Genomic DNA, 56,259 nt, shown 5'->3' on the forward strand with positions numbered 1-56,259 from the left:
CGGGGACCCTGCTCCAGTACCAGCGGCCCTCCAGCGGCTGTCTGGGCTACCTCGTCCACGACGACGACGAGGCCGCCATCGTCGACCCGCTGCGGGCGTTCACCGACCGGTACCTCGACGACGCCGACGACCTCGGCGTCGAGCTGAAATACGCCATCGACACGCACGTTCACGCAGACCACGTCTCGGGCGTCCGCGCGCTCGCCGACCGCGGCGTCGAGGGCGTGATCCCCGAGGCGGCGGTCGACCGGGGCGTCACCTACGCCGCGGAACGAAGTTCCGCGAGCCCTGCCTCGCAGGCTCGGCAGGACGCCGACGAGGCGACGCTCGCGGCCGACGGCGACACCTTCTCGGTCGGTGACGCCACCATCGAGACGGTGTTCACGCCCGGCCACACCACCGGCATGACCTCGTATCTGATCGACGACAGCCTGCTCGCGACCGGCGACGGGCTGTTCGTCGAGAGCGTTGCCCGGCCCGACCTCGAAGAGGGCGACGACGGGGCCCCCGACGCGGCTCGGACGCTCTACCAGTCCCTGCAGGAGCGCGTGCTGACGCTCCCCGACGACACGCTGGTCGGCGGGGCGCACTTCAGCGACGCCGCCGTCCCCGCCGCCGACGGCACCTACACGGCTCCTATCGGCCAGCTCCGCGAGGAGATGGCCGCGCTGACGATGGACGAAGACGAGTTCGTCGAGCTGATCCTCTCGGACATGCCCCCGCGACCCGCCAACTACGAGGACATCATCGCGACGAACCTCGGCCAGCAGTCGGTCGACGACGAGGAGGCGTTCACGCTCGAACTCGGCCCGAACAACTGCGCCGCGAGCCAGGAGTCGCTCGCGGGTGACTAACGTCGCTCCACCCAATGGTAACTGATCTAATTGCGCTCCAGGTGGCCGGCGAGCTGTTCCCGAACGGGATCAGTCGCTACGCCGTCGGCGGACTGCTGGTCGGCCTCGGCGCGGTCGTCATCTATCTCGGAACCGCCATTCCTGCCGGCGCGAGCACGTTCCTCGAATCGACGCTGTCGTACGTCTCGGACCAGTCGCGGTTCCAGCGGTACGTCTCCTCCCGGGACTGGCGCGTGGTGTTCACGCTGGGGATCGTGCTCGGCGGACTGGCGTTCGCGGCGACCGTCCAGTCCGGGCTCGTCACGACGTCGCTCTACGAGACCGGGACGACCGGCGAACTGTACGAAGTCGGCGGTCTGACGCTCTGGTCGACGGACGTCCAGCCCTGGCGGCTGTTGGTTGGCGGCGTTCTGGTCGGGATCGGCACCCGGCTCGGGAAGGGGTGTACGTCCGGCCACGGCGTCTGCGGCGTCGGCTCGGCTTCGAAGACCTCGCTCGTCGGCGTCGCGACGTTCCTGACCGTCGCCATCGTGACCGCCCAGATCGTCGCGGCACTGGGGGTGAGCCCGTAGATGAGTCGGAATCGACATCCCCTGTTCATGCCGCTGATCCTGTTCGGCGGGCTGATCTTCGGGTTCGGGCTCGGGTTCAGCGGGATGGCTCGCCCGGAGGTCGTGCTGGACTTCCTCCAGTTCGAGGACTTCGGACTGCTGTTCGTCATGTTCGGCGCGGCCGCTGTCAGCGGGATCGCCTTCGCGGTTATGCCTCGGGTGCGCGACAGCGCGCCGCTGACCGGCGACGCGTACGGTCGGCGGCTCAAGTCGTTCGACCGCAACGTCCTGATCGGCGGCGCGATCTTCGGGGTCGGCTGGGGGCTCTCGGGTATCTGTCCCGGCGCGGCCTACGCCAGCCTCGGCATCGGTAACGTCACTATCCTCTGGGCCATCGGCGGGATGTTCCTCGGCGCGTACCTCCAGGGCTGGTGGCGGAGTCGCGCGGCGAACGACGCTCCCGAAGCGACGAGCGCTGACTGACCTCCGTTTTCACGCTTTCCCATCGATGCAACCCTCAGCTATCGGTCTGTTCCTGATCGCCGGGCTCGCGAGTCTGTTCATGTCGTGGGTCATCGGAGCCGGCTCCAGCGGCGCGACGCCGTTCGCGCCCGCCGTGGGCGCCAACGCCATCTCGACGATGCGCGCGGCGTTCGTCGTGGGCATCCTGGGCTTCGCGGGCGCGGTCGTCCAGGGCGCGAACGTCTCCGAGACGATTGGCGGGGGCCTCGTCGGCGGGGTGAGGCTCCCCGCAGCCGCCGTCATCGTCGTGTTGCTGATCGGTGCCGGCCTGATGGCCATCGGAATCAAGACCGGCTATCCGATAGCCACGGCGTTCACCGTCACCGGTTCGGTCGTCGGCGTAGGGCTCGCGCTCGGCGGCACGCCCGTCTGGTCGAAGTACCTGCAGATCGGCGCCGTCTGGGCGCTGACCCCGTTCGTCGGCGGCGGCCTCGCGTACGGTATCGCGAGCGTCCTGCCGCGCGAGGACGTTCCGGAGCGATACAGCGTTCCGCTCCTGGCCGGGACCGTCGTGGCGGTCCTCGCGAACGTCGAGTTCGCGTCCCTCGGGCCGAACGGAACGTCGGGATCGTTCGTCGAACTGAGCCAGCGGACGCTCGGTACCGACGGAGCGGCGGTCTCGCTGCTCGTGTCCGTGGTTCTCGCGGTCGCGATTGCGGTCCTCGTCTCGTGGGACGTCCGCCGTGACGAGACGGGTGGACTGCGACGAGTGCTCCTCTCGCTGGGGTCGCTCGTCGCGTTCTCCGCGGGCGGGAGTCAGGTCGGACTCGCCGTCGGCCCGCTCCTCCCGCTTCTGGCGGACCTGGAGCTCGTGCCGGTGATCGCCGTGCTCACCGGTGGCGGGCTCGGCATCCTCGCGGGGTCGTGGACCGGCGCGCCCCGGATGATCAAGTCGCTCGCACAGGACTACTCGGCGCTGGGTCCGCGTCGGTCCATCGCGGCGCTCGTGCCGTCGTTTCTCATCGCTCAGCTGGCCGTCCTGCTCGGCGTGCCGGTCTCGTTCAACGAGATCGTCGTTAGCGCGATCATCGGGAGCGGAGCCGCCGTCGGCGGGAGCGACGCCGTCAGCGCCCGGAAGATCGGCGTGACCGTCGGCGCGTGGGTCGGTTCGTTCGTCGTCGCGTTCGTGCTGGGGTACGGGTCGGTGGCGCTGTTTCCCTTGCTCTGACGCTGTCCGGCGCGCCGCCGTTCGGCCGCGAACGCTGGACTCACCGTCTCGACGCCCGGCCGGTGGCTCCTCTCGCTCGACGGGTGTGGTCGGTGGACGAGCGGATCTGCACGACGGCTCTGTTTTCCGGCAGTCAGAATTGTAGATAACTGACAACACTGGTGGCCCGGATTCGTCGGCAATGCGGTCGCGAGCGAACCCGGTCGCGGCCTCCACCGCCGTCGCTGCCGACCCGGTGGTCGTCGCCGCGCTGCTCGCGTGCGAGGCAGATGGCCCTCGATTTTCGACCGTTTCGGTCGGCCGGCGAACTGCCCTATATTCTCGTAACGTACAGAGATATTCGCGTCGGTTAGGCGTGTAATCCGTTGCAGTAATATTGTATAGTCGAGTCACAACCGTTAAATGCGACAGCGGATTACCCGGACGTGAGCAGAAATCCATGAATCATACAATATCGAACGAGGTGTCGAACGATGTTCGGGATTGAAGACCCGACTGCCATCGTCGACGCACTACAGGTCATCGGCATCGTCCTGCTCGAAGCGATCCTCCTGTACGTTGGGTACGGGCTTCTCGAGTGGGTACTCGGCCCGACGCTGGTCGACGCGCTACGGGGTGAACAGTGATCGAACTACTCGGGGTGTCCGGGACGTTGCTCCTGCTGTTCGCCGGATTCGGGGTGCTGATCGGCCTCCTTTTCGGCTTCTTCGGCATGGGTGGGTCGTTCCTCGTCACGCCCGCGCTGATGGTGATGGGCTACGAGACCGACGTCGCGGTCGCGTCGGGGTTGGCGTTCGTCTTCGCCACCTCGGTGATCGCGACCCTGAAACACCGCGACCTCGGGCAGATCGACTACAAGCTCGGCGTGCTCATGATCGCCGGAACGACCGCCGGTATCGAGGTCGGGAAGATGGGCCTCCACAGGCTACAGGCGATGGGGCTGGCCGACACCGTGGTCAGCGTCATCTACGTCGCGCTCCTGGGCGGCATCGGCGTGTTCATCACCTACACCGCAGTCAAAGGCGACGGCGGTGGCGGCATCAGCCACAACGCGGATGCCGACCCCGACGCCGACGACATCCCCGACATCGCCAAGACGATCCAGTCGTACAGCCTCCCCCCGATGATCACCATCCGCGGGGGCGTCAGCGTATCGCTGTGGATGATCCTGCTGGTCGCGTTCGCGACCGGCCTGCTGTCCGGGTTCCTCGGCGTCGGCGGCGGCTTCATCCGGATGCCGGCGCTGTTCTACCTCATCGGGGTGCCGGTTCCCATCGCGGTCGGGACCGACCTGTTCGAGATCGTGTTCTCGGGCGGGATCGGGAGCTTCCTGTACGCCATGGACGGCGCGGTCGACCTGTCGATAGTCGTGCCGCTGCTCGCCGGGAGCGCGGGCGGCGCGCGTCTGGGTGCCGCGGCGACCAGTCTCGTGGACGAAGACGAGATCAAGGTGTACTTCGGCGTGATGCTCCTGCTCGGTGCGGTCGCCGTCGCCATTCGGAAGATAGGCGAGTTCAGTGACATTCCTGTCCTCCAGACGGTGTCGCTGGTCGTCATCATCGGTGCCGCGGCGCTGGTGGCCGGTGCGGTCGTCCTGAGTTCCGTGAAGGCGCTCCGGACCGAACCCGCTCCCGCGACCAGCACCGCCGACTGACCCCGCTCCGCCGAAGACGGAGCCGGAACCGACCGAAGTTGCGCGGCTTCTTTCGGCTACCGTGACGGACTGTTCGGGTCGACAGTCTCACCGAGCGACCGGTCCGGTGACCGACCGGCCGTCGGGACCTGAGAGCCCCGAACTGCTCGCCCCCTCGGACACGTCGAGCGCCCCACCGAACCGTAGCATTGGATAGTATTGTACGTTCTACCCAAAACCCTTAACTTCCCGTGAGCACTACGTGGGAGTGATGACAGCCGATACCGCATCCGACACCGACGCGAAGACGCCGACCGAACCCGTCCACGTCGACGGACGAGCGGACCTCGACGACGTGGTGGCGGACCACGACGTGGTCCTCACCGACTTCTACGCCGACTGGTGTGGGCCGTGCCAGATGCTGGAGCCCGTCGTCGAGACCCTCGCCGCCGAGACCGACGCCGCCGTCGCGAAGGTCGACGTCGACACGAACCAGGGTCTCGCGACCGACTTCGGCGTGCAGGGCGTCCCGACGCTCGTCCTGTTCGCCGACGGCGAACTCGTCGACCGGATGGTCGGACTCCAGAGCGAGGAACAGCTCGAAGCGACGATAGCGGAGTACGCAGAGTAAGTGACTGGGAACACGAACAGGATGACCGGAAATACGACCGAGACGACCGGGAACAGTACGACCGAGACGACCGACACCGCGCGGGAACTGGTGATCGCGGGCTCGGGCGTGGCCGGACTCTCGGCCGCGGTGTACGCGGCGCGGGGCGACCTCGACCCGGTCGTCCTCGAAGGCGACGAGCCGGGCGGCCAGCTCACGCTCACCACCGACGTCGAGAACTACCTTGGCTTCCCCGAGGGAGTCGGCGGCATGGAACTCGTCCAGCGCGGCCGCGAACAGGCCGAGCAGTTCGGCGCGGAGTTCCGTCGCGCGACCATCGAGTCGGCCGCCCTCGACGACCGGCCCTTCGAACTCTCGCTGTCGAACGGCGAGACGATACGCACGCGGGCGCTCGTGGTCGCGACCGGGGCGAGCGCGCGCTGGGTCGGCGCGGAGAACGAGGACGAGCTGATGGGCTACGGCCTCTCGACCTGCGCGACGTGCGACGGCGCGTTCCACCGGGGTGACGACGTGCTCGTGGTCGGCGGCGGCGATTCCGCGATGGAGGAGGCGCTGTTCCTCGCGCGCTTCGCCGAGTCGGTCACGGTCGTCCACCGCCGCGACGAACTGCGGGCCTCGGAGATCCTGGCCCAGCGCGCGCTCGACCACGAGGACGTCGAGATCCGCTGGAACTCGGAGCTGGTCGAGCTTCACGGTTCCCAGGAGGAGGGCCTCACCGGCGCGAAACTCGTCTCCCATCCGGACGGCTATCCGGCCGAGAAGTACGAGAAGTGCGACGACGGGAAGTACGACGACGAAGACGGGGCGGGCGAGGACGGAGAGAACGCCGAGGTCGAAGACGCCGAAGCTGCGGACCTCGAAGTCGAGGACGTCGAGGCGGGCGGCGTGTTTTACGCCGTCGGTCACGTCCCGAACACGGCGTTCCTCCGGGAGACGCCCGTCGAACTCGACGCGGACGGCCACGTCGAGACTCGCGACGACACGGCGACGACCGTCGACGGCGTGTTCGCGGCGGGCGACGTGATGGACCCCCGCTATCGGCAGGCGATCACCGCCGCCGGGACGGGGAGTATGGCCGCGCTCGACGCCGAGGAGTGGCTCGACGTCCAGCAGTTGGAAGCCGTCGCCGTCCAGTAGTCTTGTACGCGCAACTTCCCCTCGTATCTGTCACTGGCTCCGGAGGCGGGATTTCCGTGGCCAGAATTGTACGTATCACACAACCCTTTTGGCACCGCGACCGCTACACGTAGACATGAGCAACTCGATGGCCGAGTACCTCCAGCAGGACATGGAGTGCGAAGGACTGTTGGAGTGTTTCCACGGACTCAAGCAGCTCGACAGGGAGTGTTTCAAATCGCTCGTCGAGAACGAAGAACCGCTGACGATCGACGAACTCGCCGAGCGCGTCGACCGTGAGCGCTCGACCGCCTACCGGTCGGTCCAGCGACTGCTTCAGGCGGGCTTCATCCAGAAAGAGCAGGTGAACTACGACCAGGGCGGCTACTACCACGTCTACCGGCCGACCGACCCCGAGAAGGCGGCCAACGACATGCAGCGGATGCTCAACGACTGGTACGCCAAGATGGGCCAGCTCATCCAGGAGTTCGAGGACAAGTACGGCGCGGTCGAGGAGAGCGCGCCGGCCCAAGACTGAGCCGGCAGCGTTCCGAGGCGTCCGACCCGATCTCCCGATTCTGGGCTGGTTCCTCGTGGCGGTGGTCTTCCTCGTTCTCAGCTATTATCCCGCCATCACGGGCTGGATACCGCGTTCCTCGTCTCGGCGATAGCCGGCACGCCCATCTCGTTGGAGGGGTTCACCGTGACGTACGCACCGTTCGCTCGTTCGCCGTCTCGCTCGCCGTCGTCGGTGCTGTCCTCTCGATCGGGGTGCGCGAAGGCATCGAACGGCTGACCACCGTTCTCATGCCGCTCGTGTTCGCCATTTTGATCGCGATGGCGGCGTTCTCGACGCGGTTCGGCGACTGCGACAAGGCGCTCGCCCAGCTCGGGGGCGAGCCGATGCTCCGCCGCGTGGTCGACCGCGTCGGCGAGGCGACCGGCGAGTTCGCGCTCGACGAGGTTCCGGACCGGCGACCGCTCGGTGGTCTCCACGCCGGCCTCGAAGCCGTCCCTCGTCGTTCTCTACTTCGCGTATCTGAGCGGACGGCCTCGTCTTTACGACGACGTAGTTAGGTTCGGTTGGAAGCACTGCGAGCTGACTGGCCCGTCACACTCATCCGCCCAATCCGGACACCTCGAATCGGGCTCCGCCGGACTCGCTCTCGATGACTTCGACTCGACCGCCGTGAGCCTCCACGACCTGTTCGACGATGTTCAGACCGAGCCCAGTTCCATTCGAGGACGTGGAGTGTCCGACCTCGAACACGGCTTCGCGCTCGTCGACCGGGATGCCGGGGCCGTCGTCGGCGACGAAGAATCCGGACGCGGTCGCGCCGACCGTGACCGTTACGTCCGCGCCGACGTGCTCGACGGCGTTACGGAAGAGGTTCTCGAACAGCTGCTGGAGGAGTTCGCGGTCCCCCTCGACGGTTCCCTCGGGGTCCACGACGAGCGTCGCCGCCGCAGTGTCGACGGTCGTCCAGCAGCTCCGGGCCAGCTCCCCGAGGTCCACGCGTTCGAGCTCCATCGCACTCGTCCCGTCCTGAGCGAGGGTGAGCAGGTCCTCGATGAGAGCGTCCATGCGGTCGAGCGCGCCCTCTATGGCGGCGGCGTGTTCGCTGTCGCACTCCTCGGAGAGGAGGTCGAGTCGGCCCTGTGCGACCTGTAGCGGGTTTCTGAGGTCGTGGCTCACGACGCTCGTGAATCGGTCGAGCCGCTCGTTCTGTCGGATCAGTTCCCGCTCTCTTGTCTTCTGATCGCTGACGTCGCGCGCCATCGCGACGAATCGCTCGATGCCGTCCAGGTCGACGCGGATGAGGTGGATCTCCACGGGGAAGGTACTCCCGTCCTCGCGTTCGAATTCGCCTTCGAATCGCCGCGGCGCGTTGGTCGGGAGGTCCGCCCAGAACGACCGAGCCGACTCCGGGTCGACGGTCACGTCGATGTCCCAGACGGCGTTTCCGAGGAGCTCGGACTCCGAGTACCCCAGTTCCTCGCAGATGCGTCTGTTGATGTCACGGATCCTCCCGTCGGCGTCGTGGGTCAGCAGCATGTCCGGGGAGTGGTCGAACAGGGCTTCGAGCCGGGCCGTGTTCGCGCGCAACCGCTCCTGATACGCGTGTCGCTCGGTCACGTCGTCCTGGAAGCCGACGAAGAACTCGACGCCGCCGTCTTCGTCGAATATCGGGGCGATGCGGACGCGGTTCCAGAACTCCGTCCCGTCCGCGCGGTAGTTCCGCAGTTCGACCGTCGCCGGCTCCCGTTCGTCGACTGCCGTCCGCAGTTCCCGGACCGCCTCCTCGCTCGTGTTCTCCCCCTGGAGGAGTCGGCAGTTCCGTCCGACGACGGCCGACCGCTCGTAGCCCGTGATGTCGACGAACTTGTCGTTCGCGTACACGATGGGATTGTCGTCCGCGTTCGGGTCAGTGAGAACGATGCCTATCGGCGCTTCGTCCATCGCTCGCTCTCTGGTCGACAGTTCCCGCGACAGCTCCGCGCTGTCGTCCGGAGGCGAGAGCGTACAGATCAGCGACCCGTCGTCGGTGGCAGTTACCGTGTGGTCGAGCGCGATAGAACTCCCGCCCTTCCGAACGAACGACGTCCGGCCTCGCCACCGGTCCTTCCGGGCTTGGGGGAGCAACGCGTCGTAAACCTCGTCGATATCCTCGTCGGCGTAGAACGTCTCCCAGTGAGCGCCCACGAGTTCCTCGCGCTCGTACCCGAGCAGGTCGGCGTACGCGGAGTTGAGGTACTGGATGTGGCCCGCTTCGTCGAGGATGCTGACGCCGTCCGGTGCGGTCTCTATCGCTTTCAGAGCGCAGTTCGCGTCCCGTTTCGCCCAGTAGTGCCCGACCACGTTCTGGATCCGGTTCGCGAGGACGTGATACTGGTCGGTACCGCCTCCTTTCTGCAGGTAGTCCGTGACGCCGGCGCTGATGGCTTCGCTCGCGATCTCCTCGCTGCCCTTCCCCGTGTACAGGATGAACGGCATGTTGGGATTCTCCGAACGGATCTCCGCGAGGAGTTCCAGTCCGTTCAAATCCGGCACGTCGTAGTCGCTGACCACGCAGTCGAACGTCGTCGAGCCGTCCGTGATGGCTGCGAGTGCAGCGCGGGAATCCGTCTCGACGTGGACCTCGAACGTCTCGTGGCGGCGTTCGAGGAACGTCTTTACCAGTTCGGCGAACCCTGGGTCGTCCTCGACGTGGAGTATCCGGACGGTTCTCGACTCGGCCAGAAGGGGGTGGTCCGGGTCACGGTCGGAGGTCGTCGTCATCGTGACGCCGCGCGCTCGGCGGTGGCGGTCAGCCTACGTTCGTCGGCGGACGAGTCGTCCTCGCAGTCGAATTCGCGAGTCGGTTCGGTCGGGGCGGTCGGTCCGGGGGTCGACGCTGATCGGCGGACAGCAGTGGGTACCGTGACTCGAACGAGGGTATCCTGTCGGCGAGCATCCGTGGCCCAAGACGGGCAGTCCCTCGCGGAGGACATCGTCATGGCTACAGGGTCGTGTAGCTACTGTTATAAACCATATTATCGAGAAATAATGAATACGATTTGAAATAAATGTGGGATTCGTGGAATTACTGCGGGCCGCTCGGTCGGCCCGCCAGTAACGGCCGTTCTCCTCGCGCCGCGAAATGGTGTAATTATAACAATACTTTTGATGGTTCGACGTAAAACCAGCAAAAATGACAGAAAACCGGGGTTCGGGGACCACGCCCATCGTCGAAACGCTGTATATCGACGATGATCCACAACTGCTGAGCCTCACGAAGGACTTCCTCGAAACCCAGAATCCCGGGATAGCTGTCGAGACCACCGACTCCCCGCAGGAGGGGCTCTCGCTGGTGCAGTCACGCAACTTCGACGTCGTGGTCTGTGACTACCAGATGCCCGAGATGGACGGCCTGAACGTTCTCGAAACGGTGCGCGACGAGTACGACAGCGACGTGCCGTTCATCGTGTTCACCGGGCGAGGACGCAAGGAGGTGGCCATCGACGCCCTCAATCTCGGCGCGGACCGGTACGTCCGGAAGGGCGGCGACCCGACGCCACAGTACGGCGTGCTCGCTCAAGCCATCAAACAGGAGGTCAAACACAGCCGGACCCAGCGGAAGCTCCAGCGGCGCGAGGGGAACCTCCAGCGCGTCCTCGAATCCATCGGCGACGCGGTCATCACCACCGACGTCGACGGGGCGGTCACCCGGATGAACGAGGTCGCCGAGGACCTCACCGGGTGGGACGCCGACGAGGCGCGCGGCCAGCCGCTCCCGGAGGTGTTCGAGATCCTGAATCAGGACACCCGCGAGCCCGAGGAGAGTCCGGCGCGGAAGGTGCTCGAATCCGGGGAGATCGTCGGACTCGCCAACGGGACCATACTCGTGCGGAAGGACGGCTCCGAGCGATACATCGCCGACAGCGCGTCGCCTATCGAGGGCGAGGACGGGGAGATCCTGGGCGTCGTGATCGTCTTCCGGGACGTGACCGAGTCGTATCGCGCCCGAACCCGACAGACGCGACAGCGCGCGACCATCATCGACCTCTCGGTCGACGACGACATCACGGCGGGCAACCTCGAACGCGGGGCGCGGTCGATCACCGAGGCGGCCGCCGAGACGCTCGACACCGACCGCGTGGGCGTCTGGCTGTTCGAGAACGACCGGACGACCCTCCGCAACGTCGACCTGTACGAGCGCTCGACCGACGGCCACGAGTCGGGTGCCGAACTGGCGGCCGACGAGTACCCCGAGTACTTCGACGCGCTCGCGAACAACCGGGTCATCGACGCCAGCGACGCCCAGAACGACCCGCGAACGGGCGAACTCCGCGACGGCTATCTCGAACCGCTCGACATCAACTCGCTGCTCGATGCCACCGTCCGCTCGGGTGGGGAGGTCGTCGGCGTGGTCTGTCACGAGTACGTCGGCGAGCGTCGGGAGTGGACCGACGACGAGCGACGGTTCGCCGGGGAACTGGCCGATCAGGTGCTCCGGCTGTTGAACAATCACGAGCAGAAGGCCCACGAGGAGGCGCTCGCAGCGCTCCACAGCATCGCGACCGAGATTCCGACGTTCGAGACGCCCGAGGCGGTGTGCCAGCGGACCATCGACGCCGCCGAGACCGTCCTCGACTTCGACCTGTGCGTCATCAACTTCGAAGAGGACGGGATGCTTCCCATCGCGGCCATCTCGGAGAACCTCCCGCCGGACGGGGCCACGCCGATGTCGGTCGAGGAGGGGATCGCCGGTCAGACGTACCGGAGCGGCGAGTCGTTCCGCTTCGACGACGTTCAGGAGGTCGAGGTCGCGAACCCGCAGGGGCCGTATCGCGCGGCCCTCAGTATCCCCATCGGCGACCACGGCGTCTTCCAGACCGTCAGCGAGCACGTCGGGGCGTTCGACGAAGACGACCGCGAACTCGCCGAACTGCTGGTCTCGCACGCCGCGCGGGCGCTCGACCAACTGGAGAGCGAGCGCGAACTCCGCCAGCGAAACGAGCGCCTCGACGAGTTCACGAGCATCGTCTCTCACGACCTGCGAAACCCGCTCAACGTCGCGCAGGGACGCCTCCAACTCGCGACCGAGGAGTGTACGAGCCCGCATCTCGACGACGTCGCGCACGCGCTCGACCGCATGGCGGGACTCATCGAGGACCTGCTCGCCGTCGCGCGGCAGGGCACGCACGTGACCGAGACCGCGTCGGTCGACCTCTCGAGCACGGTCGAACGATGCTGGCGGAACGTCGACACGGCCGACGCGACGCTCGCCGTCGACACCCGACGGGTCATCGAGGCCGACGACAGGCAGATCCAGCAGCTCCTCGAGAATCTGATTCGAAATGCAGTAGACCACGGCGGGGAAGACGTGAGAGTCACGGTCGGCGACCACGAGAACGGCTTCTACGTCGCCGACGACGGGCCGGGCATCCCCGAGAACGAGCGCGGTGCGGTGTTCGAGATGGGATACTCGGCTGCCGAAACCGGAACGGGACTCGGGCTCTCCATCGTCGAACGCGTCGCCGATTCGCACGGCTGGGACGTCCGCGTGGTCGAGAGCGAGGCAGCCGGTGCGCGGTTCGAAATCACCGGCGTTACCGTCGAGGACGAATGAAAGAACCGAACAGAGGGGATGAGAGTTCTATCGAAAATTAATACGAAATCCCAAAATGCGACGCTTTTGGCAGTAAATTACATATAATCTCTTAAGCGACCCGGAACGTTTATTTAGGTAACCGTGAGTGTAGTTCGGTAAATGACCGCTGGCGAGACGGGGTCGCGAGACGAGAGTGGGCGAGCGTTCGCCTCGCGGCTCGCCAGCCTCAAGAAGCGGGGGTCGGCCGTCCTCGTCGTCGGGAACCTCCGAAGCGAGACGTACCGGTCGGCCTGCACGCGCATGCTGGGCGAGGAGTCGGCCGGCCCCCGCCGCCGACTCCTCGTCGCCACCGGCGAGGGGCCGCATCTCGAATCGGGGCTCCCCGCGGACGCGAACCCGCCGTCCGAGCACACGACGCTCGTCTCCGGGACGACCGAAGCACGGTCGACGGCCGTCGAGACGGGAGGGACCGTCGCGAGCGCGGACGACCTGTTGGGTACCACCGACCGAACGCACGCTACCGCAGACTCGCCGGAAGACGGCGTGGAACGGGTTCGCGTCGACACCTCGGAACTCGGCGACCTCGGGGTCGCCGTCTCGAAGGCAATCGCGGACTTCGAAACCGAGGTCGGCGGGCTCGACCCGGCACAACTCCGGTTCTGCTTCGACTCGCTCCGACCGCTGCTGGCCGAGCACGACGAGCGGGAGGTGTTCCAGTTCCTCGACCTCCTGACCGAGCGCGTGCGGAGCGTCGACGGGATGGGGCATTTCCACCTGCCGGTCGCGCGCGACACCGCGACGGTCCGAACGTTCGCGCCGCTGTTCGACGTGGTCGTCCACCTCCAGAAGCGCGACGGTCGGCTCCAGCAGCGGTGGGAACTCGAAGAGAGCGGCCTGTCGTCGGGGTGGATACCGATATGAGTGGCGCACACGAGTTAGTTCATCGACAACGGGCGGTGAACGGTCGGTGCTTTTTTGACTCGCCGCCGACTCGGAACGGACACTATGACGACGTGGGGTGCTAGCAACGTGCAACGAACCGACGAGGACGAGCCGGGAGCGGTGACGTTCGAGTCGCTGGCCGACGAGTCCGGGCTCGGAGTCGTCGATCCGATAGCGCGCCACCGCTACTCCTTCTCGACGCCGACGGCCGTCTCGCCCACGCCGGTCGACCCCGACCGGTTCCGGCTCCCGGTCGATGCCGCCGTCGAGATCACGGCCGAGTCGCTCACGCTCCCGACCGTCGTCGCGACGTACGTCCGCGACTCGTCGGGCGAGATGCTCGCGGAGGCCGAACACTTCGCCTACGAGGAGTTCCCCGAGGACGCGTACAGCATCGAACTCTGCACGCCGGTGAAGTGCTACCTCCGGGTGGAGAGTGCGGTCACCGTCACCGCCGACGCGACCCGAATGACGATCTCGTTCGAGTCCCCGACGGAGATCCGGGTCGGCGCGCGCTCGCACCACGACCGGCCCGCCGCCACGGTCACGACGACCTCGGACCCGGCGGACGTGATGGCCGCCGTCTCGACGTTCGGGTCCGCGCTCAAGACCACCAGCGCGGAGCGATCCTACCCCACGCTCCGGGGCCACCCGCCGACCGTCGAGTTGGGCGAGGAACTCCACGTTCCCGACCGCGTAGCGCCGCCCGACACCGGGGTTCGCATCGAGTTGCCCCCGGAGTACGGATCGATCTACGCGGCCGCGCCGCTGGCGTACTACCTCGGCGCGCGGCTCGAACCCGCGGTCGACCCCGACGCCGGGGACGAGCCCCGACTGGTCACCGACGCAGGCTTCGAGCACTCGTTGGCGTCGCCCCGCGGGTTCGAGGCAGAGGTCGAGCGCGTGCTGAAGCAGGCGTTCTTCCTCGACTGCGTGACCCGGACCGAGGGCCGCTACGAGGTCGACCTCCACGAGCGCCACGCAATCGAGCCCGCGGTCGACCTCGACTTCGAGGCGCTGTACGACGCCTCGCTGGCCGAACGGCTCGAAGCCTACCTGTCGGTGCCGTACTCGGTGCTCGACGACCACGTGCCCGAGTGGCGACGGACCGCCCACGTCGCGCCGACGCCCGACAGCGTCGAGCTCCTGCCGTTCGTCGTCGAGGACCTCTCGGTCGTCCGGTCGCCGGTCGCCGAGACGCTCCCCGAGTCGTCGGTGCAGGCGACGGCGGTCGACACCTTCCTGCGCGAGCGTGCCGGGGAGTTCACCCGGAGCAGCTCGGAGTCGTCCCGGAGCGCCTCGGAGGCGTCCGGGGGCGCGGACGCGAGTGCGAACGCCCCCGCCGATTCTGCCACCGGGAGCCCGAACGACTCGTTCGTCCAGCCGGAGACGACCGACTCGCTCGGCCAGACGTGGATCGGCGATGGGATGCCGGTCGGCGCGAGCAAGGCGACTCCGGCGGCGTTCGAGCACCGACTCGACCGGACGCCGGTCGCGGGCGACGTCCACATCACGGTCGTCTGCAACGACGCGGGGATGGACGCCGAGCGCGACGTGGTCGAGGAGAGCTACGGCGCGCGCGCCGACCTGCCGTTCGACGTGTCGCTCCGGCGCGACGTGACGACCGCGGAGTTGCGCGATATTCTGGACTCCGAGCGGGAGTTCCTCCACTACATCGGCCACATCGACGACGACGGCTTCGAGTGCGCCGACGGGCGACTCGACGCCACCACGCTGGAGACGGTGTCGGTCGACGCGTTCCTGCTCAACGCCTGCCAGTCGTACCAGCAGGGGATGGCGCTAGTCGAGGCTGGGAGCATCGGCGGGGTCGTGACGCTCGACGAGGTCATCAACACCGGCGCGGTCCGGATCGGTCGCGCGATGGCTCGGCTGCTCAACCGTGGGTTCCCGTTGCAGGCCGCCCTCGACGTCGCGCGCGACGAGAGCATCGTCGGCGGCCAGTACATCGTGGTCGGTGACGGCGGGCTCGCCATCGCACAAGCAGAAAGCGGCACGCCGAACGTCTGCGAGATCGAGCGGGAGGGCGAGGCGTTCCGCATCGACGTGTCGACGTATCCGACCGACCAGCGCGGGCTCGGGAGCATGATCATCCCGTACCTCGGGGAGGCCGACGAGTACTACCTGAGTTCGGGCGCGGCGGGGTCGTTCACCCTCTCGCGGGCGGAACTCGCGGAGTTCCTGACGCTGGAGGACGTTCCGGTGAAGCTCGACGGGACGCTCCGCTGGAGCGCCGACGTATCACCCGAGGATTTGTCGCCAGAAGATTCCTAATTCGGTGGCCGATTACGGGCCACTGACTGTGCCCATGTTCGCGGCTGCCCCGTTGCCTGCTTGCGTGAGGAGCAACAGCAGCGTGAAGAGCGCGCCCATCATTCGCGGATTCTGTGCGAGGTAGTCGGTGATCGTCTCTTCGGACATGACGATTCAGTTTTCGGCGGAGATTGTAATGAAACTTTTTATATGAAAATGATATTTCAAGGAATTATTTTACCAATAGTCTAGAAATGAAAAGTTGTAATCAGGTTTCGGCGCGGGGGTCGGCCGAACGAGCGCGCTCCATGCCTCCTCGGCACGAGCTTCTTGACACGATGGCCTATTCGATCCGGATCTCGAAGCGTGCGCCGCCGTCGTCGCCCTCCGCGGCTCGAATCGACCAGCCGTGGCCGGTCGCGATTCGGTCGACGATGGCGAGCCCGAACCCCGTCCCGCCGTCGGGTCCGGCGTAGTCCGAGGATAGCAGCGTCTCCTCGTCGTGGACCGGCAGCCCCGGCCCGTCGTCCTCGACTGCGAACCCCGACGGCGCGTCCTCGACCGAGACGGTGGCGGTCGGGCCAGCGTGGTCGACCGCATTCCGGAACAGGTTCTCGAACAGCCGTTGGAGGCTGTCGGGAGCCGCCTCGACCGAAGCCGTGGCGTCGAGGTCGAGCGTCGCCTCCTCGGTCGCCACGGTGCACCACGCGCGCTCCGCGACGGCCGCGACCTCGACCGGCTCGACCTCGTCGACCAGTTCCCCGCCGCGCGCGAGCGCGAGCACGTCGTCGATTATCGTCTCCATCCGGGAGAGCGACCGGGCGGACCGTTGCAAGTGGTCCCGGACGTCGCCCGCCCCGGCCTCCGATTCGCCCGTCGAATCGCTTGCCGGATAATCCACCGTCGAGTCGCCCGCCGGAAGTTCGGCGAGAGCGAGGTCGAGATTCCCCTGGGCGACGTTCAGCGGGTTGCGCAGGTCGTGGGAAACCACGTCGGCGAACGCCTCCAGCCGTTCGTTCTTCTGTTGGAGCATCGCTTCGCGCTGGACGCGCCCGAGCGCCTCCGTCGCGTGCGAGAGCAGGAGTTCCGCGCAGTCGACGTCCCGGTCGTCGAAGTAGTCGGACTCCTCGGCGACGGCCTGAAAGACGCCGTGGTCGCCGAGCGGGACGCTCAGCGCGGCGTGGAACCGGCCTGGCGATTCGACCGGGTCGTACGTCGCCATGTCGTCCACGAGGAAGGTCTCGCCGGTCCGGTACGTTCGGCCCGCCAGCCCCTCCTCGACGGGCATCGAGTCGGTCGCCTGCGGCGGGAGGCCGCCCGACGCGCTCGCCACCGAGAGCACGCCGTCCTCCTCGACGTCGATGAGACAGAAGTCGAAGTCGAGCACGCGCTGGGCGGCCTCGACCGTCAGGTCGCAGACCGCCTCGACCGAGGTACACCGCTCCATCTCGGCCGCGACGTCGTGGAGCTGTTCGATCTCCCGCTTGTGCTCGCGGAGGTCCCGGCGCATCCGGCGCTGTTCGAGCTCCCGGCACGTGCGTTCGAGCGCGACGTCCGCGTTCGTCGCGAGCACGTCCGCGAACTCGATGTCGGCGTCGCTGAACGACTCCGAATCGGTCGACCCCGACACCAAAATTCCCCGGTCGCCGATGGGAACGAGGATCTCGCTCCGGATCGCAGTGTCGGGGTTCTGGACGGTCGGCGCTTCCGGGACGTCGTCGTACACGCGCGGTTCGCCCTCCTCGAAGACCGCCCACGCGATGCTGTCGCCCGGCTCGAAGGTGGGGATCTCGGAGAACAGCTCGTAGGCCCCTTCGGTGGACGACACCGGTTCGAGCCGGTGGGCCTCCTCGTCGTACAGCCAGACGCCGCTGATCGAGAGCCCGAGCGTCGACCCTGCCGCTTCGACCACGAGGTCGCAGATCTCCTGCTCGGTCTCGGCGCGCATCAGCTCCCGGGTCGTCTCGTGGAGCGTCGCGAGCGTCCGCTCGAACTCCATCTGCTCGGTCAGGTCCCGGGCGAAGCCGAGGGCGGCGTACTCCCCGTCGAGCGTGATCGCTTCCGCGCTCAACTCGCAGTACCGAACCTCGCCGTCGGCCCGCAGGACGCGGAGTTCGTACCGGTTCGGGGCCCCGTCCTCGGCCCTCCGGCGGGCCGAGACGCGCTGGGCTTTCTCCCGGTCGTCGGGGTGGACCACGTCCCACGCTGCCAGTCCGACGAGTTCCTCACGGTCGTACCCCGTGAGTCGACAGAACTGGTCGTTCACGGACGCGAACCGGTCGTCCCGGAGGACGAAGATGGCGTCGTGGCTCCGCTCGACGAACGTCCGGTAGCGCTGCTCGCTCTCGCGGCGCGCGCGCCTGTCGCGGCGGCTCCGGACCGCGTTCACGACCCGGTTGGCGAGGACGGCGTACTGCTCGGTGCCGACCTCCTTCTGGAGGTAGTCGGTCACGCCAACGGAGATGGCCTCGCTGGCGATCTCCTCGCTGCCGCGACCGGTGAACAGGATGAAGGGGAGGTCGGGGTCGCGCTGGCGCACCGTCTCGAGGAACTCGAGGCCGTCCATCCCCGCCATGTCGTAGTCGCTGACCACGCAGTCTACCTCCGGGGCCGTCTCGTTGGCCAGTCGGTCGAGGGCCGCCGACGCGCTCGACTCGTAGGCGACGGTCAGCGCGTCGTGGTTCCGTTCGAGATACGTGGCCACGAGCTCACCGACGTCGGGGTCGTCCTCGACGTGGAGGACCCGCATCGGCGCAGGCTCGGGTTCATCCATGTCCCCAACTGTCGGACAGAATTGATAAGTCTTCGCCGTTGAATACGCTCCCGCAGGAGTATAACTTATCGCGTCTTCTCTGAAATCCGTCACTATCTATCGGTTTTCAACCCCGCCACTGTGCCTCGCGGTGGCGACGGAAAGTAGTGGTCTCGGGATACCAGCCCGGGATGACAGACACCGAGTGACAGTCTCAATGGGTCTGCCATATGGTACTCGATACCAATCAACAATAGTCCTTACTGCCACGGCAAATTCGACGTTCGTCCAATTCGAAACCATCGGAGTCGGAACGGTCCTGGTGAGACGGACGGCGACGCGATTCGGTCAGCGAATCAGTAGACCTAACAGGAAACGCGGCGTACGGGTGGGCACAATGGACGCGAGCGAATTCTCCGCCGAGGCGATACCGAGCGAACTCTCCGGTGAGACGATACTGATCACCGGCGGCGCGGGGTTCATCGGCAGCCACATCGCCGACGCGGTCGCTCCGGACAACACGGTCCGGATTCTCGACGACTTCTCGACCGGGTCGCGCGAGAACGTCCCTGACGACGCGGAGGTCGTCGAAGGCGACGTTCGGGACGGTGAGGTGCTGGACGAAGCGATGGCCGGCGTCGACCTCGTCTTCCACGAGGCCGCGGTCGTGAGCGTGCAGCGCTCGACCGAACAGCCCGCGCTGAGCCACGAGGTCAACGTCGAGGCGACCATCCAACTCCTCGAACGCGCCCGCGAGGAGGACGCCCGCGTGGTGGCCGCGTCGAGTTCCGCCATCTACGGCGAGCCCGAGTCGGTCCCCATCCCCGAGACCGCGCCGAAGACGCCCAGCTCCCCGTACGGCCTCGACAAGCTCTCGCTCGACCACTACCTCCGGCTGTACCACGACCTCTACGACCTCGACACGGTCGCGCTCCGATACTTCAACGTGTACGGGCCGCGCCAGACCGCGGGCGACTACTCCGGAGTCATCAGCATCTTCCGCCAGCAGGCGACCGACGGCGAGCCGCTCACGGTCGACGGCGACGGCACCCAGACCCGCGACTTCGTCCACGTCTCGGACGTGGTGCAGGCGAACCTGCTGGCCGCGACCACCGACCGCGTCGGCGAGGCGTTCAACGTCGGCACCGGCTCGTCGATCTCCATCCGGGAGCTCGCCGAGACGATCCGGGAGGTCGCCGACTCGGAGTCGGAGATCGTCCACACCGACCCGCGACCGGGCGACGTGGAGGAGAGCTGTCCGAACGTCTCGAAGGCCAGCGATCAGCTCGGGTACAGCCCGACGACCACGCTGGCGGCGGGCCTCGAATCGCTGTTCGCGGAGTGAGATCACTGCTCGCGGAGTGATGCGACTGCGGAGTAGCCTACTGGGCCGCACTCCTGTCAACTGTCGCGAAAAATCCGTCAGTTTCTTACGGCGTTCCTGCGCGTTTCCGAACGATGCAACACGTTTCCGCATCCGATTCGTCGACCGCCCTCCTCGACGCCCTCGCGGGCGAAGACTGCCGATGGTGTGCGACCGGCACGCTCGCCCGCCGCGAGTTCAAAGGCGACGCCGCCGTCGTCTGCGAGAACTGCGACACGCCCGCGTCCGGTAGCCTTCAGAACAGCGCTTCCAGCTCTTCGGCCTCGTCGTGGACCAGCCCGTCGAGGTTCTCCTCGCTCTCCTCCCGGATGGTCTCGATGTTGTCCTGGGTCTCGACCGCGACGCCCTGCAGGTCCTTGATCCGGGGCACGTCCGTCACACCCGAGAGCAGCGTGACTGCTGCAACTTCGTCGCCGCTCGCCATCGGGTAGTCGCCGCCCCGGACCTCCATGCTCGCGGTCTCGTTCTCCAGCCACTTCCGCCCGCGTTCGATGCCCTTCCGGTCGAGGTGGTCGGTCGGTCCCTTGACGACCACCAGCGAGCGCTCGGTGCTCCGGACCTCGCAGGGCAGCGTGAGCCGACCCAGCGCGGCCTTCCGGACGAGGCTGGTGATGCGGTTGGTGGTCTCGGTCGCGTCGAGTTCCTGCTCGGAGAAACGGTCCAGCAGGCCGCCGCTCGCCGTCTCGACGGTCTCGCTGGCGTACCCGATGGTCGAGACGCCGCCGGCGTCGAGCGTGTTGATGATCTCGCTAGAGTCGACCACGCTCTCGGCGACCGCGCCGCCCGCCTCGACCTCGCCGGCCGAGAACAGCACGCCGAACCGCCGGACGATCTCCTCGTTGATGCGGTCGTAGCCGCCCCGGACCGACTCGCCCGTCTCGCGCCACGCGTCGTTGTCGAACACCATGAGGTTGTCAACCTCGTCGACGAACGTCTTGAACGACCGCGCGGCGTTCAGCGTGTAGATGCCGCCCTCGTCCTCGGCGGGCAGCACGCCCAGCCCGTACACCGGTTCGGTGTAGATACGCTTGAGATGCTTGGCGAGCACGGGCGCACCGCCCGACCCGGTCCCGCCGCCCATCCCCGCGACCACGAGAAACGCGTCGATCTCGTGGACGGGAACCTCGTCGAGCGCGCCCTGTATCTCGTCGATGTCCGCCTCGGCGATCTCCGCGCCGAGTTCGTTGTCCGCGCCGACGCCGTGGCCCTTCACGCGGGCCTGCCCGACCAGCACGCGGTTGCGTTCCGGGACGTGGTCGAGCCCCGCGAGGTCGGCCTTCGCGGTGTTGACCGCGACGGCCGAGCGCACCACGTTGGTACCGGCCGTCCGGTCGAACTCGACGAACTTGTCCACGATCTTGCCGCCAGCTTGCCCGAAGCCTATCATTGCGAGCTTCATATCTTGGTCCTCCCTGTGGCCGATTGTCGGCAGTTACCCGGCGACTGACCGCACGTCGCGCCGGGCCTATCGGCTGTATCACCACACGTAGGCCGAGACTCACATTGTTATGCGGCGTCAACTCGGGGTTCAGGCAGTGGCACACGACGGTCGGCGGGCGAGTCGCTCTCCCCGCGTACCGGGTCAGGCTCTCTTTGAACGGCGGACGAGCCGGCCCCCGCAGTCGCCCCGGGGCGTCTCGATCCGGCCCGCACTCGCCCGATGTTCGCCGGGACAGGCGAGGCGTTTGCGACCGCTTCGACGCGCGTATTACCCTCCCGATGGTAGCCGACCGCATGCGCCAGTTCATCGTCCTCGGCCACGACGCGCCGACGACCCCCGACTTCTCGCTCGACGACCTCGCGGGCGGCGCGGGCCGGCTCGACGTGCTCTGTCGGTGCGTCAACTCCGCGTTCTTCCTCTCGCACGACGTCCGCGAGGACGTGCGGGTCCACCTCGTCCTGCAGGACGAACTCACCGTCCGATTCGAGGGCTCGGAGCTCCGCCACCTCAACCCCGACGAGCGAAGTACGGCGGCCCTGATCCGGGGTGCGCTGGAGCAGCAAGACGACGCCATCGGTCACATGGAAGTCGAGAGTTCGCCGGGCGTCCATCTGTCGAAGAAGGATTTCGACGCGGTGCTGGAGGAGGTGGCCCGCGAGTCGACGGTGGTCCAGCTCCACGAGGACGGCGACCCGGTCGTGGACGTGGCGCCGCCCGACGACCCGGCGTTCGTGCTCTCGGACCACCACGACTTCCGGGCGAGCGAAGCCGACCTGCTCGCCGAGATGGCCGACCAGCGCGTGCGCCTCGGTCCGGAGCGCCTCCACGCCGACCACGCTATCACCGTGGCGCACAACTACTTGGACACGGGTGGGTTCGTAGACTACTGAGAGCTATCGAACTCGCGCTCGTTCTACCTTCCGTCCGGCGCGCGCCGAACTCTGTAAATTACGTACTGGGTTCACGGTCCCGGAGACCTATCGAACGACAGTTCCAACTCGCCACGTCCAACATCTCCGAGCATGCGAATCAGCGTCATCGGCGGCGGGACCGTTTCCGACACACAGGCCACCATCGCAGAGGAAGTCGGCCGACGCCTCGCGGAGCGTGGCCACGACCTCGTCTGTGGCGGCCTCGGCGGCGTGATGGAGGCGGCGTGTCGCGGCGCGAGCGAAGCGGGCGCTCGAACCATCGCTATTTTGCCCGGCGAGGACCCCCGCGCCGCGAACCCGCACGTGGACGTGCCAATCGCGACCGGACTGGGACACGCCCGGAACGCGCTCGTGGTGCTGAACGGCGACGCCGTGATCGCGGTCGACGGCGGCGTCGGCACCCTCTCGGAGGTCGGCTTCGCGGGCGTGTACGACCGCCCCATCGCGGGGCTGGAGACCCACGACGCGCCGGGCGTCGAACGCGTCGAATCGCCCGCGGAGGCGGTAGCGTACGTCGAGCGCGCGGTCGAGTGAGTCGAGCGTCAGATTGAGCGAGTGAGCGGGAACCAGCGCACGCTTTGTCAGATGGAATCGGGGAAGTGTCGCGGAAATCCGGAAGCGTTAAAGTTCGGACGCGCTTTTGTTCGCCTGCGGGCCGGTGGGGTAGCTTGGTATCCTTCGGCCTTCGGGTGGCCGTAACCGCGATTCGAATTCGCGCCGGCCCACTTCTTCCCGCATTCGACGACCGTCGAGCGACAGCGAGGCAGTTTCCGGCGACTGGAAGCGATTTTCAGAGTACGACAATCCTGTCGCGTGCGTACGAGTCTCATAACTATCCATCGAGATACCACTATTTCTCGACGGTGAATCCAACTTGATGGAGCGAAGCCGTCGTAAATTCCTGCTCGCGAGTACCGCGACCACGGTCGGTCTCCTCGCGGGGTGTTCGGGCAGCGAAGAGATGGAGGAAACCGATCCGACCGAGACGACGACAGACCGGTCGATGGCGGGGACGACCGGTGGGGAAGCCGCCACCGAGACGACGCGGGAGCCGACGAACACGCCGACGATGACGCCGACCACGACGGTATCTCCGACGGCGACCGCCACTTCGACCGCGGCAGCGACGTCCACGCCGACGACGACAGCGACGACGACCGCTGCGTCGGAGTCGACCATCTCGATAGAGAATTCGACGCTGGAGAAGCAGGAGTCGAGTTACAGGACCGAGGCGTACGCCCTCGGAACCGTCGTGAACGGGGGGAGCGGCGTGTCGGGCCAGCTATCGCTGGAAGCGCGCTTCTACGACGATGAGGACAATCTGCTCGACTCGACTACCGGGACGTTACCGTATCTCAAGCCGGGCGAGACGTGGGTCGGGTATCTCCCGTATCTCGACGACGGGGAGGCGGTCAAGAGCCACGAGATCGACGGTGAGTACGAGACCGAACCCCCGAAACTGGAGGTCGACGGGGTCTCCGTGGCCGACGCGAGCATGAGCAAAACTGAGTACGACGCGACCGTCACGGGGACGGTCGAGAACAGCCTCGACGAGGACGTCGACTACCTCGGCGCGCTGGCTCGGTTCTGGCGCGACGACGTGATCCTCGCCGGCGGACTCGACAACATCACGGACGTTCCGGCTGGGGAGAACTGGTCGTTCGAGGCCAGTTACATGGGCTACGGCGAGCGCTGGGAGGGCGCAAACGACTTCGACGTGATTCCGGAAGTGTCTATCTTCTAATCTTTACAGCTACTCCGTCTCTACAGCACGTCCTAGCCTCCAGAGCACACGCTATCCGCTACAGGTAACCCGGCCGAATCGCGACCGCACTCCCGTCGCCCGCCGAGCGACGGGAGCGCGGTCGCGATGGGAACGGGGAGAATCGCAGGACGACTCGATCACGATAGAACTCAGGCAACGCAATCGCGATAGAAATCCGGGAGACGAGAACGGCTCGGACGGCGAGACTCCCGTGAGCTACTGCTGTGAGTCAAGGAACCGCTCGGTCGCCGCGGTCGCCCGGCGGACGCGGTGGGCGAGCTTCGTCCGCCCGCGGCGGAGCTTCGTCTCGGCGAAGCGTCGCTCCCGGCCGGTCAGCTCCGGCAGATCCTCGGCCAGCCGGAGGTAGGGGAGCTGTCGGTGGGGCTGGCGGGGCTCGTGCTCGTACTCGGGCGCTTCCATGTACAGCGCCGGGTTGAGGACGTTACCGAGTTCGACCTGCAGGTCCTCGGTCGCGGCCGCGACGGCCGGGTCGTCACCGGCGCGCTCCTCGACGACCTCGTAGGCGCGGTCGAGCGCGTCCCCGAGTTCGGCGAGATCCGAGCGCACGCCGTCGACGGAGAACTCGCTCGCGGTGGCCGACCCCTCGTCGGCCGACTCGCCCCCCGCGGCCGACTCGATCTCGTCGAGCGCGGCCTCGACGTCGCCGACGGTCGCCCTGAAATCGTGGGGCAACACCGGCGACTCGCAGACGCGGGCGGCCAGCGTGAGGTAGAGCTTCGTCTCCTCGACCAGCACGTCGAGATCGACCTTGTCGCGTGTGTCCTCGGGCGTGTGCCACCACCAGCCGCCACCGATGGGGCCGCCCTCCTCCGTGCCGGGGGCAAGCCGGGCCCCCGAGAGGAGCGACGACAGGCCCGCGCCCCAGAACGACTGGTCGGAGTTGCGGGCCGGCCGGTCGGTGCTCCCGAGGAAGTTCTCGGCTTCCTCTCTGGCCGGTAGATGGGTCGCCTCCCGAATCGCGTCGCGGTGCTCGTCCTCCAGTTCGGCCATCTGCTGGTACCAGACGCTGTCCGCACCTTTCAGCCCCGGCAGGTCGAGGTGGAGGTACGCGACTCCGTTCTTGCGGAGGTCGAGCCAGTTGTCGTCGGCGTACCACGCGCTGCCGGCGTACCGGCCGGTCGAGTGGGCCGACCAGAAGCCGAAGGCGAGCCCGCGCTTCGGGGGCTCGTCGCGCTCGGCGAACACGCGGGCGAGTTCGAGCGTGGCCGCCATCGCGGTCGCGTTGTCGGTCATCCCCTCGAACCACGAGTCGACGTGGTTGCCGACGAGGAAGTACCGGTCGCTTGCCGAGCCCGGGATGGTCCCGACCGGGCAGGGCAGCGTCGCGAGTTCGGTCGTCACCTCGGTCTCGACCGTCACCTCGACCGGCCCTTCGTCGAGCCGGTCGGCCAACCAGTCGCCGTCCGAGCGGGGAACCTCCACCACGGGGAGGCTCGGAACGTCCTCGGCCGTGTCGGTGCTGGGCGTCCCCCAGACCGGCGTGACGATGCCCTGATACAGGTGCTCGTTCGGCGACCGGAAGATGACGCCCGCGGCCCCGGCCCGCTCGGCGCGCGCGACGGTCGCGGCGCTGGGCAGTTCCGTGGCGTAGAGCAGCTTCCCCTCGACTTCACCCCAGGATTCGTCTCGGCGGCCCGACTCGACTCGGCTCGCCGAGTCGAGTCGGGCCGCCGAGACGACCGGCGCGTGCGTGCCGTGGGCCGGCGTGCTCGCGCCGAACGACACGGTGGTCGCGTCCAGTTGCCGGCGGGTCGGCGTCGTCGCCGTGACGGTCGCCGACTCGGGGACGCTGACGAGCCCCTCGTACTCGTGGAGCGTCGCGTCGACGCCGTACTCCTCGAGCGTCTCGACCACGTACTCGCTGGCGGCCCACTCGTCCGGGCTCCCGGAGGTCCGTTCGAGTCCCTCGAACGCGTCGAGGTGTCGCTCCATCTCGGCCGGGTCGATGCGTTCGCGGAGCGTCCGTTCCGTCGAGCGGTCTACTTGTTCGAGCAAGAAGTTCGCCTCTATCGGTGGATGCGTCGAGCGGCTATTCAACTTTTTGTTCGGTGGGGGAGTCTGCCAAATGGATACGTATCGTCAGTGTTCCGCAGCTTGGGGGAAATATCTCTAACCGTATCCTGTCAATCGGCCCTGCAGTTGATATTTAACGGCGGCGACGAAGGGACGGGTATGGACTTCGCCGTCAACGTACCCACGAGCGTAGGCGACTCCGAGCACTCCTCGCTGCCGTACTGCGAGACGATCAGCTGGGGCGCTCAGCGGGACTTCGCGACCGCTATCGACGACCTCGGCTACGACGGAATCGCGATTCCGGACCACCTGATGACCGGGAACGGCGCGACGACCGAGTGTCTCACGACGCTGGCCGCGCTCGCCCAGCAAACCGACGACGCGTACCTCTACCCGAAGACCGTGAACAACCACCTCCGGCACGGGCCGCTGCTCGCCAAGACCGCGGCCACGCTCGACAACGTGAGCGACGGCCGGCTCAAGCTCGGGATGGGCGCTGGCTGGAAGACCGACGAGGCCACCGCGTACGGCTACGACTGGCCGGGCGCACCCGAGCGCCTCCGCGAGATGGAGGAGACCATCGTGCTGATGAAGGAACTCTGGAGCGGCAAGGAGGTCTCCTTCTCGGGCGACTACTACGAACTCGACGAGGCGCTCTGCCGGCCGACGCCCACGCAGGACCCGCACCCGCCGATCATGGTCGGCGGCGGCGGCGAGGAGTTCACCCTCCGGATCGCGGCCAAGCACGCCGACGCGTGGAACTACTGGGGGAGCGCCGACGTGATCGAGCACAAGCTGGACGTGCTGGCCGACCACTGCGAGCGGTACGACCGGTCGTACGACGAGATCCAGAAGTCGTGGTTCGCGCGGTGCGTCGTCCGCGAGACGCACGAGGAGGTCGAGCGAATGCTAGAGGACGTACCCCGCTTCCGCGAGGAGAACCTCGACGAGAGCGAGACCCACCTCGTCGGCACCCCTGGGGAGATCCTCGACCAGATCGAGCCGTACCGCGAGCTCGGCATCGAGGAACTCGTGGTCGAGTTCGTCGACTTCCCGGAGACGACCGGCGCGGAGCTGTTCGCCGAGCAGGTCGTCCCCGAGCTGTAGGGACTGCCGACGAACTATTCGTCGCCCATTAGGAAGCGCTGGGTCGGGCCGAGCGCGGAGCCGCCGTCGGCGGTCACGACGCTCCCGGTCATGTACGCCGCGCCCTCGCCGCAGAGGAACTCCGCGACGCGCGCGACCTCGTCGGGATCGGCGTCGCGGCCGAACGGAATGAGGTCGCGCATCGTCTCGCGGCCCTCCTCGGTCCAGATTCCCTCGCCAGCTTCGCCCGCTTCTCCTGCACCGTCCTCTCCGGAATCGCCCTGCCCGATGTCGGTGTCGGTGAGGCCCGGGACGAAGGCGTTCACGTGGACGTGCGGGCTCAACTGCTTGGCGAGCCCCTTTGTGAGTCCGAGGATGCCCGCCTTCGAGGCGGAGTAGTGGACCCCGGCGCTGACGCTGCCGCGCTGGCCCGCGCCGCTGGAAACGTTGACGATGTAGCCGTGCTCGCGCTCGTACATCCGCGGGCCGACCGCGCGAGCGACGTTGTACTGGCCCTTGAGGTTCACGTCGAGCACGCGGTCCCACTCGTCGGGGTCGAGGTCGCCGATCCACGCGTAGTTCGAAACGGCGGCGTTGTTCACCGCGGCGTCGATGGTTCGGTCCGATTCGAGCTCTTCGACGCAGTCTGCGACCGCGTCGTGGTCGCTCACGTCGACGACCCGGCCGACGCCCCCGTCGAGCCCGTCGGCGACCTCGCGGACGGCCTCGTCGACGTCGAGACAGGCGACCGCGTCGTACTGGTCGCCGCGGGCGAGTCGCTCGGCGATGGCTCGACCGATCCCGTTGGCCGCACCGGTCACGAGTGCTGTGGATTCAGTCATCGGTACTGTCTGACGGCCGAGCGACAATGAAACTACGTATCCAAGCCAATAATCCCAAATAGTCGTTGATTCTCTATTTGAGACAGGAATATAGTAACGCTGCCACGTTCTTCCGACTCGCGAAAGCTATAAGTGTCGAATCCGCGTGCCATCTCAGTATCGAAGGCTGCTGGCCGACCGCACGGACGCGACCCCATCACGTCGGCCAGCGGCGGCGGGAGCCACGGACACGATGTCGGACACCGATCACACCACGGGACGGGAGGCGAGCGCGGACAGAAGCAGCGACTGGCGAGCCGTCGGCGGCGCGCTCGTCGAGCGATGGTCGTCGCTCGACGACGGGTGGAAGGCCGTCGCCCTCGGCTGTCTCGTGCTCGCGACGACCGCGGCGGGCGTCCGGATAGGTTGGTGACCGTGCCCGAAACGCTGGGCCGGCTCCTGCCGGGCGTCGGCCTGCTCGTGCTGGTCGGCCTCGTCGCCCGCTGGCTCGCGGGCGTCGTGGGGGTGAACCACCTCGTGGTCGCTATCGCGCTCGGCATCCTCGTGGCGAACACGGTCGGCGTGCCCGGCTGGGCCGAGTCGGGCCTCGACACGCAGACGCTCTGGCTCGAAACGGGAATCGTGCTGATGGGGAGCAAGCTATCGGTCGACGCGGTGCTGGAGTCGGGGCCGCGAATCGTCGGGCTGGTCGTCGCGACCATCCTGTTCACGGGACTGCTCGTCGAACTGTGTACGCGCTGGCTGTTCGGCATCGAGGAGAAACTGGGGTCGCTGCTCGCGGCGGGGTCGAGCATCTGTGGCGTCTCGGCCGTCATCGCGGTGTCGGGGAGCATCCGCGCCAAGGAAGACCAGATCGCCTACGCGGTCGCGACGGTCCTGCTGTTCGACGCCGTGACAGTGTTCGCGTACCCGCTCGTCGGCGGACTACTCGACCTCCCCGCGCAGGTGTACGGCGTCTGGGCCGGACTGAGCATGTACAGCACCGGGCCGGTCGTCGCCGCGGGGTTCGCCCACTCGGACGTCGCCGGCCAGTGGGCCACGGTCACGAAGATCACACGGAACCTGTTCATCGCAGTGGTCGCGCTGGGCTACTCGGTGCTGTACGCGCGACGGGGCGGCGACGACGCCGACGCCTCGCTGGGCTACCTCTGGTCGACGTTCCCCAAGTTCCTCGTCGGCTTCCTCGGCGTCGTCGTCCTCGCGAACGTCGGCGTCTTCTCGGAGCCTCAACTCGCCTCGCTGGAGAACGCCTACCAGTGGCTGTTCCTCGTCGCCTTCGCGGGACTCGGGCTGTCGATCACGACCGATGACCTGCGCGAGGCTGGCCCGCGACCGGTCGGCGTGATGGGCGCGGTCCTGCTGGTGGTCTCGACCGTCTCGCTGGCGGTCGTCAGCCTCCTGTTCGCGACGGCGTGACGACGCCCGGCTGATGTTTGGATCTTTAACTGCTTCTGGGAGATAGCCGTCGATTCGAGGAGGAAAATACCGCTTCTCCCCGAAACTATTTGCCCCTACCGGCGCGTGTGCGGGCATGGACAAAGCCGAACTGCTGGACTCGGTAGCGGCGGACGCCGACCGGCTCGAATCGCTGTCGCGGACGCTCTGGGAGACGCCCGAAATCGCGCTCGAAGAGACCGAGTCCGTGGCGCTGCTGATCTCCGTGCTCGAAGACGAGGGGTTCGAGGTCGAACAGGGCGTCGGCGGGATGCCCACGGCGTTCGTGGCCGAGTACGGCAGCGGCTCGCCGAAAGTCGGCATCCTCGGGGAGTACGACGCGCTGCCGGGGCTCTCCCAGAAAGTCTCGGCCGAGCGCGAGCCAATCGAGGAGGGCGGCCCCGGCCACGGCTGCGGCCACAACCTGTTCGCCGTGGGGAGCCTCGGCGGCGCACTCGCCGTCAAGCGCGCCATCGCGGACGGGAGCCTCGACGGAACGGTCCGGTTCTACGGCTGTCCGGCCGAGGAGACGCTGGTCGGCAAGGTGTTCATGGCGCGAGCAGGCGTCTTCGACGACCTCGACGCGGCGTTCACGTGGCATCCGAGCCAGTCGAGCTACCCGTTCATGGCCCGAACGCTCGCGATGAACTCTGTCAAGTACGAGTTCGAGGGCGAGTCCGCCCACGCCGCGAACTCTCCCGAATCCGGCCGGAGCGCGCTCGACGGCGTCCAGTTGATGAACACCGGGGCCGAGTACATGCGCGAGCACATCTCGGACGAGGCCCGCGTCCACTACTCCATCGAGGACGGCGGCGAAGCACCGAACGTCGTCCCGCCCGAGGCGACGGTGTGGTACTACGTCCGCGCGCCGGACCGCGAGGAGGTCGAGCGTATCAACGACTGGCTCGACGACATCGCCGAGGCCGCGGCGACGATGAGCCAGACGTCCGTCGAGCGCGAGTTCGTCACCGGCTGCTACGACTACCTGCCCAATTACCGGCTGTCGGACGTCGTCCACCGGAACATGCAGGAGATCGGTGCCGTCCCGTTCACCGATGAAGACCGGGCGTTCGCGGCCGACCTCAAGGAGACGCTGCCCGAGGAGACCATCCGGTCCCAGATGTCGGACGTGCCCGAAGACAGGCAGGAGGAGATCCTCGATCACGCGCTGCACACCGAACCCGAGGAGTCGTTCGACGAGGGCGAGGTCCACGCGGGCTCGACCGAGGTCGGCGACGTGAGCTGGATCACGCCGCTCGCGCAGTTCTGGGCCGCGGCGTGGCCCGTCGGGACGCCCTCGCACACCTGGCAGGCCGTGGCCGCGAACGGCGACTTCGGGGCCAAGACGGCAATCTACGCCGCGAAGGTGCTGGCCGCGAGCGCGTACGACGTGCTCGACGACCCGACCGTCCTCGACGAGGCCCGCGAGGAGTTCGAGGCGGAGACCGGCGGTCGGGCGTACGAGACGCCGCTCCCCGAGGGAACAGAACCGCCCGTCGACGCGGACATCCGATAAGATTCGGCGTTTTCGGTGTCCGTGCCGACAGCAGTGGCGGGCCAGGAGGCTGTGTACCGGTTGCACGGCTCACTCGCACGCCCCACCGGTTGCAAGTCCCACTCGTGCGGCCTACCGGTTGGAGGATAAACATTTCATAGGCATAGTCCGACTTTACATTATGAATTTAAGGGTATAGCCGTGTCTTATATTGAATTGGTAATGAATTTGCGGAACATTTATACCGAGAGATTGAGAGAACCTTTAGCATGGACCGCGACCGCAGAAAATTGTTAGCAGGCGTAGGTGTCGGGGCGGTCGGCGGGATCGCCGGCTGTACCGGCACGGACTCCCCCGACGACTCCGGGAACGCCACGACCACCGCGACCTCGAACTCGAGCAAGAAGAAGACGCCCGACTCGGACCGTGTCGTCACCGGCTCCGAGCTCGAGGAGTACGAGACGGTGTCGTTCACCATGCAGAGCTACACGAAGAGCCTCCTCCCACAGCGCTACGAGTGGACCCACCTGTTCCACGACCAGTTGGTCAACAAGCTCGGCGTCGAAGCCGAGGTCCAAATCGGGCAGGTGGGCCAGATCTTCGACAACTGGGTGAACGTCGACTACGACGTGAACATGGCCGGTTGGTCCGGGAAGCCGAGCCGGATCGACCCCAACACGTTCCTGAGCGCGTTCCACACCGACGGCGGGCTGTACACTCCCAACTACAGCAACCCCGAGTACGACGAACTCGTCGAGAAGTCCCAGCGCGAGACCGACCGGGAGGCCCGCAAGGAACTCGTCATGGAGGCCCAGCAGATCCTCGCCGAGGACGTGCCGGTCGTCTTCCTCTTCGCGGACGACGCGCTGGCGGCGACCAACACCGCCAACTGGTCGAACTACACGAGCCAGATCGGCGACCAGAACTACGTCCACGTGTGGAACCTGATGAGCATGGAGCCCCAGGGCGACCTGCCGGCCATCAAGGCGGGCACCCTGTTCCCGGCGACGCTCAACCCGATGGCTCCCACCAAGAGCGCCGACCTGATGGGGCTGAAGATGGTGTACGACCGGCTCGTCCGGCTCGGCCCCGACGGCCAGCCCCAGCCGTGGGCGGCCACCGAGTGGACGGCCCCCGAGCCAGACACCTTCGACGTCACGCTCCGCGACGACATGACGTGGCACGACGGCGAGGACGTCACGCCCGAGGACGTGACGTTCACCATCGAGTTCCTCCAGGAGTGGGGCGTCCCCTACATGAAGTCGTTCTACGACCCCATCGAGTCGGTCGAGGTCGTCGACGATAACGTCGTGCGGTTCAACCTCGAGAGCGCGTCGGCGTCGTTCACCGGCGTCAACCTCGCGCTGCTGTTCATCCTGCCCAAGCACGTCTGGGACGGGCTTCCCGAGGACGAAGGACTCGAACACCCCAAGAACTACAACGACACCCAGTACGTCGGGAGCGGTCCGTTCACGGTCAACACGTTCGAGGAGTCGAACCGCGTCGTGTTCGACGTGTACGACGACCACTGGGCGGACTTCAACGTCGACTCGTTCATCTGGAAGAAGTACGGCGGGAAGACCCAGGCGCTCGCGACGGTCGAGAAGGGCGACGCGTCGTGGGTCGTCAACATCCAGCCCGGCCAGTTCGAGCGCGCCAAGCAGAACCAGGGCGTCGAGGCCAACGGCGTCAGCCAGCACGGCTGGAAGGCCATCTACATGAACAACGCTCGTCGACCGTTCGACGACAAGATGTTCCGGAAAGCGGTCGCCCACGCCACCGACAAGGAGCGGGTCATCAAGCTCGTGTACGGCGGGCGAGCCGACAGCATCGAGGGGCCGATCCCTCCCGCCAACGACTTCTGGCACAACCCCGACCTGCCGAGCTACGACGGCGGCGAGGAGAAGGCGCGGAGGATGCTGTTCGAGGCCGGCTACCGCTGGAACGAGGACGGCACCCTGCTGATGCCCAAGGAGTAACTCCGTCCTCCACAGATGAACGTTCAACGTCTCAAGTACCTCCTGAAGCGGCTGGGACTGTCGCTCGTCTCGCTGTGGCTAGTGGCGACCATCCTGTTTCTCATCTTCCGCCTGCTGCCGGGCGACCCGACCACGTCGGTCATCGCGCCCCAGATGTCCCAGCAGGCCCGACAGGAACTCGCCGCCCAGTACGGCCTGACCCAGCCGCTCCACGTCCAGTACGTCTACTACCTCAAGAACATCGTGACGATGAACCTCGGGAACTCGTTCCAGTACAGTTCCCCGGTGACCGAGATCATCTCCGGCCGGCTCGTGAACACGCTCGTGTTGATGGTGACCTCGGTCACGCTCGCGTACGTGCTCGGTGTCGTCGTCGGCGCGTTCCTCGCGTGGAAGCGCGACACGCGCATCGACGTCTTCGGGGTCGGCATCGTCCTCGTCATGTACGCCGCGCCCGTCTTCTGGACGGGGATGCTCGGCCTGATGGTGTTCTCGTTCCGGTTCGGCTGGGTGCCCAGCGGCGGCATCCACTCGGTCACGTTCGTCGCGGACGGGTTCTGGGACAACTACATCTCGACGGACTTCCTGCACCACCTCGTGCTGCCGGTCACGGTCACCACGCTGTACTTCCTGAGCGTGCCCGCGCTCACGATGCGCAACAACCTGCTCGACGTGCTGCGGGAAGACTTCATCGAGATGATGCGGGCGGCCGGGCTCTCGGAGTACTCCATCCTCTACCGGCACGCCGCGCGAAACGCCCTGCTGCCGGTGTTGCACTACGCCGCGGTGTCGCTCGGGTTCGCCATCGGCGGCTCGGTCATCATCGAGAAGGTGTTCTCGTGGCCCGGCCTCGGTCGGCTCATCTGGCAGGCGACGCTGGCCCAGGACTACCCGCTGGCCCAGTTCTCGTTCCTGATGTTGGCCACCATCGTGATCGGGCTCAACTTCCTCGCGGACGTGCTGTCCGCGTACGTCGACCCCCGGGTGGCGGTCGAGCAAGCGAACACGGGGGGCGAGTGAACGATGAAGGCGATACTCAGTACCATCCAGCTCTCGAAGGCACAGAAGATAGCGCTCAAGCGGTACAGAAGTAGCGCCCGCGAAGTTCTTCGGGTGTTCCTGAACGACAGGCCCGCGATGCTCGCGGCGCTGGTGCTGGCGTTCTTCGGCCTGCTCGCCATCTTCGCGCCGGTCGTCGCGCCGTACGACCCGAGCCGGGAGTTCTTCGCGGGGGGCCAGCCGGTGGCGCTCCAGCCGCCGTCGATAGCCCACCCGTTCGGCACCACGACCCTCGCGCGGGACGTGTTCAGCCAGTGGATCTACGGCAGTCGCATCTCGCTGCTGGTGGGCGTCCTCTCGGGCCTCTCGGTGATGGTCATCGGGACCACCGTCGGCATCGTCGCGGGCTACTACAAGGGGACGACCGATCTCGTATTGATGCGGATCGTCGACACCCTCTACGGCATCCCCGCGACCCCGTTCATCCTCATCCTGGTCCTGTTCTTCGGGGCCTCGGTGTGGAACGTCATCCTCGCGATGGTGCTCATCCTGTGGCGCACGATGGCTCGGGTCATCCGGTCGGAGACGCTCTCGCTGGCCGAGCGGCCGTTCATCAAGTCCGCGAGAGCGGCGGGTGCTAGCGACAAACGGATCATGTTCATCCACATCCTGCCAAACCTTCTCCCGCTCATCATGGTCGAGACCACCATCGTGGTGGCGTTCTCCATCGCGCTCGAAGCCGGCATCTCGTTCCTCGGTCTCGGCGCGACCGCGGTCACAAGCTGGGGCGCGATGCTCGAATTGACCTTCTCCAGCGGCGCGATTCGCTCGGCGTGGTGGTGGGTCATCCCGCCGGGACTAAGCATCACGCTGCTGGTGCTGTCGTTCTTCTACATCTCGCGGATCGTCGAGGAGATCTCGAATCCCGAGAGTGGGAGGTTCAAGCTATGAATCTGCTCGAAACGCGAAACCTGTCCGTGGAGTACGGCACCGACGAGGGACCGCTTCGCGCCGTCGACGGCGTCGACCTGTCCGTCGAGTCGGGCGAGATACTGGGCGTCGTCGGCGAGAGCGGCTGCGGGAAGACGACCCTGATGAAGGCCATCCTCAACCTGCTGCCCGAGAACGGCGACGTGGTCGAGGGCGACATCCAGTTCGACGGGCGGAGCCTCATCGACATTCCCGAGTCCGAACTCCGGCCCATCCGCTGGGAGGACCTGTCGTACATCATCCAGAACGCGATGACGACGCTCGACCCGGTGTACCGCATCGGGAGCCAGTTCGTCGAGATCATCCGGACTCACCGGGACGTCTCGAAGTCCGAGGCGCGCTCGATGGCCGGGGAGATGCTCGAAGACGTGGGCATCGACCGGAGCCGACTCAGCGACTACCCCCACGAACTGTCGGGCGGCCAGCGCCAGCGCGTCGTCATCGCGCTCGCGCTCGTGCTCGACCCGAAACTGGTCATCGCCGACGAGCCGACCACCGGGCTGGACGTGGTGACCCAGGAGGAGATACTCAAGCTCATCAAGCGCATCCAGAAGTCGTTCGACAGCGCGGTCGTGCTCATCACCCACGACATCAGCGTCGTTGCCGAGATCGCCGACCGGGTCGCCGTGATGTACGGCGGCGAACTCGTGGAGGTCGGCCCGACCAGCGACGTGTTCCACCGGAGCGCCCATCCGTACACGATGGGGCTGATGAACGCGTTCCCGTCCATCGAGGAGAGCGCGGACGAACTCGTCAGCATCCCCGGATCGCCGCCGAACCTCGTCGACCCGCCGACCGGCTGTCGGTTCACCGAGCGGTGCCCGTTCGCGACCGAGGAGTGCTACGAGGAGCCTCCGGAAGAGACCGTCGGCGAGCGCCACCGCTCGCGGTGTCACTACACGGCACAGGCCCCGGAGTTCCGCGAGCGCAGCGAACGCGCGGAGACGTGGACCGCCGACGAATCGGTTCGACCGGAGGGGGTTTACAATGAGTAGCGACCCCCTGTTCGAGATCCGGGGGCTCCAGAAGTGGTACCGTTCGAACGACGGCGGCCTGTTCGACTTCCTCCGGGACGAGCAGTTCCTGAAGGCCGTCGACGACATCTCGTTCGACATCGAGCAGGGCGAGATCCTGGGCGTGGCCGGCCAGTCCGGCTGCGGGAAGTCGACGCTCGGCGAACTGCTAGTGCTGTTGCGCGAGGCGACCGGCGGCGAGATCCGGTTCAGAGACGAGAACATCGTCGACTACGACGCCGCCGAGCGGAAGGCGTTCCGCCGGGACTGCCAGATCATCTTCCAGAACCCCTACGAGTCGCTCAATCCGCGGTTCACGGTGTCCCAGACCGTCGTGGAGCCGCTCACCATCCACGACATCGGCGACTCCGAGGAGCGGTCGGCCCGCGCGATGCGGGCGCTCGAAGACGCCGGGCTCACGCCGGCCGACCAGTATCTCGACAAGTTCCCGACCGAACTTTCCGGCGGGGAACGCCAGCGGGTCAGCATCGCGCGAGCGCTCGTCACCGACCCGGAGTTCATCGTGGCCGACGAGCCAGTGTCGATGCTGGACGTCAGCATCCGCACGGAGATACTCCACCTCTTCGAGAAGCTGCAGGCCGAGCGGGACTTTACGATGCTGTACATCTCCCACGACCTCTCGACCATCAACTACCTCGCCGACAGGACGCTCATCATGTATCTGGGTGCCATCGCGGAACTCGGCGACACCCAGTCGGTCATCCAGAACCCCTCGCACCCGTACACGGAGGCGCTGCTGAACTCGGTGCCGGTGCCGGACCCGGACGCGGGCCGCGTCGGCGCGGAGAACACGGGCAGCGACATCAGCGGCGACGTGCCCGACCCGGTCGACCTGCCGACCGGCTGTCGGTTCCACCCGCGATGCAAGTACGCGACCGAGGAGTGTCGCGAGCGCGAACCGGAACTCGCGGCGGTCGATCCCGGTCGGGAGGCCGCCTGCTTCCATCCAGTGGTAGAGCGCGTCGACGAGGCCGCACAGGAGTAGGCGTCGAGTTCCCCGACGAACTCCCTCCTCCGGCACGCGTAGGACGCTACTATACGACTTCAGCCGACGGCTGACTCCGCAAAAAAGTCTGAACGGTAGCTATCTTTAGTCACGGTGGAGGCCGTCAGCCCACGCATGCGAATTCTCCGCCATTCACCGAACTCGAAGTCCGCGAAGAGCACACCGGCGCGTCGGCAATCTCCCACCGATTCGGTCCGACGCGAGCGGTGATTCCCGATGGCCGACTATCGGGTCCGACCGTTCCGGAGCGGGGACCGCGAGGAGTTCCTCGACCTGCACGGGCGGGTGTTCGACCGCGGCGGGTCGTCCGACTGGTTCGACTGGAAGTACGCCGAGAACCCCTACGCCGACGACGTGCCCGTCGTGGTCGCGACGCTGGACGGGAATCTGGTCGGTGCCAGACCGTTCTTCCCGCTCGAAGTCCGGGCGGGCGACCGTACCGCCGTGGCGCTCCAGCCAGCCGACGCGATGGTTCACCCCGACCACCGTCGACAGGGACTGTTCGCGGAGATGACTCGGTTCGGACTGGACCGGTACGCGACTCGCGCGCCCGAGTTCGGCACCCGCGACCCCGAGTTCTGCTTCAACTTTCCGAACGCGGCGACGCTGTCGGGCAACCGCGAACTCGGCTGGCGCGTCGTCGGCCCCGCGCCGACGTACTACCGCATCAACGACCCGGTGGGCGCGCTCGGCGGCCCCGCACCGCTGTCGACGCTCGGCCGCGCGGCCCCCACGGCGATCGAACAGGTCACGAAGGCCCGCGACAGGCTGGCCGGGCGGTCGCGGCCGACGCCCGACCAGTCGACGGTGACGCGCCACGACGGGATCCCCGTCGACGACCTGCTGGCGGCCGCCCGGCGCGAAGTGCCGACGCGACTCCACGCCAGCCGCGACCGGACGTTCTACGAGTGGCGGTTCGCCAACCCGGACTGGGAGTACGCGAGCTACGTCGCCCGGCACGGCGACCGCCCCGTCGCCGCGGTCGTGACGGGAACCCAGGAGAGCGGCGGCGTCACCGTCACCACGCTGTGTGACGTGGTCCCGCTTCGGGGGCGCGCCCGATTGGGTCCGCTCTCGTCGCTGCTCTCGCGGATCACCGACGAGTTCGCGGACTCGGACCTGCTCGCGGCGGGCGCGGGGACGATGCCCGCGGAGTTGGCGGCGCGACACGGCTTCCTGCGCGACGACGTGCCACCGCTGTCGGCCGTGAGCGACGTGACGACGATGGTCGTCCGACCGCTGTCCGAGGAGTCGGACTGGCGGTTCGGCGACCGGCCGCTGACCGAGCGCGATAGCTGGCGGCTCTCGCTGGCCGAGCACGACACGCGGTAGGGAGGGCGTGCGGTCGGCGGGTCGTGCGGTCGGTGGGATAACGATAGTTGGGACAAGCCGTCGCAGGGCCATGCGGTCGGCGGACCAGCCGTTCCGCCGACCGCACGGCCCGCGGGAAGCCGGACCGACCCACGTCTCCACCGGCGAGGCACAGCGGTTATGTCCCGTAGGTCCCTCGATACGACGATGACCGAACCGACGAACAGCGAGGTCGCTTCGGCCGAGGAGGCCGCCGAGCGACGCGACGAGGTGGTCGAGCAGGTCCGCGACCACGCGGGAGAGATGGCCCGAGAACTCGCACGCTTGCAGGGCGGCGACTACGGCAAGCGGAGCTTCGAGACCGACGAGGGCGAGTGGACGCTCAAGTACGAGGCCGGTGACCTCCAGTTCCTCCGGTTCGAGGGGCGGCGGGTCGACACCTACGTCGTCTCGACCCAGCACCCGCCCGACCCCGAAGAACTGGAGACCGCGCTAGCTGACTACGACGCGTTCGTCGCGGCGTTCAACCGGTACGTCGAGTCGCTCGACGGCGTGCTCGAAGACGTTGCGACCGACTTCCCGGCAGTCGCTTCGACGGAGTCGGTCGTGGCCGAGCGCGAGCGCGTCCTCGGCCGGGTGCGCAGGGTCGCCGACCGGATGGCGCGCGAGCTGGCGCGGTACGAGGGCGACGAGTACGGGAGCTTCGCAGCCCGGGTCGCGGGCTCGCGGTGGGAACTCAAGTGGGAGGACGGCAGCGCGTCGTACCTCCGGGTCGGCGGCGAGGGCGGCATCTACCTCCTGTCGCAGTACGCCCAGCCGTCGGCTCCCGACGTGCGCGCCCTCGCGGCGGACGTGCCCGCGTTCGTCGAAGCGTACAACGACCACGTCGAGGACCTCGACGCGAGCCTCGACACCGTCTCGCTGTGAGTGCGGTCGTCAAAAATAAGAGTTCGGACGGCGCGCGATTCAGAGCGACGAGTGGCTACCGACGCCGCCACCGCCGCCGCGACCGCCGCCACCGCCCGCGCCGCGGTACTGCGCGTCACTGAACCCGAGCAGCGGGAAGAAGACGAACGGCAGGATCCAGAGGCCGAGACCGTAGCCGATTCCCTTGCCGAACGCTCGCGCGAGGTCGATGTACATCTTGCCGAGCGCGTAGAGGTTGACCAGCGGGACCATCATCAGCAGGAGGTACCACCACGGGTTCCCGCCGATCTTCAACATCACGTAGAGGTTGTAGATGGGGATGAGCGACGCCCAGCCCGCGCGGTCGGCCTTCGTGAACACTTTCCACGTGCCCGCGATCACCGTGACGATGATCGCGAGGTAGACGACCAGCAGCATCGTGCCAGCAGCGTTTTGTGCCATGGTTGAGTGTGACAGCCGGATGTTACGACAGGACAGGATAAGTGTGTTGGAATCCGATTGTTCGGCCCGACTCGAATTACGCCGGCCGCTCGGCCGCGTCGACCGCCCGGTCAGGCCGGCCGCTCGGCCGCATCGGCCGTCCGACCGCGCCGGGCCGTCCAGTACCGGAGTCCCGCGAGGAACGCGCCGGCGAGGACGAGTCCGCCGACCGACTCGGGCCACGTGTGCGCCCCCGCGAGCGGTCGCGCGAGCACCATGCCGAGAGCGAGGACGACCAGCGGCGCGAACCGCCGGTCGGCCGCGAGGAGGTACCCCGCGGGCGCGACGGCGTACGCCACGTGGCTCGACACGTCCCAGAACGGCGTGACTGCGGTGTGGACGACGGTGAGCGCGACCAGCAGTCCAGCGTACGCTGGCAGGTGGCGACCCCAGTCGCGCGCCCACCACGCCCCGCCGACGAGGAGCATGCCGGCGCCGAGGCCGAGGCTCCCGGTGAAGTCCTCGCCCCACGACGGCACCGGGTCGAACAGCAGCACGGTCGACTCGTAGATGGCGAACGCGACCGCCCACGCGGCGACGACGACCAGCAGGCGAGCGGCGATCCCGGTCGCCGCGCGGCGAGAGCCGGTCGGCCGATCATCGACGCGCCACTCGAAAGCCAGCAGCGCGAGCGTGCAGACGAGCACGAAGTACTCCGGCGCGAGCAGGTCGGAGTACAGTTGCGCGAGTTCGGTCGCCATACTCCGAACCAGCTTGCCTTCTCAAGATAATTGTTTTGATTGTAGAGGGGCTTTCGTCGGAGAAGCGCGACCAATTACGAGTACCGACCGCCGGATCGATCTATCGCCTGGTGGACTGAAAGCCCGCTGTTAGTCGCATCTTCCCGACGCTCCAGATTCATTCAGCTACGAGTCCGACAGCACGCCCTCCACGGCTTCCTTCAACATATCCAGTCCGAGCGCGGCGTCGTCGAGGTCCACGGATTCGTCGACGGTGTGGGCCTGCGCGAGTTCGCCCGGGCCCCAGATGATAGCGGGCGTCCCCGCGGCCACGAACTCCCGGGCGTCGGTCGCGGCCTCCAGCCCCCACGGTTCGGCAGGCGCATTCGCTCGCGCCACCGAGAGGTCCCGAAACCGCTCCGCGAGCGGATGATCCGCGTCGATTCCGGCGGCCGCGTAGTACTGGACCAGCGACAGGTCGGTCTCGACGCCGCCGTTCGACTCGCTTCGCGTCTCCTGCTCCACGTTCGCGAGCAACGCCTCGACCTCTGCCTCCACGTCCTCGTACTCCTCGTCGGGCAGGACGCGCCGGTCGAGCAAGAACTCGGCGCGCTCCGGGATGACCCCCATGTTCGAGTCGGTCCCGGCCTCGAACTCCGTGACGGTCGCGTACGCCTGCCCGACGAGCGGGTCCGCGCGCTCGCGCAGGGTCGCGTCGTAGTCGTCGACGGCGTCGAACACCGGCCGGGCGGCGTCGATTGCGTTGGTTCCCTGATCGGGGCGACTCGCGTGGGAGGCCGACCCCGCGACGCCGATTCGGTAGGTCGCCACCCCTTTCGCGCTCGTTCCGACGCGGAAGTCGGTCGGTTCCAGCACGACCGCGAGATCCCCGCCGTACCCCTCCTCGATGAAGGTCTGGGTACCAGCGTGGCCCGTCTCCTCGCCCATCGCGGCGTGGAAGACCAGCGAGCCGTCCAGGTCGCCCGACTCGAACGCGGGCGCGAGGTCACGCAGGGTCAGCATGCCGAGCGCGAGGTTGGTCTTCATGTCGGCGCTCCCCCGGCCGTACAGCCGGCCGTCTTCGATGGTGCCCGCGAAGGGGTCGTGGCTCCACTGGTCGCGGTCGCCCGCGGGGACCACGTCGAGGTGGCCGTTCAGGACGAGGGTCGTGGCGGCCGGGTTGGTTGCGTCAGGAGCGCGGCCGTCTGCTGGCGAGCGCGCCGACTCCGCGACCGCGGAGTCGGCGCGCTCGCCGGCAGGAGTGGCGGCGCGCTCGCCAGTTGGATCGTCGCCGACCCACGCCACCGCCTGCGCTCGATCCGGATCTGGCTTCTCCACGAGGCGGGCGTCGATGCCGCGCTCGGCGAACCACTCGACGACGAACTCAGCGCACGCCCGTTCGTTTCCCGGCGGATTCTCTGTCGGGATGGACACGAGGGCGGCCGCGAGGTCGGCGATTTCGGACCGATTCGGTCGCCCGCTACTGGCCGAGGAGTCGTCCGGATTCGGGGTGGTCATCGTGAGTACGGTCGTGCTTGAACCCCCGGTGCGATAGTACCCTCGGTGGTCCGAGCGATAGTGTTCGGAGAAACAGGTGGTCGGGTGCATCTGCACTGCCCCGGCTTCGCCCGCTATTCGCTCCGTTCTGCGTCACACAGCCCTCGCAACTGCTCGTACGTTCCCTCGGGGACCGCGCCGCCGTTCACGCAGTAGACGCCGTGGACCTCCCTCGCGCGCACTCGGTTCGTGACCGTCTGGAAGAACCGACACACTCGCGAGTCGTCGGCGTACATCAGCAGGACGCCGAGCGCGTCCACGAGCACCCAGCCGGTCCCGGACTCGACGTGTTCGAGCGCGTCGGAGAACCGCATTCCGAGGCCGGTCAGGTCGTTCGGACTCACGGGGTCGGTCGTCCAGAGGTCGCCGTCGTAATCGCGGGCGGCGGGGACCACCGGGACCACCCCGACGCGGGACGGGTCGTGATTCGCGCGCTCGAGGTGGCGCTGGAGCTTGCTCGGGTGGTCGCGCGCGGTGACCACGAGGAGGTTGTCGAACGCTCGCTCTGGCAGGACGGCCAGCGGGTCCGCGCTCGCCTCGGTTCGGACCAGCGTCTGCGTTCCGGCGGGGGCGAACGCGTCGGGCGCTGTGGCCGTCGCGGTCGCGACATCATCGCGGGATTCGGGGGACTCGCTCGCCTCGGTTTCGGCCAACTTCTCCATGGTCAGGGTTCGGCTACCTCCGGCGGCGTCTCGCCGGCGGTGTTCGAGAGACGGGCGTGGTACGTGTGCGCGACCGCGACCGCGGCGAACGCGGCGACTACGACCGTCGCCAGCAGCACGTCCGCCATCGCGGAGAACGGCGGGAGCCCGAGCCACGCGCCGCTGAGCAGGCCGAAGCCCGCCACCGCGGTGCCGAGGTACCAGTTGTACCACGACACGTCGCGTCCGGTCTCGAGGTCGAGATACACGTCGAGCTGGTCGGCGGCATCCGAGAGTTCGACGATGCCCCGGTTCTGGTTGTAGTCGACGATGTCGGCGTCGTCGAGTTTCGGCAGGTGCGACTGGTAGAGCGCGGTGTACACCCGCTTTCGCTCGGCCGCGGAGATCGCCTCGACCTCGATGTCGTTCTCCCACGCCGCTACCTGCTCGGCGAGTTCGGACAACTGCACCGTATCCTCCGCGCGCCTGAGATAGTGGAGGGCGTACCGACGGCGTCTGTTCTTCAGCACGTCGAAGACGAGATCGCGGGAGAGCCGCTCTTCCTCGGACTCCTCCTCGTCGGAGTCCACGATGTCGGGGACCTGCGAGTCCGCGACGGTCGAGTTCTCTCGGTCCGGAGTTCCCTCCGGCTCCGTGCTTCCTGTACCGGATGAGTCACCAATGGTGCTCATTACTTTGCCACCCCTTGCTCGTAACCCAGCATGGATAGAACATATAGCCCGGATTAGCCTTTGTTATTCACCATTTACCTCTCGGAAACCATTGCTTACGAACCGTTGCACGCCAGCCCCACACCGACGCAGTCCTGCGGTAATCGATCCTTACTGCCAATTTTCGGCGTTCGACTCGCCGTCGCGCTCGCTCCACGCGCGGAGAGTCTCGTGGAGGCCGATGACCAGCGCGGGAACGACCACCATGAAGATGTGTTCCTCGATGGGAATGCCGAGAAGGTCGACCCCGGTCCGGAGTTCGATGGCGAACACGCCGATATGCAGGGTGTACCAGTCCCATAGGTACGCGATAGGGTAGAGCGCGACGATGGTTCGCCCGGCTTGACCGACCGCATCGACCCGATAAAGCAACCAGAGCGCGACCGACCCCCACACGATCTCGGTCGCGAGGTACGTGTACTCGCCGAAAGCCGCCCCGATGTCCGGTATCACTCGCGGGCGTTCGCCGGCCAGCCTCAAGTAACTCCGGGGCGGAACGAATTATCGCGGAGTGAAATGGGGTCGCCGCGGAGCGAAACGGGCCATTCCCGGCAGTCGGGAACGCGGCCAACTTTCATTATCGGGCCATGCGTATGTCGAGACGAGATGGACATCGCTGACATCGCAACGTCGGAGTACATCGAGTTAGAAGCCGAGTCGAAGGTCGGAAAGGCCCGTTCGGTGTTCGAGGAGGACAACCCCAAGGGGATCATCGTGACCCGAGCGGGCGAGTACGTGGGCGTCATCACCCAGAAGCAACTGCTTCGCTCGCACATCGAGGACCACACCAAGATCGACACGCTCACCAAACCGGCACCGCGAGTCGAGCGCACCGACGACGTGCGGGACGTCGCCCGCGCGCTCGTGGAGGGCGGCACGAAGGTCGCGCCCGTCTTCGAGTCCGGGTCGCTGTGGGGCGTCGTGAACCAGGACCTCATCCTCGAAGCGGTGCTCGAACACCTCGACACGCTCACCGTCGCGGACATCTACACCGAGAACGTCGTCTCCATCTCCGAGGAGGCCACGCTCGGGCAGGCCATCAACCGCCTGCGCGAACACGGCGTCTCGCGGCTCCCGGTCGTCGACGACGACGGCCTGCTGGCCGGCGTGGTGACGACCCACGACGTGGTTGAGTTCGCCACCCGGAGCGTCGAGAAGACCACCCGGGGCGACCGCTCGGGCGAGGGCGACCGGCTGCTCGACCTGCCGGTCTCGGACGTGATGTCCAGCCCCGCGAAGACGACCGCGACCGACGAGTCCGTCCGCGACGCGGTCGAGCGCATGCTCGACAGCGACTTCTCGGGCCTCGTCGTCACGCCCTCGGACGACGACCGCGTGGTCGAGGGCGTCGTCACCAAGACCGACGTGCTCCGCGCGCTGACGTACACCGAGGAGGACGTGATGGACGTTCAGATCACCAACGTGGAACTGCTCGACACCCTCAGCAGGGACAGCGTCCGAACGGGCATCGAGAGCATCGCCGACAAGTACGGGAAGATGCAGGTCCGCCACGCTCACGTCCGGTTCCACGAGCACAAGGAGAAGCTCCGCGGGACGCCGCTGATCCAGGCCAAGATCCGACTCCGGACCAACCGCGGACAGGTGGCCGGGTCGGGCGAGGGCTACGGGGCCGAACAGGCGTTCAACGTCGCGCGCGACAAACTGGAGCGCAACGTGCTCGAACTCAAGGGCGTCGAGAGCGACCGCGAGTACGAGGGTCAGCTCCTGCGCAAGCTCGGCGAACTCTGAGCTACGGCCGGAGCTGCACGCCGTTCGGCGCTGGTGCCGACGATTCCCACCCATCCATCCGATTTTTCGATCAGGTCACCGTCCCGCTGGCGGTCGGCTTGTGTCTCACCCACCGGAACCGGTTCCTGTCGCTCAGCTAGTCAGTACGGGGCAGTCATTCAGGTACGCGGTCCAGAAGTCGTCGTGAAAGTCGAGGGTTGTTTTCCGTGTCGAGGACCGACGTATACGGGGTTCCAGCACGTAGCAGTCCGGTATGTCCGAGCCAGACCCCGTCCGCTGGGAGTACGAGACGCTCCGGCCGCCGCGCAACGAGACCAAGAAGGAGGCCACGGACCCGAAGGCGGAGTTGAACGAACTCGGCGCGGCGGGCTGGGAACTCGTGAGCACCGTCGAGTACGAGGGAGGCGGCACCAAGTATCTCGTCTTCAAGCGACCGGCGTCGGCGAGCGATCATGACTGACGAGGCCGACGGGACGACCGCCGACACGATGCGCGAGCGCGCCGACGAGAGCCGCGTGAAGCTCTGGCTGCTATTAGGTGCGAATCGGCTGCTCCTCGCCGCCGTCCTGACCGTGTCGCTGTTCGTCTCGTTCGTGGTCGGAGTCGCCGTGCTCTCGCCGCCGTTTGCCCAGCAAGTCGCGTCGGGCGACGTGATCGAGACGCTGTTCTCGACGATGATCACCGTCATCGTGACCGGCACGACGCTGGTCGTCACCATCGGCCAGCTCGTCCTCACGCAGGAGAACGGTCCCCTCGGCGACCAGCGCAAGCGGATGAGCAATACGATGGACGTTCGGGACTTCACGGAGGAGCTGATCGGTTCGCCGAGTCCCGCGGAGCCGGCCGAGTTCCTGTCGGAGATCCTCGGCGTCACGGCCGAGCGGGCCCAGAATCTCCGCGAGGAGGTCGACGACTCGCGCGACGACGCGCTCCGCGAGGAGGTCGACGCGTTCGTCGAGAGCGTGGTGGGGAACGCCGAGACCGTGCGCGAACAGCTCGACGGCGCGCAGTTCGGCTCGTTCGACGTGGTGTTCGCCGCGCTCGACTTCAATTACAGCTGGAAGATTTTCCGGGTCGAACAGCTCGCGAACGACTACGAGGACAGCGTCACCGAGCGCGAGACCGAACTGCTCGGCGACCTGAAGACGGCGCTGTCGCTGTTCGGCCCGGCGCGCGAGCACGTCAAGACGCTGTACTTCCAGTGGGCGCTCGTCGACCTCTCCCAGCTCATCCTCTACGTGGCGGTCCCGGCGCTGGCGGTCTCCGGCATCATGGTCGGCGTGGTCGACGCGGGGACGTTCCCGGGTGCCACGCTCGGCGTGGCCGACATCGTGCTCGTGACCGGCGGCGCGTTCGCGGTGACGCTGCTCCCGTTCATGCTGTTCGTCTCGTACGTCCTCCGCATCCTCACCGTGGCGAAGCGGACGCTCGCCATCGGACCGCTCATCCTGCGGGATTCTCAGCGGTAGGTTTCGGCGCGTTCGGTCGACTTCAGCTCTGACTTCGCTCACGTCATCGTGTTCCGCCCTATTTCGCCCAAGTCATCGAGTTCCGCCCTACTTCGCTCACGTCATCGTAACTCGTTCGCGCATGCGGCCGCTCGTCCGAACGAGCGGCTGCACGCGCGAACAGAAATAATGATACGCCGGCTCGCAGAGCAGTTACCAAAGTCGGCTTCGCGAACCGAGGTCAGAAATAGACTTCGCGAGCCAGTCGGAGACGTCCGGTCGGGAGACGCTCAGCTCTCGGGCCGGGGCGCGGCCTTCTGAAGCGCGGTCTCGGCGACGTTGCCGCCGTAGTCGGCGGTCCGGGACAGCGAGTCCACGACGAGACCGAGTAGCTGGGCCTGCTGAGCGTCGAGGTCGCGGATCCGGTCGTCGACGGTCCGGGTGTGCTGGTCGATCTCCCGGACGCGCTCGCGGGCGTCGTTGGCGAGTTCGACGGCCTGATCGGTGTCGTCCAACAGCAGGGCGTCCATCGCGGTGTCGACGATGCCCTCGGCGTCGTCGTGGAGCGTCGAGAGAGCCTCGCTGACTTCGGGCGGGATCTCGCCGAGCTGGAGCGCGTGCTGGGCCATCTTGGCCGCGTGGTCGGCGATGCGTTCGAGCTGGCGTGCGCTGGAGTGGTAGTCGAAGCAGATCTCCCGCGGGATGCCCAGTTCCTCGGCGGCCTTCGGCGTCCGGAGCGTCGCGCGGAAGATTCGCGACACCATGAACCAGAGCCGGTCGACGTCGTCGTCGCGCTCGATGACGTCCTCCGCGAGCGAGTCGTCGTTCTCGCACACCGCGGTCACGGCGTCTTCGAGCATGCTGAGCGCGATGAGTCGCATCCGGGTGACCGCGTTGTACACCGAGAGTTCCGAGGAGTCGAGCAGGTCCTGGATGACGACCCGGTCGCCGGTCTCCTCGATGACCTCCAGTCCGACGAGGCTCTGGGTCGCCGACCGGATGGCCTGTCGCTGCTCGGCGTCGATGCGGGCCGATTCGAGCACGATGACGTCGAAGCCGCTGACGTACATGGTCATCACCGTGCGCGTGAGACTCTCGCCGTACAGGTCGGTGATGTCGATGACGCCTTCGGACTTGTCGTCGGACTCCCGGGGCGAGACCACCAGCGACCCCTCCTGCGGGTAGAACGCCAGTTCGTCCCCGGCCGACACGTCGTTGTCGGTCGCCCAGTCCTTCGGTATCGAGACAGTGAACGTCGACCCGCCAGTTACCTGGACCTTTCGCGTCTCCATATCCGTACCTTCTCCGGTATGGGTATAAATCCACCTGTATCTATATACGGTGCTCTATTTCAGGACTGCGAGCTGGTAGATCGAGGAAAAAACCGTTTCGACCCCGTTTCGGAGGGCATAGACAAAGCACTTCAGACGGCTGTTACGACCTGGTTACGGCATTTCGCGGAACTCGCGTCAGAATCCAACCCCATGACAGAGTGGGGCAACCTACTGCTATATAGAAATCATAGTAGGGTATTTACCCGGGATAGGACCATCCATTACGTGATGGACGGAACCAAGCGTCCGGGCGCTCGGGGGCGTCGGGAGTTTCTCGTCGCGGCCGCCGGGGTCGGCGCGTCGGCGGTCGCCGGCTGCATCGGACGCAGCTACGAGGGCGCTCGGGCGGGAACAGACGAGAGCGACCTGACCGGCAACGTCACGATAACCGGGAGCAGCACGGTGTACCCGGTCACGGTCGCCGTGGCCGAGGAGTTCCAGCAGCGATATGCCGGCGTCGACGTGACGGTCGACTCCACCGGCACCGGCGGCGGCTTCAAGAACCACTTCTGTCCCGGCAACTCCGACGTGAACGGCGCGTCCCGACCGATCACCGACGGCGAGCGCGAGAACTGCGCGAGCAACGGGGTCGAGCCGGTCGAGTTCGAGGTGGCCGGCGACGCGCTCACGGTCGCGGTCAACGAGGCAGCCGACTGGGTCGACTGCGTGACGTTCGACGAACTGGCCCAGATCTGGGGGCCGGACGGGGCCGAGCAGTGGAGCGACGTGCGCGACGACTGGCCCGACGAGCCGTTCGAACTATACGGGCCAGCCTCCACGTCGGGCACGTTCGACTGGTTCACCGAGAACGTCGTCGGCGAGGCCAGTTCCCACCGCAGCGACTACGAGGCTACCGAGGACGACAACATCATCGTCCAGGGCGTCGAGGGCTCCCCGTACGCGATGGGGTACATGGGATACGCCCACTTCGAGGAGAACCGCGACCGGCTCAAGGGCCTCGAAGTCGCCGTGGAAGACCGTGACAACTGCACGCCGCCGAGCCTCGACAACGCGAGGAGCGGCGACTACCCGATGGCCCGGCCGCTGTTCGTCTACCCCGACGCCGCGTCGGTCCGTGAGAACGAGCAGGTCGCGGAGTTCATGCGCTTCTACGTCGAGAACTCCGCGACCGACCTCGTCAAGGAGATCGGCTACGTTCCTGCGAGCGAGGAACTCCGCGAGGAGAACCTGGACAAGCTACGGAACATTCTCGACGGGACGACGAGCACGGAAACGAGGACTGCCACTGAGGGAACGAACACCACCGAAACGAACACCACGGAGACCACGACACCATGAGCGACGCTTCGGCCGACGACCGACGAGCGGAGCGCGAGGACCGTGACCGACCGGCGTTCGCCGGACAGAACCGCGTCCGGTCGGTCAAAGAGCGAGCCATCGAGTGGCTGCTGTTCGGCTGCGCGGCGCTGTCGGTGGTCGTCACGCTGGCCATCATCGCCACGTTACTGTTCGACGCTATCGACTTCTTCACCCGCGTGTCGCCGGTGGCGTTCTTCACGGGAACGAACTGGAGTCCGAAGATCGATCAGACGTACGGCGTCCTCCCGCTGCTGACGAACACGCTTGCGGTGACCGCGCTGTCGGCGCTGGTCGCGGTGCCCGTCGGGACCGCCTCGGCGGCCTACCTCAGCGAGTACGCCAGCGACCGCGTGCGGTCGATACTCAAGCCCGCGCTCGAAGTGCTCGCGGGCATCCCGACGGTCGTCTACGGCTTCTTCGCGCTGGTCTACCTCACGCCCGCGCTCCGCGCGGTCGGCCTGCCGGTGAGCACGTTCAATCTCCTCAGCGCCTCCATCATGGTCGGCGTGATGATCATCCCGATGGTGTCGAGCCTGAGCGAGGACGCGATGAGCGCGGTGCCGGACTCGCTCCGACAGGGAGCGTACGGCCTCGGCGCGACGAAGTTCGAGGTGACGACGGGCGTGGTCATCCCCGCCGCCGTCTCTGGCATCTTCTCGTCGTTCATCCTCGCGCTGTCGCGAGCCATCGGCGAGACGATGATCGTCGTGGTCGCGGGCGGGATGAGCCCGAAGCTGATCCCGAGCCTGTTCGAGTCGTCCCAGCCGATGACCGCGGCGATGGTCCAGCTCGCGTCCAGCGACCTCGCGGGCGACGGCGCGGCGTATCAGGCGCTGTTCGCCATCGGGCTGACGCTGTTCGTCATCACGTTCTCGATGAACGTAGTGAGTAACGTGGTAGCCGCACGCTACCGGGAGGAGTACCGATGAGAGCCCATTTCCGAAGCGATACGATGGAGGTGACCCGATAATGGCGACCGAGACCCCCGGACGCGACGAGTCGTGGTACGGAGCCGGCGAGGAAGTAGACCGAATCCGCGGCGCGGCGTTCAAGTGGGCCTGCCTCGGCGCGACCCTGTTCGGCATCTCGATGGTGTTCGTGCTGCTGCTGTACGTCGCGGTCGACGCCATCCGGCCGTTCTCGGCCGACGCGGGCTGGTACCTCGCCGTCGGCCTCGCGGCGGTGGTGCCGACCGTGGCGCTACTGGCGTACTACGTCCGCCGGGACAGGGAAGCGGGCTGGGTCGGCGCGACCGCGACCGCGCTGCCGGCGTTCTGCCTGCTGGTCGGCTCGGGCGTCGCGATTCTCGTGATCGAGGTGTTCCCGCCACACGAGTGGTTCGCAGTGGTGCCTGCGCTCGGCGCGGTCGTCGCGGTCTGGGCGGTCCACCAACGAGTCCGGCCGGACCCGGTCGAGTTCGAGCGGTTTGGCGTCGTCGCGCTCGCGGCTCTGGTCGCTTTCGTCGGCGTGCCCGGCGCGGTGCCCAGCCTCGAAGCGGCCCTGCAGTCCGCGCTGCTCTGGCTCAACTGGCCGACCATGATGCTGTACTCGTTCGCGGGACCGATCGCGCTGGCGACCGGGATCCTGATCGCGCGTCGGCACGAGAGCCGACGCGCAGGAGCGGTCGCAACCACGCTCACGTTCGCGGCGGGCGTGGTCTCGATACTCCTCGCCCCGGCGGTCGGCGTCGACGACTACCTGCTCGTCGTCGTGGCGCTGTCGGTCGCGGTGCCGACAGCGCTGTACGCCGAGTCGGTGCTCCGGTCGGGCGAGAACGTCTCGGGGCTCGCGCTCCCGGTCGTGGCGTACGTCGGCATTGCGGTGGCTGCGGTGGTCGTCGAGACGTACGGCTTCACGGGGCCCGCGGCGTGGCTCGACTGGGAGTTCCTGACCGAGCCCCACTCGCGGTTCCCCCAGCGTGCGGGCATCTATCCCGCGCTGGTCGGCTCTATCATGATGATGCTCGTCATCGTGGTCTCGGCGTTCCCCGTGGGCGTCGCGGCGGCGCTGTACCTCGAAGAGTATGCGCCCGACAACGGGGCGACGGGCCGGGTCGTGAGCATCATCGAGATGAACATCGGGAACCTCGCGGGGGTTCCCTCCGTCGTCTACGGACTGCTCGGACTGGCGCTGTTCATCCGGTACGCCGACATGAACACGGGATCGGTCGTCGTGGGCGGGCTGACGGTCGGGCTGCTCATCCTCCCCATCGTGATTATCTCCGCCCAGGAGGCGATCCGCGCAGTGCCGGACTCGATGCGTCAGGCATCGTACGGCATGGGTGCGACCAGATGGCAGACGGTCCGGAACGTCGTCCTGCCCGAGGCGATCCCCGGCATCCTGACGGGGACCATCCTCGCGTTCGGACGCGCCATCGGCGAGACCGCGCCGCTGTTGATGATCGGCGCGGCCGCCGTGGTGTTCAACGCGCCGGGCGCGTTCACCGAGCAGTTCAGCGCGATGCCCCGCCAGATATTCGCGTGGTCGAGCGAGCCGTCGGCGGAGTTCCGCCACGGCGTCCTCGCGGCGGGCGTGGTGACGCTACTGGTCGTCCTGCTGTCGATGAACGCGGCGGCGATACTCATCCGAAACCGCTATCAACGGAGATAACAACTCATGAGCAACGAAAACGTGACGACGTCCGACACCGGCACCGACACCGACTTCCAGACCGACGACGACCAATCGATAGCGTCGCCGACGCCCGGGTCGGAGGCGGTCGAGACCGGCGAGTCGACCCGTACGACTGGCGCGACCCACACGGTGATCGAGTCCCGAGACCTCGACGTGTACTACGGCGATACGCAGGCGCTTCAGAACGTCAGCATCCAGATTCCCGAACAGCAAGTGACTGCGATGATCGGCCCGTCGGGCTGCGGGAAGTCGACGTTCCTCCGGTGCATCAACCGGATGAACGACCTCATCGACGCCGCGCGGGTGGAGGGCGACCTGCTGTTCCAGGGCAAGAACGTGTACGACGACGACGTCGACCCGGTCGCGCTCCGGCGGCGCATCGGCATGGTGTTCCAGCAGCCCAACCCGTTCCCCAAGAGCATCTACGACAACGTCGCGTACGGGCTGAAGCTGCAGGGTCGGACCGAGAACTTGGACGAGAAGGTCGAGCACGCACTCAAGCAGGCCGCGCTGTGGGACGAGGTGAAGGACCAGCTCGACGAGTCCGGGCTCGACCTCTCGGGCGGCCAGCAACAGCGACTCTGCATCGCCCGAGCCATCGCGGTCGACCCGGAGGTCATCCTGATGGACGAGCCCGCGAGCGCGCTCGACCCGGTGGCGACCTCCCAGATCGAGGACCTCATCGACGAACTCGCGGAGGACTACACCGTTGTCATCGTGACCCACAACATGCAGCAGGCCGCCCGCATCTCCGACAAGACCGCCGTCTTCCTCACCGGCGGGGAACTCGTGGAGTTCGACGACACCGGCAAGATATTCGAGAACCCGGACAACGACCGCGTCGAGGACTACATCACCGGCAAGTTCGGATAGTCTGGAACTACGCACCACCTGTTCCAGTACCAGAAAGCTCCCAGTCCACTCACCACTCATAAATCTTCGGGACGGGCGCTGGCCCTGCGACGCTGTTCCCTTCTTTAAGGTGGGCGGACCACTATCTCGACACGTGATGAACGTGGACACTCAACGCCGACGGTTCCTCGCGCTGGGCGGTACCGCCGCCCTCACGGCCCTCTCGGGCTGTAGCGGCGCGACGCCGTTCGTCGGGAAGCGACTCGAAGACGACCAGACGTTCGCCGCCGATTCGGTGTCGGCCGTCGCCGTGGACGGACGAAGCGGCGACGTGACGGTTCGACCGAGCGACGGCGATCAGATCCGCGTCGAGACCGTCAAGAAGGCGGGGTCGGTGTTCGCCGACCTCGACGACGTGAGCGTCTCGACCTCCACCGCGGACGGCCAGCTCCGCATCGAGACGCGCAAGACCGGCGACGGCTCGTGGCTCGGCGGCGTCCCGTCGGTCGACGTGACGGTCGAGCTCCCCGTGGGCGTCGACCTCGGCGAGCTCCGGACCCAGAACGGCTCCGTCGACGTTCGGGGGATCGCGAGCGACGTGACGGCGCTCACAGAGAACGGCTCCGTCGAAGTGCGGAACGTCGACGGCTTCCTCTCGGTCGAGACCGAGAATGGGAGCGTCACGGCCCGCGGGATGACCGGCGTCGACAGCGCGGTGACCGAGAACGGGAGCGTCGAGGTCGACGTGCCTGCCATCCGCGGGGACACGACGATAGAAACCGAGAACGGCAGCGTCTCGGCCGCGGTGTCGCCGGACGTGGACGCCTCGGTCGTGGCGACGACGACCCACGGCGAGGTCGAGGTCGACGTGTCGAACTTCGAGGCGTCGACCCGAAGCACCGAGCGAGTCGAGGGCACGCTGGGCGACGGCGGTTCGGAACTCCGGTTCGAGACCGAGAACGGTGGCGTCACCGTCTCCGAACTGCAGTAGAATTCTTCGACCTCAGTTCGCGGTGTTCTGGGTAGCCAATAGCACTGTCTTCCCGATAGAACTGTTTTCGTGGTTTCGAAAGGGCGAGCGCGGTCCCGCGAGCATTGTTCGCGGGACCGCGCTCGCCCTTTCAGTCCAACTCGGATTGGGTCGATTCACGCATCGAAACGAACGGCTACTCGCGGTGTCTAAACACTGCCGTGTCAGTTCGCGTCCGACGCCGATTCTGACTCCGACTCCGATTCCGACGCCGACTCGTCGACAGTTGCACCGCCAGCGTCGGCCGAGCATTCGTTCTCGTCGGCCGAGGACCTGTTTTGGTCGCCGGAGGGGTCGCGTGCCTCGGAGACGTCCAGTAGCGCTTCGGTGACGGTTCCGGCGACTCGCGCGAGTGCGTTCAGCAGATGGAGCGACCCGAGCGCGAGCACCAGTCCGACGACCGCGACGCCGACGGCCCGGCCGAACGTGTTCACGACGAGGCGGCCGGACTCGAACGGGCCGACCGACAGCGTCCCGAAGTGCGGGCCGACGTAGTACGCCGAGGAGTACGTCAGCGGGGCGACCAGCATTGACCCGGCCGCCGACAGCAGCGAGACCAGCGCGGTGAACGAGACGAGGCCGAAAACGAACTTGCCGAACAGGTAGGCGACGCCGATCCACGTGTTCGCGTCGGTCACCAGGCGCTTGACCGCGTCGAGGATTCCGCCGGAGGCGTCGGGCAACCGGGTGTGGATACTTGTCCCGAGCAATCGATTCGCTAGCTCGGCTTCGACGCGGGTCAGCAGCGTCGACCCCGCCAGCGTCGCGAGCAGCATCGGGACGCCGACGACCGTAATTGCGAGCCCCGCGCCCAGCGAGAAGCCGAACGTGAGTCCGACGAAGTACGCGAGCCCGAGCGGGAAGGCGACGGCGAGGTACACGAGATTACGATACGTCTGTGTGCGTGCGGGGACGCCGACGAACGTCGTCGCGGCGTCTCGGATCGATGTCGTCACAGTTTCACCTGGTCGAAAGTACTGTCCCACGGCCCGTAAACCGGCCCGGGGAGTCGCTAGAGGGGCGACTGGGGGGAAGATATTTAAGCTCGCTCGGGTCCACAGCGCGGCGTTCCGCTGGTGTCAGCTCCCGCACCGATACGGAACGCATATCGGACCGGACTGCCAATTCGGAGCGATGCCTTCCAGACGCGCGTTCCTCCGCGGAGTCGGCGGCGTCGCCGCCCTCGGAACGATCGCAGCGAGCGCCGCCTACGCCGACGCCGGCTTCGTCCGAACGAAAGTCGGCGGGAGCCTCACCGACACCATCGACCTCGAATCCCCGGACGACGACGTGTTCGTTGCCCCCGGCGAGTACGCGGCGTACGCCGACCGATTGCGCGGGCGGTACGACACCGCTTCGTTACCGTGGTCCACTCCCCGGTCGCTCGCCGGCGAGTTCGTCGGGGCGTTCGAGCGACGCATGGCCGTCGTTCCGGACCGACGGCTCGCAGTTCAGGACGCCGCAGTCCTCGTCCACCGACTCGACGACGCCCGCTATCGGCTTCGCCTCTGGAGCGCCGGCCGCCTCCTCGGAACGTCGTACCGCGTCGACCCGTGGGGACTCTATCGGGAGGATCCGGGGTTCACGTGGCTCGAACACGGAATCGACGTCGGCGACGATGACGACGGGAAGCTCTCGGCGAACCGCTCGCTCTCGACGGATGGCGGCCGCGTCGAGGTCGCGGAGGCAACGGTACCGGTTCCGGACGGCTCTTTCGAGGCGAGACTCGCAGACGACGCCCGGTACCGAACCCGATGGGACGGCTTTCGTCGCGACGAGGTCCTCCTCGTGGGGTCCTGTGAACTGTCGTTCGCGGACGGCGAAGAACGAGAGTTCGACTGGTCGCTGTCGAACGGCGTCGGAATCCGGACCCCGTTCTGAGGTCAGTCCCCGTCGAGCGACCGGAGAATAGCGAGGAGCCCGACGTTGTACGCGACGACGACTGCCAGCAGCGTCACACCGTCGGACCACGCGAGCGCGGGCGAGAGGAGCGCGATCGCGACGAACGGGACCACGGTGAAACACGCGACGCCGACCGCGAGCAGTCCCATGGTCTGGCTGCCGTGACGGCGGTATCCTCGGTAGGCGTGGTACGTGACTACCAGTCCGAGGGCGGCCACGACCGCCGACGTGAGTGTGACGTAATCAGGGGTCATAGATGGCGTACAGGATGGCCGCGAGGCCGAGCACTTCGAGGCCGGCCGTGGCGAGCGACCGGACCGCGGGCGAGGCGACCACGAGGTTCGACAGCACCAGTCGGAGGACCATCGGCGCGGTGACCAGCAGGGCGAGGCCGGCACCGAGGTACAGCATGGGACGCGTGCCGTTCCGGCGGTAGCCCTGCACCAGCCGGACGACTACGAGCATCGACAGCCCCGTCGCGATCAGCAGACCGGCGAACGCGAGCACGACGACCGACTCCGAGCCCCCGACCGCGGTCTGTAGCGGGACGCTCACCGTCGTTCCGGCTGCGACGTTCGGCGTCGCCGCGAGCGCGTCCCCGATCATCCTTTGAACCCCTCGTACAGTCTGGTGAACCGGTCGGCCGGGTCCTCGTCGCGGTCCACGGCGACGTCGATGCCGTCCTCGGTGAGTTCGACCGTGACGCG

Annotated in this window: 54 protein-coding genes, 1 tRNA gene and 1 pseudogene (2 of these 56 running past the window's edge); 38 read left to right on the forward strand and 18 right to left on the reverse strand. The window is 67.0% G+C overall.

From position 1 onward, the window contains the following. From DPQ64_RS09390 to DPQ64_RS09425, 9 genes are all read left to right on the forward strand, one after another. On the forward strand, positions 1–854 hold the 3' portion of the coding sequence (locus DPQ64_RS09390) for an MBL fold metallo-hydrolase (protein ID WP_115864148.1). Its footprint begins 388 nt before the window's first position; the window shows 854 of its 1,242 coding nt (coding positions 389–1,242); the start codon falls outside the window, past its left edge; the stop codon is at positions 852–854. 14 nt (positions 855–868) lie between these two features. Beyond that, the gene (locus DPQ64_RS09395; RefSeq protein ID WP_115864096.1) at positions 869–1,426 is read left to right on the forward strand and encodes a YeeE/YedE family protein; all 558 of its coding nucleotides are present in this window, start codon (positions 869–871) and stop codon (positions 1,424–1,426) included. After that, positions 1,427–1,888 (forward strand): YeeE/YedE family protein, encoded by a 462-nt coding sequence (locus DPQ64_RS09400; RefSeq protein WP_115864097.1) that lies wholly within the window; start codon positions 1,427–1,429, stop codon positions 1,886–1,888. Between the two features lie 25 nt (positions 1,889–1,913). Next, complete coding sequence (locus DPQ64_RS09405) at positions 1,914–3,095, forward strand: inorganic phosphate transporter (RefSeq protein WP_115864098.1); 1,182 nt, start codon at positions 1,914–1,916, stop codon at positions 3,093–3,095. 473 nt (positions 3,096–3,568) lie between these two features. Continuing rightward, a complete protein-coding gene (locus DPQ64_RS19215; protein WP_198662074.1) occupies positions 3,569–3,721 on the forward strand; it encodes a DUF7512 family protein in 153 nt (50 codons plus the stop codon). Then, positions 3,721–4,749 carry a sulfite exporter TauE/SafE family protein gene (locus DPQ64_RS09410; protein WP_115864149.1) on the forward strand — a complete coding sequence of 343 codons (1,029 nt, stop codon included), beginning with the start codon at positions 3,721–3,723 and terminating at the stop codon, positions 4,747–4,749. The genes DPQ64_RS19215 and DPQ64_RS09410 overlap by 1 nt, the downstream gene beginning before the upstream one ends. A gap of 250 nt (positions 4,750–4,999) precedes the next feature. After that, a complete protein-coding gene (gene trxA, locus DPQ64_RS09415; RefSeq protein ID WP_115864099.1) occupies positions 5,000–5,359 on the forward strand; it encodes a thioredoxin in 360 nt (119 codons plus the stop codon). Positions 5,360–5,380: 21 nt separating this feature from the next. Further along, positions 5,381–6,496 carry an NAD(P)/FAD-dependent oxidoreductase gene (locus tag DPQ64_RS09420; protein ID WP_115864100.1) on the forward strand — a complete coding sequence of 372 codons (1,116 nt, stop codon included), beginning with the start codon at positions 5,381–5,383 and terminating at the stop codon, positions 6,494–6,496. Positions 6,497–6,611: 115 nt separating this feature from the next. Continuing rightward, on the forward strand, positions 6,612–7,013 hold the full coding sequence (locus tag DPQ64_RS09425; protein WP_115864101.1) for a helix-turn-helix domain-containing protein: 402 nt from the start codon (positions 6,612–6,614) through the stop codon (positions 7,011–7,013). A 95-nt stretch (positions 7,014–7,108) separates the two neighbouring features. Here DPQ64_RS09425 and DPQ64_RS19965 read toward each other — a convergent pair whose 3' ends face one another. After that, positions 7,109–7,471 carry a hypothetical protein gene (locus DPQ64_RS19965; protein WP_157971654.1) on the reverse strand — a complete coding sequence of 121 codons (363 nt, stop codon included), beginning with the start codon at positions 7,469–7,471 and terminating at the stop codon, positions 7,109–7,111. A 121-nt stretch (positions 7,472–7,592) separates the two neighbouring features. Then, entirely contained in the window at positions 7,593–9,755 is a 2,163-nt protein-coding gene (locus DPQ64_RS09435; RefSeq protein WP_115864102.1) for a PAS domain S-box protein, read from the reverse strand. A gap of 412 nt (positions 9,756–10,167) precedes the next feature. On the opposite strand from DPQ64_RS09435, the gene DPQ64_RS09440 reads away from it, so the two are divergent. The 3 genes from DPQ64_RS09440 (at position 10,168) to DPQ64_RS09450 (ending at position 15,804) form a co-directional block, all read left to right on the forward strand. Beyond that, entirely contained in the window at positions 10,168–12,588 is a 2,421-nt protein-coding gene (locus DPQ64_RS09440; RefSeq protein ID WP_115864103.1) for a GAF domain-containing protein, read from the forward strand. 141 nt (positions 12,589–12,729) lie between these two features. Further along, positions 12,730–13,491, forward strand: a complete 762-nt coding sequence (locus DPQ64_RS09445) for a DUF7504 family protein (protein WP_115864104.1) — start codon at positions 12,730–12,732, stop codon at positions 13,489–13,491. Between the two features lie 108 nt (positions 13,492–13,599). Beyond that, positions 13,600–15,804: a hypothetical protein gene (locus DPQ64_RS09450; protein WP_232820534.1), complete on the forward strand. Its 2,205-nt coding sequence runs from the start codon at positions 13,600–13,602 to the stop codon at positions 15,802–15,804. Between the two features lie 12 nt (positions 15,805–15,816). Here the strand turns inward: DPQ64_RS09450 and DPQ64_RS19775 are convergent, their stop codons facing one another. Beyond that, positions 15,817–15,951, reverse strand: coding sequence for a DUF7503 family protein (locus DPQ64_RS19775; RefSeq protein ID WP_269814478.1), 135 nt, complete (start codon positions 15,949–15,951; stop codon positions 15,817–15,819). A gap of 175 nt (positions 15,952–16,126) precedes the next feature. Further along, complete coding sequence (locus DPQ64_RS09455; RefSeq protein ID WP_115864106.1) at positions 16,127–18,556, reverse strand: GAF domain-containing protein; 2,430 nt, start codon at positions 18,554–18,556, stop codon at positions 16,127–16,129. Positions 18,557–18,932: 376 nt separating this feature from the next. Here DPQ64_RS09455 and DPQ64_RS09460 point away from each other — a divergent pair, with 376 nt between their 5' ends. After that, complete coding sequence (locus DPQ64_RS09460) at positions 18,933–19,880, forward strand: NAD-dependent epimerase/dehydratase family protein (protein WP_115864107.1); 948 nt, start codon at positions 18,933–18,935, stop codon at positions 19,878–19,880. Between the two features lie 113 nt (positions 19,881–19,993). Next, positions 19,994–20,131: pseudogene (locus DPQ64_RS19890) on the forward strand (HVO_A0556 family zinc finger protein); the annotation flags it as partial. Positions 20,132–20,154: 23 nt separating this feature from the next. Here the strand turns inward: DPQ64_RS19890 and DPQ64_RS09465 are convergent. Continuing rightward, positions 20,155–21,318, reverse strand: coding sequence for a tubulin/FtsZ family protein (locus tag DPQ64_RS09465; protein WP_115864108.1), 1,164 nt, complete (start codon positions 21,316–21,318; stop codon positions 20,155–20,157). 335 nt (positions 21,319–21,653) lie between these two features. Here DPQ64_RS09465 and trmY point away from each other — a divergent pair, with 335 nt between their 5' ends. From trmY to DPQ64_RS09485, 4 genes are all read left to right on the forward strand, one after another. Then, entirely contained in the window at positions 21,654–22,250 is a 597-nt protein-coding gene (trmY, locus tag DPQ64_RS09470) for a tRNA (pseudouridine(54)-N(1))-methyltransferase TrmY (RefSeq protein WP_115864109.1), read from the forward strand. A gap of 132 nt (positions 22,251–22,382) precedes the next feature. Then, positions 22,383–22,826 (forward strand): TIGR00725 family protein, encoded by a 444-nt coding sequence (locus tag DPQ64_RS09475; protein ID WP_115864110.1) that lies wholly within the window; start codon positions 22,383–22,385, stop codon positions 22,824–22,826. Positions 22,827–22,944: 118 nt separating this feature from the next. Beyond that, positions 22,945–23,017: transfer RNA gene (locus tag DPQ64_RS09480), tRNA-Pro, on the forward strand. Between the two features lie 152 nt (positions 23,018–23,169). Continuing rightward, positions 23,170–24,036, forward strand: a complete 867-nt coding sequence (locus DPQ64_RS09485; RefSeq protein WP_115864111.1) for an FxLYD domain-containing protein — start codon at positions 23,170–23,172, stop codon at positions 24,034–24,036. A 237-nt stretch (positions 24,037–24,273) separates the two neighbouring features. Here the strand turns inward: DPQ64_RS09485 and DPQ64_RS09490 are convergent, their stop codons facing one another. Then, entirely contained in the window at positions 24,274–26,115 is a 1,842-nt protein-coding gene (locus DPQ64_RS09490; RefSeq protein ID WP_157971655.1) for a M28 family peptidase, read from the reverse strand. Between the two features lie 135 nt (positions 26,116–26,250). On the opposite strand from DPQ64_RS09490, the gene DPQ64_RS09495 reads away from it, so the two are divergent. Next, complete coding sequence (locus tag DPQ64_RS09495) at positions 26,251–27,198, forward strand: LLM class flavin-dependent oxidoreductase (RefSeq protein ID WP_115864113.1); 948 nt, start codon at positions 26,251–26,253, stop codon at positions 27,196–27,198. Between the two features lie 14 nt (positions 27,199–27,212). Here DPQ64_RS09495 and DPQ64_RS09500 read toward each other — a convergent pair whose 3' ends face one another. Beyond that, on the reverse strand, positions 27,213–28,019 hold the full coding sequence (locus DPQ64_RS09500) for an SDR family NAD(P)-dependent oxidoreductase (protein ID WP_115864114.1): 807 nt from the start codon (positions 28,017–28,019) through the stop codon (positions 27,213–27,215). Positions 28,020–28,251: 232 nt separating this feature from the next. Between DPQ64_RS09500 and DPQ64_RS19545 the strand changes: the two genes are divergently transcribed. The 10 genes from DPQ64_RS19545 to DPQ64_RS09545 all read left to right on the forward strand — a co-directional run bounded on the left by DPQ64_RS19545 (position 28,252) and on the right by DPQ64_RS09545 (position 39,194). Next, the gene (locus DPQ64_RS19545; protein ID WP_232820535.1) at positions 28,252–28,431 is read left to right on the forward strand and encodes a hypothetical protein; all 180 of its coding nucleotides are present in this window, start codon (positions 28,252–28,254) and stop codon (positions 28,429–28,431) included. Beyond that, positions 28,425–29,435, forward strand: coding sequence for a YeiH family protein (locus tag DPQ64_RS09505; RefSeq protein WP_232820536.1), 1,011 nt, complete (start codon positions 28,425–28,427; stop codon positions 29,433–29,435). The genes DPQ64_RS19545 and DPQ64_RS09505 overlap by 7 nt, the downstream gene beginning before the upstream one ends. A 115-nt stretch (positions 29,436–29,550) precedes the next feature. Then, the gene (locus DPQ64_RS09510) at positions 29,551–30,969 is read left to right on the forward strand and encodes an amidohydrolase (RefSeq protein WP_115864116.1); all 1,419 of its coding nucleotides are present in this window, start codon (positions 29,551–29,553) and stop codon (positions 30,967–30,969) included. Positions 30,970–31,217: 248 nt separating this feature from the next. Continuing rightward, positions 31,218–32,927: an ABC transporter substrate-binding protein gene (locus tag DPQ64_RS09515; RefSeq protein ID WP_115864117.1), complete on the forward strand. Its 1,710-nt coding sequence runs from the start codon at positions 31,218–31,220 to the stop codon at positions 32,925–32,927. A 15-nt stretch (positions 32,928–32,942) separates the two neighbouring features. After that, complete coding sequence (locus tag DPQ64_RS09520) at positions 32,943–33,947, forward strand: ABC transporter permease (RefSeq protein ID WP_115864118.1); 1,005 nt, start codon at positions 32,943–32,945, stop codon at positions 33,945–33,947. A 3-nt stretch (positions 33,948–33,950) separates the two neighbouring features. Beyond that, a complete protein-coding gene (locus tag DPQ64_RS09525; RefSeq protein ID WP_115864119.1) occupies positions 33,951–34,877 on the forward strand; it encodes an ABC transporter permease in 927 nt (308 codons plus the stop codon). Beyond that, positions 34,874–35,911, forward strand: coding sequence for an ABC transporter ATP-binding protein (locus DPQ64_RS09530; RefSeq protein WP_115864120.1), 1,038 nt, complete (start codon positions 34,874–34,876; stop codon positions 35,909–35,911). Before DPQ64_RS09525 ends, DPQ64_RS09530 begins: the two co-directional genes overlap by 4 nt. Continuing rightward, on the forward strand, positions 35,904–36,935 hold the full coding sequence (locus tag DPQ64_RS09535) for an ABC transporter ATP-binding protein (protein WP_115864121.1): 1,032 nt from the start codon (positions 35,904–35,906) through the stop codon (positions 36,933–36,935). The genes DPQ64_RS09530 and DPQ64_RS09535 overlap by 8 nt, the downstream gene beginning before the upstream one ends. Positions 36,936–37,172: 237 nt before the next feature. Continuing rightward, entirely contained in the window at positions 37,173–38,288 is a 1,116-nt protein-coding gene (locus DPQ64_RS09540; RefSeq protein WP_115864122.1) for a GNAT family N-acetyltransferase, read from the forward strand. A gap of 186 nt (positions 38,289–38,474) precedes the next feature. Further along, positions 38,475–39,194 carry a hypothetical protein gene (locus DPQ64_RS09545; protein ID WP_115864123.1) on the forward strand — a complete coding sequence of 240 codons (720 nt, stop codon included), beginning with the start codon at positions 38,475–38,477 and terminating at the stop codon, positions 39,192–39,194. A gap of 39 nt (positions 39,195–39,233) precedes the next feature. Here DPQ64_RS09545 and DPQ64_RS09550 read toward each other — a convergent pair whose 3' ends face one another. The 6 genes from DPQ64_RS09550 to DPQ64_RS09575 form a co-directional block, all read right to left on the reverse strand. Continuing rightward, complete coding sequence (locus DPQ64_RS09550) at positions 39,234–39,635, reverse strand: DUF5684 domain-containing protein (RefSeq protein ID WP_115864124.1); 402 nt, start codon at positions 39,633–39,635, stop codon at positions 39,234–39,236. A gap of 110 nt (positions 39,636–39,745) precedes the next feature. After that, positions 39,746–40,375: a hypothetical protein gene (locus DPQ64_RS09555; protein WP_198662075.1), complete on the reverse strand. Its 630-nt coding sequence runs from the start codon at positions 40,373–40,375 to the stop codon at positions 39,746–39,748. 165 nt (positions 40,376–40,540) lie between these two features. After that, complete coding sequence (locus DPQ64_RS09560) at positions 40,541–41,872, reverse strand: M20 family metallopeptidase (protein ID WP_157971656.1); 1,332 nt, start codon at positions 41,870–41,872, stop codon at positions 40,541–40,543. Between the two features lie 113 nt (positions 41,873–41,985). Beyond that, positions 41,986–42,573, reverse strand: a complete 588-nt coding sequence (locus DPQ64_RS09565) for a DUF7504 family protein (protein ID WP_115864126.1) — start codon at positions 42,571–42,573, stop codon at positions 41,986–41,988. Positions 42,574–42,575: 2 nt separating this feature from the next. Then, complete coding sequence (locus DPQ64_RS09570; protein WP_115864127.1) at positions 42,576–43,244, reverse strand: DUF7344 domain-containing protein; 669 nt, start codon at positions 43,242–43,244, stop codon at positions 42,576–42,578. Positions 43,245–43,394: 150 nt separating this feature from the next. After that, entirely contained in the window at positions 43,395–43,736 is a 342-nt protein-coding gene (locus DPQ64_RS09575) for a lycopene cyclase domain-containing protein (protein WP_115864128.1), read from the reverse strand. Positions 43,737–43,889: 153 nt separating this feature from the next. Between DPQ64_RS09575 and DPQ64_RS09580 the strand changes: the two genes are divergently transcribed. From DPQ64_RS09580 to DPQ64_RS09590, 3 genes are all read left to right on the forward strand, one after another. Continuing rightward, positions 43,890–45,032 (forward strand): CBS domain-containing protein, encoded by a 1,143-nt coding sequence (locus tag DPQ64_RS09580; RefSeq protein WP_115864129.1) that lies wholly within the window; start codon positions 43,890–43,892, stop codon positions 45,030–45,032. A gap of 253 nt (positions 45,033–45,285) precedes the next feature. Further along, positions 45,286–45,492, forward strand: a complete 207-nt coding sequence (locus DPQ64_RS09585) for a DUF4177 domain-containing protein (RefSeq protein WP_115864130.1) — start codon at positions 45,286–45,288, stop codon at positions 45,490–45,492. After that, positions 45,485–46,501 carry a hypothetical protein gene (locus DPQ64_RS09590; protein WP_115864131.1) on the forward strand — a complete coding sequence of 339 codons (1,017 nt, stop codon included), beginning with the start codon at positions 45,485–45,487 and terminating at the stop codon, positions 46,499–46,501. Before DPQ64_RS09585 ends, DPQ64_RS09590 begins: the two co-directional genes overlap by 8 nt. Before the next feature lie 269 nt (positions 46,502–46,770). Here DPQ64_RS09590 and DPQ64_RS09595 read toward each other — a convergent pair whose 3' ends face one another. Continuing rightward, positions 46,771–47,772, reverse strand: coding sequence for a phosphate uptake regulator PhoU (locus DPQ64_RS09595; RefSeq protein WP_115864132.1), 1,002 nt, complete (start codon positions 47,770–47,772; stop codon positions 46,771–46,773). Positions 47,773–48,042: 270 nt separating this feature from the next. On the opposite strand from DPQ64_RS09595, the gene DPQ64_RS09600 reads away from it, so the two are divergent. The 5 genes from DPQ64_RS09600 to DPQ64_RS09620 all read left to right on the forward strand — a co-directional run bounded on the left by DPQ64_RS09600 (position 48,043) and on the right by DPQ64_RS09620 (position 53,611). Continuing rightward, positions 48,043–49,113 carry a PstS family phosphate ABC transporter substrate-binding protein gene (locus tag DPQ64_RS09600; RefSeq protein ID WP_115864133.1) on the forward strand — a complete coding sequence of 357 codons (1,071 nt, stop codon included), beginning with the start codon at positions 48,043–48,045 and terminating at the stop codon, positions 49,111–49,113. Further along, positions 49,110–50,063, forward strand: coding sequence for a phosphate ABC transporter permease subunit PstC (gene pstC, locus DPQ64_RS09605; protein WP_115864134.1), 954 nt, complete (start codon positions 49,110–49,112; stop codon positions 50,061–50,063). The genes DPQ64_RS09600 and pstC overlap by 4 nt, the downstream gene beginning before the upstream one ends. Before the next feature lie 40 nt (positions 50,064–50,103). Beyond that, on the forward strand, positions 50,104–51,744 hold the full coding sequence (gene pstA, locus DPQ64_RS09610) for a phosphate ABC transporter permease PstA (protein WP_115864135.1): 1,641 nt from the start codon (positions 50,104–50,106) through the stop codon (positions 51,742–51,744). Positions 51,745–51,750: 6 nt separating this feature from the next. Continuing rightward, complete coding sequence (pstB, locus tag DPQ64_RS09615; protein WP_115864136.1) at positions 51,751–52,641, forward strand: phosphate ABC transporter ATP-binding protein PstB; 891 nt, start codon at positions 51,751–51,753, stop codon at positions 52,639–52,641. A 136-nt stretch (positions 52,642–52,777) separates the two neighbouring features. After that, on the forward strand, positions 52,778–53,611 hold the full coding sequence (locus DPQ64_RS09620) for a DUF4097 family beta strand repeat-containing protein (protein WP_115864137.1): 834 nt from the start codon (positions 52,778–52,780) through the stop codon (positions 53,609–53,611). 203 nt (positions 53,612–53,814) lie between these two features. Here DPQ64_RS09620 and DPQ64_RS09625 read toward each other — a convergent pair whose 3' ends face one another. Then, positions 53,815–54,606: a sensor domain-containing protein gene (locus tag DPQ64_RS09625; RefSeq protein ID WP_157971657.1), complete on the reverse strand. Its 792-nt coding sequence runs from the start codon at positions 54,604–54,606 to the stop codon at positions 53,815–53,817. A gap of 178 nt (positions 54,607–54,784) precedes the next feature. Here DPQ64_RS09625 and DPQ64_RS09630 point away from each other — a divergent pair, with 178 nt between their 5' ends. Continuing rightward, positions 54,785–55,531 carry a hypothetical protein gene (locus tag DPQ64_RS09630; RefSeq protein WP_232820537.1) on the forward strand — a complete coding sequence of 249 codons (747 nt, stop codon included), beginning with the start codon at positions 54,785–54,787 and terminating at the stop codon, positions 55,529–55,531. Between the two features lie 2 nt (positions 55,532–55,533). Here the strand turns inward: DPQ64_RS09630 and DPQ64_RS09635 are convergent, their stop codons facing one another. The 3 genes in view from DPQ64_RS09635 to DPQ64_RS09645 are tightly spaced (each overlapping or abutting the next) and all read right to left on the reverse strand, a layout consistent with a single transcriptional unit that may run on beyond the window. Continuing rightward, entirely contained in the window at positions 55,534–55,806 is a 273-nt protein-coding gene (locus DPQ64_RS09635; RefSeq protein ID WP_115864139.1) for a DUF7521 family protein, read from the reverse strand. Continuing rightward, positions 55,796–56,158, reverse strand: coding sequence for a hypothetical protein (locus DPQ64_RS09640; RefSeq protein ID WP_115864140.1), 363 nt, complete (start codon positions 56,156–56,158; stop codon positions 55,796–55,798). The genes DPQ64_RS09635 and DPQ64_RS09640 overlap by 11 nt, the downstream gene beginning before the upstream one ends. Beyond that, positions 56,155–56,259, reverse strand: partial view of an ArsR/SmtB family transcription factor gene (locus tag DPQ64_RS09645; protein ID WP_394338834.1) — the end only. Its footprint extends 240 nt past the window's final position; the window shows 105 of its 345 coding nt (coding positions 241–345); its start codon lies off the right edge, out of view; it ends in the stop codon at positions 56,155–56,157. Before DPQ64_RS09645 ends, DPQ64_RS09640 begins: the two co-directional genes overlap by 4 nt.

Source organism: Halorussus litoreus, from assembly GCF_003382685.1.
Taxonomy (GTDB): Archaea; Halobacteriota; Halobacteria; order Halobacteriales; family Haladaptataceae; genus Halorussus; species Halorussus litoreus.

Bases quoted from the DNA above. Each gene is read 5' to 3' on its own strand.
- DPQ64_RS09395 (WP_115864096.1), top strand. From the start codon at position 869: ATGGTAACTGATCTAATTGCGCTCCAGGTGGCCGGCGAGCTGTTCCCG.
- DPQ64_RS09400 (WP_115864097.1), top strand. From the start codon at position 1,427: ATGAGTCGGAATCGACATCCCCTGTTCATGCCGCTGATCCTGTTCGGC.
- DPQ64_RS09405 (WP_115864098.1), top strand. From the start codon at position 1,914: ATGCAACCCTCAGCTATCGGTCTGTTCCTGATCGCCGGGCTCGCGAGT.
- DPQ64_RS19215 (WP_198662074.1), top strand. From the start codon at position 3,569: ATGTTCGGGATTGAAGACCCGACTGCCATCGTCGACGCACTACAGGTC.
- trxA (WP_115864099.1), top strand. From the start codon at position 5,000: ATGACAGCCGATACCGCATCCGACACCGACGCGAAGACGCCGACCGAA.
- DPQ64_RS09420 (WP_115864100.1), top strand. From the start codon at position 5,381: ATGACCGGAAATACGACCGAGACGACCGGGAACAGTACGACCGAGACG.
- DPQ64_RS09425 (WP_115864101.1), top strand. From the start codon at position 6,612: ATGAGCAACTCGATGGCCGAGTACCTCCAGCAGGACATGGAGTGCGAA.
- DPQ64_RS09435 (WP_115864102.1), bottom strand. From the start codon at position 9,755: ATGACGACGACCTCCGACCGTGACCCGGACCACCCCCTTCTGGCCGAG.
- DPQ64_RS09440 (WP_115864103.1), top strand. From the start codon at position 10,168: ATGACAGAAAACCGGGGTTCGGGGACCACGCCCATCGTCGAAACGCTG.
- DPQ64_RS09445 (WP_115864104.1), top strand. From the start codon at position 12,730: ATGACCGCTGGCGAGACGGGGTCGCGAGACGAGAGTGGGCGAGCGTTC.
- DPQ64_RS19775 (WP_269814478.1), bottom strand. From the start codon at position 15,951: ATGTCCGAAGAGACGATCACCGACTACCTCGCACAGAATCCGCGAATG.
- DPQ64_RS09455 (WP_115864106.1), bottom strand. From the start codon at position 18,556: ATGGATGAACCCGAGCCTGCGCCGATGCGGGTCCTCCACGTCGAGGAC.
- DPQ64_RS09460 (WP_115864107.1), top strand. From the start codon at position 18,933: ATGGACGCGAGCGAATTCTCCGCCGAGGCGATACCGAGCGAACTCTCC.
- DPQ64_RS09465 (WP_115864108.1), bottom strand. From the start codon at position 21,318: ATGAAGCTCGCAATGATAGGCTTCGGGCAAGCTGGCGGCAAGATCGTG.
- trmY (WP_115864109.1), top strand. From the start codon at position 21,654: ATGCGCCAGTTCATCGTCCTCGGCCACGACGCGCCGACGACCCCCGAC.
- DPQ64_RS09475 (WP_115864110.1), top strand. From the start codon at position 22,383: ATGCGAATCAGCGTCATCGGCGGCGGGACCGTTTCCGACACACAGGCC.
- DPQ64_RS09485 (WP_115864111.1), top strand. From the start codon at position 23,170: ATGGAGCGAAGCCGTCGTAAATTCCTGCTCGCGAGTACCGCGACCACG.
- DPQ64_RS09495 (WP_115864113.1), top strand. From the start codon at position 26,251: ATGGACTTCGCCGTCAACGTACCCACGAGCGTAGGCGACTCCGAGCAC.
- DPQ64_RS09500 (WP_115864114.1), bottom strand. From the start codon at position 28,019: ATGACTGAATCCACAGCACTCGTGACCGGTGCGGCCAACGGGATCGGT.
- DPQ64_RS19545 (WP_232820535.1), top strand. From the start codon at position 28,252: ATGTCGGACACCGATCACACCACGGGACGGGAGGCGAGCGCGGACAGA.
- DPQ64_RS09510 (WP_115864116.1), top strand. From the start codon at position 29,551: ATGGACAAAGCCGAACTGCTGGACTCGGTAGCGGCGGACGCCGACCGG.
- DPQ64_RS09515 (WP_115864117.1), top strand. From the start codon at position 31,218: ATGGACCGCGACCGCAGAAAATTGTTAGCAGGCGTAGGTGTCGGGGCG.
- DPQ64_RS09520 (WP_115864118.1), top strand. From the start codon at position 32,943: ATGAACGTTCAACGTCTCAAGTACCTCCTGAAGCGGCTGGGACTGTCG.
- DPQ64_RS09525 (WP_115864119.1), top strand. From the start codon at position 33,951: ATGAAGGCGATACTCAGTACCATCCAGCTCTCGAAGGCACAGAAGATA.
- DPQ64_RS09530 (WP_115864120.1), top strand. From the start codon at position 34,874: ATGAATCTGCTCGAAACGCGAAACCTGTCCGTGGAGTACGGCACCGAC.
- DPQ64_RS09535 (WP_115864121.1), top strand. From the start codon at position 35,904: ATGAGTAGCGACCCCCTGTTCGAGATCCGGGGGCTCCAGAAGTGGTAC.
- DPQ64_RS09540 (WP_115864122.1), top strand. From the start codon at position 37,173: ATGGCCGACTATCGGGTCCGACCGTTCCGGAGCGGGGACCGCGAGGAG.
- DPQ64_RS09545 (WP_115864123.1), top strand. From the start codon at position 38,475: ATGACCGAACCGACGAACAGCGAGGTCGCTTCGGCCGAGGAGGCCGCC.
- DPQ64_RS09550 (WP_115864124.1), bottom strand. From the start codon at position 39,635: ATGGCACAAAACGCTGCTGGCACGATGCTGCTGGTCGTCTACCTCGCG.
- DPQ64_RS09555 (WP_198662075.1), bottom strand. From the start codon at position 40,375: ATGGCGACCGAACTCGCGCAACTGTACTCCGACCTGCTCGCGCCGGAG.
- DPQ64_RS09560 (WP_157971656.1), bottom strand. From the start codon at position 41,872: ATGACCACCCCGAATCCGGACGACTCCTCGGCCAGTAGCGGGCGACCG.
- DPQ64_RS09565 (WP_115864126.1), bottom strand. From the start codon at position 42,573: ATGGAGAAGTTGGCCGAAACCGAGGCGAGCGAGTCCCCCGAATCCCGC.
- DPQ64_RS09570 (WP_115864127.1), bottom strand. From the start codon at position 43,244: ATGAGCACCATTGGTGACTCATCCGGTACAGGAAGCACGGAGCCGGAG.
- DPQ64_RS09580 (WP_115864129.1), top strand. From the start codon at position 43,890: ATGGACATCGCTGACATCGCAACGTCGGAGTACATCGAGTTAGAAGCC.
- DPQ64_RS09585 (WP_115864130.1), top strand. From the start codon at position 45,286: ATGTCCGAGCCAGACCCCGTCCGCTGGGAGTACGAGACGCTCCGGCCG.
- DPQ64_RS09590 (WP_115864131.1), top strand. From the start codon at position 45,485: ATGACTGACGAGGCCGACGGGACGACCGCCGACACGATGCGCGAGCGC.
- DPQ64_RS09595 (WP_115864132.1), bottom strand. From the start codon at position 47,772: ATGGAGACGCGAAAGGTCCAGGTAACTGGCGGGTCGACGTTCACTGTC.
- DPQ64_RS09600 (WP_115864133.1), top strand. From the start codon at position 48,043: ATGGACGGAACCAAGCGTCCGGGCGCTCGGGGGCGTCGGGAGTTTCTC.
- pstC (WP_115864134.1), top strand. From the start codon at position 49,110: ATGAGCGACGCTTCGGCCGACGACCGACGAGCGGAGCGCGAGGACCGT.
- pstA (WP_115864135.1), top strand. From the start codon at position 50,104: ATGGCGACCGAGACCCCCGGACGCGACGAGTCGTGGTACGGAGCCGGC.
- pstB (WP_115864136.1), top strand. From the start codon at position 51,751: ATGAGCAACGAAAACGTGACGACGTCCGACACCGGCACCGACACCGAC.
- DPQ64_RS09620 (WP_115864137.1), top strand. From the start codon at position 52,778: ATGAACGTGGACACTCAACGCCGACGGTTCCTCGCGCTGGGCGGTACC.
- DPQ64_RS09630 (WP_232820537.1), top strand. From the start codon at position 54,785: ATGCCTTCCAGACGCGCGTTCCTCCGCGGAGTCGGCGGCGTCGCCGCC.
- DPQ64_RS09635 (WP_115864139.1), bottom strand. From the start codon at position 55,806: ATGACCCCTGATTACGTCACACTCACGTCGGCGGTCGTGGCCGCCCTC.
- DPQ64_RS09640 (WP_115864140.1), bottom strand. From the start codon at position 56,158: ATGATCGGGGACGCGCTCGCGGCGACGCCGAACGTCGCAGCCGGAACG.